At 71.1% G+C, this 57,201-nt stretch carries 51 protein-coding genes and 1 pseudogene (1 of these 52 only partly in view); 15 read left to right on the forward strand and 37 right to left on the reverse strand.

Annotation, left to right across the window (positions count from 1 at the left end):
- Positions 1-371 precede the first annotated feature (371 nt).
- The 7 genes from ACFPCV_RS21665 to ACFPCV_RS21695 all read right to left on the reverse strand — a co-directional run bounded on the left by ACFPCV_RS21665 (position 372) and on the right by ACFPCV_RS21695 (position 3,951).
- A complete protein-coding gene (locus ACFPCV_RS21665) occupies positions 372-737 on the reverse strand; it encodes a DUF3817 domain-containing protein (RefSeq protein ID WP_378058098.1) in 366 nt (121 codons plus the stop codon).
- Positions 734-1,108: a hypothetical protein gene (locus ACFPCV_RS21670; RefSeq protein WP_378058099.1), complete on the reverse strand. Its 375-nt coding sequence runs from the start codon at positions 1,106-1,108 to the stop codon at positions 734-736. Before ACFPCV_RS21670 ends, ACFPCV_RS21665 begins: the two co-directional genes overlap by 4 nt.
- Positions 1,105-1,302 carry a DUF397 domain-containing protein gene (locus ACFPCV_RS21675; RefSeq protein WP_378058100.1) on the reverse strand — a complete coding sequence of 66 codons (198 nt, stop codon included), beginning with the start codon at positions 1,300-1,302 and terminating at the stop codon, positions 1,105-1,107. Before ACFPCV_RS21675 ends, ACFPCV_RS21670 begins: the two co-directional genes overlap by 4 nt.
- A 26-nt stretch (positions 1,303-1,328) precedes the next feature.
- A complete protein-coding gene (locus tag ACFPCV_RS21680) occupies positions 1,329-2,141 on the reverse strand; it encodes a helix-turn-helix domain-containing protein (RefSeq protein WP_378058101.1) in 813 nt (270 codons plus the stop codon).
- 73 nt (positions 2,142-2,214) lie between these two features.
- Positions 2,215-2,961 carry a murein transglycosylase gene (locus ACFPCV_RS21685; RefSeq protein WP_378058102.1) on the reverse strand — a complete coding sequence of 249 codons (747 nt, stop codon included), beginning with the start codon at positions 2,959-2,961 and terminating at the stop codon, positions 2,215-2,217.
- A gap of 79 nt (positions 2,962-3,040) precedes the next feature.
- Positions 3,041-3,532: a helix-turn-helix transcriptional regulator gene (locus ACFPCV_RS21690; RefSeq protein WP_378058103.1), complete on the reverse strand. Its 492-nt coding sequence runs from the start codon at positions 3,530-3,532 to the stop codon at positions 3,041-3,043.
- A 257-nt stretch (positions 3,533-3,789) separates the two neighbouring features.
- A complete protein-coding gene (locus ACFPCV_RS21695) occupies positions 3,790-3,951 on the reverse strand; it encodes a hypothetical protein (protein ID WP_378058104.1) in 162 nt (53 codons plus the stop codon).
- Positions 3,952-4,127: 176 nt separating this feature from the next.
- Between ACFPCV_RS21695 and ACFPCV_RS21700 the strand changes: the two genes are divergently transcribed.
- Positions 4,128-4,892 carry a crotonase/enoyl-CoA hydratase family protein gene (locus ACFPCV_RS21700; RefSeq protein ID WP_378058105.1) on the forward strand — a complete coding sequence of 255 codons (765 nt, stop codon included), beginning with the start codon at positions 4,128-4,130 and terminating at the stop codon, positions 4,890-4,892.
- A 558-nt stretch (positions 4,893-5,450) separates the two neighbouring features.
- On the opposite strand, the gene ACFPCV_RS21705 is transcribed toward ACFPCV_RS21700, so the two are convergent.
- From ACFPCV_RS21705 to ACFPCV_RS21715, 3 genes are read right to left on the reverse strand one after another with little or no spacing between them, the layout of a single operon-like run.
- The gene (locus ACFPCV_RS21705) at positions 5,451-5,762 is read right to left on the reverse strand and encodes an STAS domain-containing protein (protein WP_378058106.1); all 312 of its coding nucleotides are present in this window, start codon (positions 5,760-5,762) and stop codon (positions 5,451-5,453) included.
- Positions 5,763-5,816: 54 nt separating this feature from the next.
- Positions 5,817-6,953, reverse strand: coding sequence for a CaiB/BaiF CoA transferase family protein (locus ACFPCV_RS21710; protein ID WP_378058107.1), 1,137 nt, complete (start codon positions 6,951-6,953; stop codon positions 5,817-5,819).
- Between the two features lie 21 nt (positions 6,954-6,974).
- Entirely contained in the window at positions 6,975-8,135 is a 1,161-nt protein-coding gene (locus ACFPCV_RS21715; protein ID WP_378058108.1) for an acyl-CoA dehydrogenase family protein, read from the reverse strand.
- Positions 8,136-8,224: 89 nt separating this feature from the next.
- On the opposite strand from ACFPCV_RS21715, the gene ACFPCV_RS21720 reads away from it, so the two are divergent.
- Together ACFPCV_RS21720 and ACFPCV_RS21725 are read left to right on the forward strand one after the other, a co-directional pair.
- Positions 8,225-8,845 carry a TetR/AcrR family transcriptional regulator gene (locus ACFPCV_RS21720; RefSeq protein ID WP_378058109.1) on the forward strand — a complete coding sequence of 207 codons (621 nt, stop codon included), beginning with the start codon at positions 8,225-8,227 and terminating at the stop codon, positions 8,843-8,845.
- 19 nt (positions 8,846-8,864) lie between these two features.
- Complete coding sequence (locus ACFPCV_RS21725) at positions 8,865-9,944, forward strand: hypothetical protein (protein ID WP_378058110.1); 1,080 nt, start codon at positions 8,865-8,867, stop codon at positions 9,942-9,944.
- A 100-nt stretch (positions 9,945-10,044) separates the two neighbouring features.
- On the opposite strand, the gene ACFPCV_RS21730 is transcribed toward ACFPCV_RS21725, so the two are convergent.
- Entirely contained in the window at positions 10,045-10,509 is a 465-nt protein-coding gene (locus tag ACFPCV_RS21730) for an NUDIX hydrolase (RefSeq protein ID WP_378058111.1), read from the reverse strand.
- Between the two features lie 100 nt (positions 10,510-10,609).
- Here ACFPCV_RS21730 and ACFPCV_RS21735 point away from each other — a divergent pair, with 100 nt between their 5' ends.
- The 3 genes from ACFPCV_RS21735 to ACFPCV_RS21745 all read left to right on the forward strand — a co-directional run bounded on the left by ACFPCV_RS21735 (position 10,610) and on the right by ACFPCV_RS21745 (position 14,763).
- On the forward strand, positions 10,610-11,707 hold the full coding sequence (locus ACFPCV_RS21735) for a hypothetical protein (protein ID WP_378058112.1): 1,098 nt from the start codon (positions 10,610-10,612) through the stop codon (positions 11,705-11,707).
- A 228-nt stretch (positions 11,708-11,935) separates the two neighbouring features.
- A complete protein-coding gene (locus ACFPCV_RS21740; RefSeq protein WP_378058113.1) occupies positions 11,936-14,074 on the forward strand; it encodes a sensor histidine kinase in 2,139 nt (712 codons plus the stop codon).
- Positions 14,074-14,763 (forward strand): response regulator transcription factor, encoded by a 690-nt coding sequence (locus ACFPCV_RS21745; protein ID WP_378058115.1) that lies wholly within the window; start codon positions 14,074-14,076, stop codon positions 14,761-14,763. Before ACFPCV_RS21740 ends, ACFPCV_RS21745 begins: the two co-directional genes overlap by 1 nt.
- A 257-nt stretch (positions 14,764-15,020) precedes the next feature.
- Here the strand turns inward: ACFPCV_RS21745 and ACFPCV_RS21750 are convergent, their stop codons facing one another.
- Together ACFPCV_RS21750 and ACFPCV_RS21755 are read right to left on the reverse strand one after the other, a co-directional pair.
- Positions 15,021-15,653, reverse strand: a complete 633-nt coding sequence (locus tag ACFPCV_RS21750; RefSeq protein WP_378058116.1) for a helix-turn-helix transcriptional regulator — start codon at positions 15,651-15,653, stop codon at positions 15,021-15,023.
- 205 nt (positions 15,654-15,858) lie between these two features.
- Positions 15,859-17,205: a hypothetical protein gene (locus ACFPCV_RS21755; RefSeq protein ID WP_378058117.1), complete on the reverse strand. Its 1,347-nt coding sequence runs from the start codon at positions 17,203-17,205 to the stop codon at positions 15,859-15,861.
- A gap of 176 nt (positions 17,206-17,381) precedes the next feature.
- On the opposite strand from ACFPCV_RS21755, the gene ACFPCV_RS21760 reads away from it, so the two are divergent.
- Complete coding sequence (locus tag ACFPCV_RS21760) at positions 17,382-20,111, forward strand: choice-of-anchor D domain-containing protein (RefSeq protein WP_378058118.1); 2,730 nt, start codon at positions 17,382-17,384, stop codon at positions 20,109-20,111.
- Positions 20,112-20,680: 569 nt separating this feature from the next.
- Here ACFPCV_RS21760 and ACFPCV_RS21765 read toward each other — a convergent pair.
- The 13 genes from ACFPCV_RS21765 to ACFPCV_RS21825 are packed head-to-tail and all read right to left on the reverse strand — an operon-like array spanning position 20,681 to position 33,864.
- Positions 20,681-22,375 (reverse strand): zinc ribbon domain-containing protein, encoded by a 1,695-nt coding sequence (locus tag ACFPCV_RS21765; RefSeq protein WP_417281555.1) that lies wholly within the window; start codon positions 22,373-22,375, stop codon positions 20,681-20,683.
- The gene (locus ACFPCV_RS21770; RefSeq protein ID WP_378058120.1) at positions 22,375-22,914 is read right to left on the reverse strand and encodes a phage tail protein; all 540 of its coding nucleotides are present in this window, start codon (positions 22,912-22,914) and stop codon (positions 22,375-22,377) included. The genes ACFPCV_RS21765 and ACFPCV_RS21770 overlap by 1 nt, the downstream gene beginning before the upstream one ends.
- Positions 22,914-24,866, reverse strand: a complete 1,953-nt coding sequence (locus ACFPCV_RS21775; RefSeq protein WP_378058121.1) for a putative baseplate assembly protein — start codon at positions 24,864-24,866, stop codon at positions 22,914-22,916. Before ACFPCV_RS21775 ends, ACFPCV_RS21770 begins: the two co-directional genes overlap by 1 nt.
- Positions 24,866-25,279, reverse strand: coding sequence for a GPW/gp25 family protein (locus tag ACFPCV_RS21780; RefSeq protein WP_378058122.1), 414 nt, complete (start codon positions 25,277-25,279; stop codon positions 24,866-24,868). The genes ACFPCV_RS21775 and ACFPCV_RS21780 overlap by 1 nt, the downstream gene beginning before the upstream one ends.
- Before the next feature lie 8 nt (positions 25,280-25,287).
- A complete protein-coding gene (locus tag ACFPCV_RS21785; protein WP_378058123.1) occupies positions 25,288-27,243 on the reverse strand; it encodes a phage baseplate assembly protein V in 1,956 nt (651 codons plus the stop codon).
- Positions 27,240-28,010 (reverse strand): CIS tube protein, encoded by a 771-nt coding sequence (locus ACFPCV_RS21790; RefSeq protein WP_378058124.1) that lies wholly within the window; start codon positions 28,008-28,010, stop codon positions 27,240-27,242. Before ACFPCV_RS21790 ends, ACFPCV_RS21785 begins: the two co-directional genes overlap by 4 nt.
- Positions 28,011-28,028: 18 nt before the next feature.
- The gene (locus tag ACFPCV_RS21795) at positions 28,029-28,481 is read right to left on the reverse strand and encodes a phage tail protein (RefSeq protein WP_378058125.1); all 453 of its coding nucleotides are present in this window, start codon (positions 28,479-28,481) and stop codon (positions 28,029-28,031) included.
- Positions 28,482-28,491: 10 nt separating this feature from the next.
- Positions 28,492-28,950, reverse strand: a complete 459-nt coding sequence (locus tag ACFPCV_RS21800) for a phage tail protein (RefSeq protein WP_378058126.1) — start codon at positions 28,948-28,950, stop codon at positions 28,492-28,494.
- 12 nt (positions 28,951-28,962) lie between these two features.
- The gene (locus ACFPCV_RS21805; RefSeq protein ID WP_378058127.1) at positions 28,963-31,305 is read right to left on the reverse strand and encodes an eCIS core domain-containing protein; all 2,343 of its coding nucleotides are present in this window, start codon (positions 31,303-31,305) and stop codon (positions 28,963-28,965) included.
- Positions 31,306-31,464, reverse strand: coding sequence for a DUF6760 family protein (locus ACFPCV_RS21810; RefSeq protein ID WP_378058128.1), 159 nt, complete (start codon positions 31,462-31,464; stop codon positions 31,306-31,308).
- Positions 31,461-31,859 (reverse strand): phage tail assembly protein, encoded by a 399-nt coding sequence (locus ACFPCV_RS21815; protein WP_378058129.1) that lies wholly within the window; start codon positions 31,857-31,859, stop codon positions 31,461-31,463. Before ACFPCV_RS21815 ends, ACFPCV_RS21810 begins: the two co-directional genes overlap by 4 nt.
- Positions 31,856-32,296 (reverse strand): phage tail protein, encoded by a 441-nt coding sequence (locus tag ACFPCV_RS21820; protein ID WP_378058130.1) that lies wholly within the window; start codon positions 32,294-32,296, stop codon positions 31,856-31,858. Before ACFPCV_RS21820 ends, ACFPCV_RS21815 begins: the two co-directional genes overlap by 4 nt.
- A gap of 35 nt (positions 32,297-32,331) precedes the next feature.
- Positions 32,332-33,864, reverse strand: a complete 1,533-nt coding sequence (locus tag ACFPCV_RS21825) for a phage tail sheath family protein (protein WP_378058131.1) — start codon at positions 33,862-33,864, stop codon at positions 32,332-32,334.
- 321 nt (positions 33,865-34,185) lie between these two features.
- Here ACFPCV_RS21825 and ACFPCV_RS21830 point away from each other — a divergent pair, with 321 nt between their 5' ends.
- The 4 genes from ACFPCV_RS21830 to ACFPCV_RS21845 all read left to right on the forward strand — a co-directional run bounded on the left by ACFPCV_RS21830 (position 34,186) and on the right by ACFPCV_RS21845 (position 36,685).
- On the forward strand, positions 34,186-34,791 hold the full coding sequence (locus ACFPCV_RS21830) for a Pvc16 family protein (RefSeq protein WP_378058132.1): 606 nt from the start codon (positions 34,186-34,188) through the stop codon (positions 34,789-34,791).
- Positions 34,788-35,180, forward strand: coding sequence for a PAAR domain-containing protein (locus tag ACFPCV_RS21835; RefSeq protein WP_378058133.1), 393 nt, complete (start codon positions 34,788-34,790; stop codon positions 35,178-35,180). Before ACFPCV_RS21830 ends, ACFPCV_RS21835 begins: the two co-directional genes overlap by 4 nt.
- Before the next feature lie 411 nt (positions 35,181-35,591).
- Positions 35,592-36,170: a peptidoglycan-binding domain-containing protein gene (locus ACFPCV_RS21840; protein WP_378058134.1), complete on the forward strand. Its 579-nt coding sequence runs from the start codon at positions 35,592-35,594 to the stop codon at positions 36,168-36,170.
- A complete protein-coding gene (locus ACFPCV_RS21845; protein ID WP_378058135.1) occupies positions 36,170-36,685 on the forward strand; it encodes a hypothetical protein in 516 nt (171 codons plus the stop codon). The genes ACFPCV_RS21840 and ACFPCV_RS21845 overlap by 1 nt, the downstream gene beginning before the upstream one ends.
- Positions 36,686-36,789: 104 nt before the next feature.
- Here the strand turns inward: ACFPCV_RS21845 and ACFPCV_RS21850 are convergent, their stop codons facing one another.
- The 3 genes from ACFPCV_RS21850 to ACFPCV_RS21860 all read right to left on the reverse strand — a co-directional run bounded on the left by ACFPCV_RS21850 (position 36,790) and on the right by ACFPCV_RS21860 (position 41,165).
- Positions 36,790-39,831, reverse strand: coding sequence for a helix-turn-helix transcriptional regulator (locus ACFPCV_RS21850; protein WP_378058136.1), 3,042 nt, complete (start codon positions 39,829-39,831; stop codon positions 36,790-36,792).
- A gap of 248 nt (positions 39,832-40,079) precedes the next feature.
- Entirely contained in the window at positions 40,080-40,286 is a 207-nt protein-coding gene (locus ACFPCV_RS21855) for a DUF397 domain-containing protein (protein ID WP_378058137.1), read from the reverse strand.
- A 27-nt stretch (positions 40,287-40,313) separates the two neighbouring features.
- On the reverse strand, positions 40,314-41,165 hold the full coding sequence (locus ACFPCV_RS21860) for a helix-turn-helix domain-containing protein (RefSeq protein WP_378058138.1): 852 nt from the start codon (positions 41,163-41,165) through the stop codon (positions 40,314-40,316).
- A 325-nt stretch (positions 41,166-41,490) separates the two neighbouring features.
- Between ACFPCV_RS21860 and ACFPCV_RS21865 the strand changes: the two genes are divergently transcribed.
- The gene (locus tag ACFPCV_RS21865) at positions 41,491-41,823 is read left to right on the forward strand and encodes a hypothetical protein (RefSeq protein ID WP_378058139.1); all 333 of its coding nucleotides are present in this window, start codon (positions 41,491-41,493) and stop codon (positions 41,821-41,823) included.
- 453 nt (positions 41,824-42,276) lie between these two features.
- Here ACFPCV_RS21865 and dacB read toward each other — a convergent pair whose 3' ends face one another.
- The 6 genes and pseudogenes from dacB to ACFPCV_RS21895 all read right to left on the reverse strand — a co-directional run bounded on the left by dacB (position 42,277) and on the right by ACFPCV_RS21895 (position 49,136).
- Positions 42,277-43,818 (reverse strand): D-alanyl-D-alanine carboxypeptidase/D-alanyl-D-alanine endopeptidase, encoded by a 1,542-nt coding sequence (gene dacB, locus ACFPCV_RS21870; RefSeq protein WP_378058140.1) that lies wholly within the window; start codon positions 43,816-43,818, stop codon positions 42,277-42,279.
- Positions 43,819-43,902: 84 nt separating this feature from the next.
- Complete coding sequence (locus ACFPCV_RS21875) at positions 43,903-44,889, reverse strand: hypothetical protein (RefSeq protein WP_378058141.1); 987 nt, start codon at positions 44,887-44,889, stop codon at positions 43,903-43,905.
- A complete protein-coding gene (tesB, locus tag ACFPCV_RS21880; RefSeq protein ID WP_378058142.1) occupies positions 44,886-45,806 on the reverse strand; it encodes an acyl-CoA thioesterase II in 921 nt (306 codons plus the stop codon). Before tesB ends, ACFPCV_RS21875 begins: the two co-directional genes overlap by 4 nt.
- Before the next feature lie 23 nt (positions 45,807-45,829).
- Positions 45,830-47,254 (reverse strand): pyruvate kinase, encoded by a 1,425-nt coding sequence (gene pyk, locus ACFPCV_RS21885; RefSeq protein WP_378058143.1) that lies wholly within the window; start codon positions 47,252-47,254, stop codon positions 45,830-45,832.
- A 181-nt stretch (positions 47,255-47,435) separates the two neighbouring features.
- A complete protein-coding gene (locus ACFPCV_RS21890) occupies positions 47,436-48,101 on the reverse strand; it encodes a DUF2461 domain-containing protein (protein WP_378058145.1) in 666 nt (221 codons plus the stop codon).
- Between the two features lie 56 nt (positions 48,102-48,157).
- Positions 48,158-49,136, reverse strand: a pseudogene (locus ACFPCV_RS21895) (trypsin-like serine peptidase).
- 137 nt (positions 49,137-49,273) lie between these two features.
- Here ACFPCV_RS21895 and ACFPCV_RS21900 point away from each other — a divergent pair.
- From ACFPCV_RS21900 to ACFPCV_RS21910, 3 genes are all read left to right on the forward strand, one after another.
- On the forward strand, positions 49,274-50,710 hold the full coding sequence (locus tag ACFPCV_RS21900; protein WP_378058146.1) for an aromatic amino acid ammonia-lyase: 1,437 nt from the start codon (positions 49,274-49,276) through the stop codon (positions 50,708-50,710).
- 17 nt (positions 50,711-50,727) lie between these two features.
- Positions 50,728-51,123, forward strand: coding sequence for a hypothetical protein (locus ACFPCV_RS21905; RefSeq protein WP_378058147.1), 396 nt, complete (start codon positions 50,728-50,730; stop codon positions 51,121-51,123).
- A gap of 90 nt (positions 51,124-51,213) precedes the next feature.
- Complete coding sequence (locus tag ACFPCV_RS21910) at positions 51,214-51,609, forward strand: VOC family protein (RefSeq protein WP_378058148.1); 396 nt, start codon at positions 51,214-51,216, stop codon at positions 51,607-51,609.
- 92 nt (positions 51,610-51,701) lie between these two features.
- Here the strand turns inward: ACFPCV_RS21910 and ACFPCV_RS21915 are convergent, their stop codons facing one another.
- Positions 51,702-53,222, reverse strand: coding sequence for a glutamate synthase subunit beta (locus tag ACFPCV_RS21915; RefSeq protein WP_378058149.1), 1,521 nt, complete (start codon positions 53,220-53,222; stop codon positions 51,702-51,704).
- Positions 53,215-57,201, reverse strand: the 3' portion of a protein-coding gene (gene gltB / locus ACFPCV_RS21920) for a glutamate synthase large subunit (RefSeq protein ID WP_378058150.1). The gene runs 579 nt beyond the window's last position; only the last 3,987 of its 4,566 coding nucleotides appear in the window; its start codon lies off the right edge, out of view; its stop codon occupies positions 53,215-53,217. Before gltB ends, ACFPCV_RS21915 begins: the two co-directional genes overlap by 8 nt.

Genomic DNA, 57,201 nt, shown 5'->3' on the forward strand with positions numbered 1-57,201 from the left:
GCGACCAGACAAGATTTTCACCCCCAGCAGGACGTCCTCGCCAGAGGACACCGACGACTGAACGCGGAACTCGCGAGTCCTGAACGGGAGACTCGCGAGTCCTGAACGGGGGACTCGCGAGTCGATCAGGGTTGCGCAGGCAGAGGCCCCGCTTCGCGGGCCCGGTGCGCGTAGCGCCCAGCGGTTTGGTGTAAAGGCGCGTTGACGGCGTGGCAATGCCCTGAAAGGCGCGTTCAGGGCGCTGAGCGCCCTGAAAGGCCCATTCACGGCACCGGCCCCGCCCCGTCGGGCGACCGCAGGGGTGGGGGTCATGCCTGATGACGGATTCGTACGCCAAAACCACTTCACATGATCTTCACGGAATCGATCGGCTAGATGGCTTCGCCTGCGCGGACCTTCTGCGTGACCTTGCGCTCGGCGAAGAACGAGCCGATCGGGACGACGCCGGACAGCATCACCAGGATCGTGCCCTTCAGCGACCAGCGGGCCTTCAGCGCGAGGTCCACGATCATGACCAGGTAGACGATGTACAGGAAGCCGTGGACCGGGCCCACGATCGCCGAGAACCGCGGCTGGTCGAACACGTAGTTCATGATCATCGCGAAGCACAGCGCGAGCAGCCCGACGCCGACGATGTAGGCGAGGACGCGGAAGCGGGCCAGCGCGCCCTTGACCCCGGCGTCGCCGACGGCCTGGGCGGGGTTCTCCTCGTCCGTGACGGGGGACTCGGCGGTCATCGCGTCTCCTGCTCGTGTCGTGCGTTGAGCTGGGCGAGGTACCGGTTGTACGCGGCCAGCTCGGGGTCGTCATCCACGTCGTGCGCGACATCCTGCCGGACGGGCTTTTTGTCCGGTTCCGCCGGGGGTGCCACGTGTGACTCGGGTTGCACCGGCGGCGACTGGTCGCGCAGCTTGCGGAGCCGCCAGAACATGAACGCCGGGAAGAGCCCGAACAGCGGCCACTGCAGGACGTAACCGAGGTTCTGCCACGACCCGGAGCCGGACTCGAAACGCTGCCACTGCCACCAGGCCAGCCCGACACACGCGACGAGGGACACCACACAGAGAACAACGATCCCCACGCGGCGAGCCAGCAGTCCGCCATTCACGACCTTGACGCTAACACTCCCCCGGCGAACGCCTGCCAGGCCGCACCGTCGAACACGAGGTGCCCGCCGCAGGTGTTCTTGGAGTCCCGCACCCCGACAGCCGCGTCGACGAACGCCACCTCGACACAGTTGTCGCCACCGCCGCCACCGCCGCTCCGGCTGCTCTTGCGCCAGACCGCACCAGACAACTCCACCGTGGACACCAAATCGCCCCTCCGGACTACAGTTCGCCAGCCAGCCGCTCGATGAGCGCCACGGATGCCGTTGGACTCAGCGCTTCAGACCGCAGCTGGTCGAACTTGAGTCTAGCCTGCGCGACCTCCTCGGGTTTCTCGATGTGAATCGCCCCCACCACGCAGGCTACGTAGAGCACGCTGGGCTCGTCCTCCGGGAAGCTGAGGATCGTGTAGGCGCCGTCCGCGCCGGGGTGGCTTCCTGCCTTGTCGGGCAGAACCTGGATGCCGACGGTCGGCAGCTCCGCGCTCTTGACGAGGCGGCGGAGCTGGCCGCGCATGACCTCGGCTCCGCCGACCTTCTTGCGTAGAGCCGCCTCATCGATGATCGCCACCAGATCCAACGGGAACTCCTCGTCGACGAGCCGCCGTTGGCGGAACAGCCTGGCACTCACCTCGGCTTCCACCCGATCCGCCCGGAGCCGGTGCGCAGCGAACTGCGCTCGCATGTAGGACTCGGTCTGCAACAGGCCGGGGATGTTGATGATGGCGAGTTCGCGCAGGGTCGAGGCTTCGGTCTCCGTGCTGATGTAGCCGCGGTCGTCGATGCCGTACTTCGTCCACCAGCCGGGGCGGTTGGCCTCCCGCACGAGGTCGAGCAGGTCCGGGTCGTAGATGTCGTAGAAGTCCATCATCGAGCGGATCAGGTGCACGTCCGCCCGCGACTGCCCGGTCTCGATGCGGCCGAGCGAACTGCGCGTCTTGTCGAGGCGTCGCGCGGCGTCCGCCAGCGTCAGCCCCGCCTGCTCCCGCATCTGCCGCAGCCGACGCGCCAGCCGACGACGCCGGTACGTGGGCATCACCCCGGTTACCTCCTGTACACGAACGATCACAGCATGATCGCAGGCGGGAGGATACGAGTGGGAATCCCAGTCAGACGGCGGCCTTGGCGTAGTCGTCGGCCAGGCCGAAGACCTTCTGCCCGTAGGGCACGGAGTTGTTGTACGAGAACACCGCGGCCCACCAGTCCTTCGGTGTCGCCAGGTCGCGGCCACCCGCGCACAGGTACCGGCCCGCGGCGAGCGCGGCGTCGTCGATCTGCTGCGGGTCGCCGACGCCGTCGAGGTCGGCGTCCGCGGTCCACCGCTTCCAGGTCGACGGGATGAACTGCATCGGGCCGACCGCGCGGTCGTGTTCGGTGTCGCCGTCGAAGCGGCCGCCGTCGGTGTCGGCGATGGCCCTGACCCCGGGGGAACCGTCGAGCGGGACGCCGATGATCGGCTTGGAGGGGCGGCCGTCGTCGTTCAGCCTCGCGCCGCCGTAGCGGCCGTGGTTGGACTCGACGCGGCCGATTGCCGCGAGCGTCGCCCAGGACAGGCGACAGGACGGTTGTTCGGACCGCAGTACCAGCTCGGCGTTGCCGTAGGCCATGAGTGCCCTGGCCGGGACGTCGATGGGGCCGGACACGCGGCTCGCCCAGGTCGTGAGTGGGTCCTCGCCTACCGCGCCCGCCTGGGGCTGCGGTGGGGCCACGGCGCCGGGGCGCACGTTCGCGACGGGCACCGACGCGGCCGGGACCTCGATGGGGCTCTGCTCCGGCTCCGTCGCCGCCTTCAGCAGCCAGACGCCGCCACCTGCGACGGCGATGACCAGCAGAACCAGGCCGGCGCGGAGGAGCACGCCTCGGATGTCAGGTAGCTGGCCGTCGGTCACACGAGGTCAACGACGGCCGTGCCACAACGTTACGAAAGGGAAGCGATCAGGCCGACCGGCGCTCGTTCTGGCGCTGCAGCCGGTTGACGCACCAGGCCGGGGCGCTGCCGCGGCGGAGGTGGTCGAGGACGGTGAGGGGCCCGAGTCTGCGTTTCAGGTCCGACGGCGCCAGGCCCGCGGCCCGGTAGTCGAGGGCGCGCTGGTCGAGCGGGCTGATGCCGGCGTCCCACCACTCCTTGGCCTCGGCGAGTCCGCCGACCATCTGCCACCAGCCCGCGGCCGCGGAGATCAGCTCGGCCGGGACGTCGGGGAGCCGCTCACGCATCGCCGCGAAGAAGCGGGGGTCCGTCGACTCGACGGCGGCCCAGGGGTTGCTGCTGCCACCGCGTGCACGCTGGCCGGGGATCCCCCGTGGCTGGACCGGTACCTCCGCGAGCCACTCCGACGCGATGCGCGTGATCTCGTCCGACTCAGCGGCCTTCGAGTGGTCCTCAGTCCACTGCCGAACCAGGTCATCCACACCGGGATCGTCGAGCATCCTGCCTCCTTCGAGAACTGCGGACTGCCCCGCGGAAGTTCGATGCCGGAACCGTAAAGGCCACCACCGACAATTCGCCAGACCTGATCTCGAGGAAAGCCCGTCAACAGGGCGTACGAGACCAGAATCCACCCGTACGGTCCAATGTGGCGGGTAAAACGAGCGAGAACCGTCACGTTCCGTGATCCATCATGGAGCAGACATGAGGAAGCGCCGCCGGGCGGTCTTGCCGGGCGGCGCTTCGCGGTGCTACTCGCTCAGGCGAACACGTTCTTCACGAAGGTGATGATGGCCTCGGCCCCGTCCCGAAGCCAGCCGAGGATGCCCTGCACGGCCTCAGCCGCCTGCGACGGCTGTGTGATCACGTAGAACAGGATCAGCGCCACGGCCACGAGCATCATGGCCTTCTTCGCGTTCATCAGACTCTCCGTCCTGCTACATACCCCATCGGTCGCCCGATTGCCCCGTGGTTCAGCCATCCAGCATGGCCCTAAGTTGACCTTCACGCAGATGGCTGGATCCAGCTTACGGTGCGTACATCGCCGCGCACAGCACCTGGCGCGGTCTTCATCCATACCAGCGAGGAGACCTACCCATGGTGGAGACGGTCCGTGTCGAGAAGACAGGCCCGGTGACCACGATCCTGATCAACCGGCCTTCGGCCCGCAACGCGGTGGACGGACCGACAGCCGCGGCGCTCGCCGCCGCGTTCCGCGCGTTCGACACCGACGACTCGGCGGCCGTGGCCGTGCTGGGTGGCGTCGGCGCGGCGTTCTGCGCGGGCGCGGACCTCAAGTCGGTGGGTACCGATCGGGGGAATCAGCTCACCCCTGTGGCTGGCGGTGACGGTCCGATGGGGCCCACCAGGATGATTCTGACGAAACCGGTGATCGCCGCGGTCCAGGGGCACGCGGTGGCGGGTGGGCTGGAGCTGGCGCTGTGGTGCGACCTGCGTGTCGCGGACACGACAGCCGTGTTCGGGGTGTTCTGCAGGCGGTGGGGCGTGCCGTTGATCGACGGCGGGACCGTGCGCCTGCCCAGGCTCGTCGGCCAGAGCCGGGCCATGGACATGATCCTGACCGGCCGGCCCGTGGCCGCCGACGAGGCGCTGGCGATGGGACTCGCCAACCGGCTGGTGCCCGCCGGGACCGCACTGTCCTGCGCCCAGGAGCTGGCGGAGGGACTGGCGGCGTTCCCGCAGACCTGCCTGCGGTCGGACCGTGCGTCCGCGCTGGCGCAGTGGACCGCACCCGACCCGCTGGCGACCGAGTTCTCGTACGGCGAACGTGCGCTCGCCGAGGGCCTGACGGGCGCGGCCCGCTTCGCCGAGGGCGAAGGCAGGCACGGCTCTTTCGACTGAAGTTGTCCACAGCTGGGGTGGTTGTCCACAGTTGGGCTCGCGGGTCTTGTTTTGTCGGCGGGGACCGGTAGACTGGCATGGCGGGACGCCCCCGGGTTCGGGTGGGGGTTGCGTTCCGGCCGTTTCGCGGGTTTTCGCAGGTCGGTGCTGGTTCGACTGGGGGTTTGTCCTCGCCGGACGGGCAGGTCTCCGGGGTGGCGGAGGCTGTTTGCCCGCGGTTTGGGCGGGTCCGCCTGCCAGGTCGGCGGGATGGCAGGGAGCCCCTCGGGGGTGGGCTTGCGCCACCATCGGGGTGCGTAGGCAAGTCCTGCTTCGCGGGCCCTGCTTGCACGCTCAGCGCCCTGACCTGGTGCCGTCAAAGGCGCGTTGACGGCATCCGAGGTGCCGTGAACGCGCCTTTCACGGCACCGGTTACGCCGTCAATGCGCCTTTCCCGGCACCGGCCACCCTGCGGGTGCCCGCCGGGCGCCGCGTGCCCGGCGCCCGGTCAGCGGGGGTGGGTGCCCTGTCCCGGAAGTGGGGCGTTCCAGGTTCGCGGCGCCGCGATCCGCGAGGCCGTCAGTGGCGCGCGGTCATGACGTGCCGTACCGCCTCGCTCGGGACCACTCGCAGTGCCACCGCTCGTTCCGCGCACACGGACTGTGCGTGGCGGACGGCGGCCGACACCGCGTGGTCGCAGGCGGACACCGTGCTCAGGTCGAGGGTCAGCACATCCAGTTCGGACGTGTCCGTCACCTCGAAGAAGTCGCTCACCGAGCGGTTCAGCTCGGCGATCGAGGACGCGTCCAGGGTGCCGGTGACGCTGATGCCCGACGTGCCGTCGACGAGGATCGTCACCGGCGACGTTTTCTCAGGCCCTGTGGAGGTCATGACGCGGAGACTATGTGGACACAACCCGTTCACACATCGGGGTGCCACCCTGAACTACGCAATGACGCCATTCGTGCGCAACCGGTCAATTTCTGACTGCTCGTAGCCCAGGTCGGTGAGTACCTCCGCGGTGGACGAGCGGGGCTCGACCGGAGTGGTCGGTGTGTCCGCCGCCGTGCGGGAGAACTTCGGCGCCGGCGCGGGCTGGAGGTGCCCGTCCAGCGACACGAACGAACCCCTGGCCACGTTGTGCGGGTGGGTCGCCGCCTCCTTCGGGGCCAGCACCGGGGTGAGGCAGGCGTCGGTGCCTTCGGCGCGTGCGGTCCACTCGTCCCGCGTCCTCGTCCTGATCGCCGCGGCCACGACCTCGCGCACCTCGGGCCAGCGCTGCGGGTCCAGCCTGCCTGCCACCGACTCCGGGTCCAGTTCCAGCACCTGCACCAGGTCGCCCCAGAAACGTTCCTCGATGGCGCCGACCGCCACGTACTTGCCGTCGGCGGTCTCGTAGGTGTCGTAGAACGGGGCACCACCGTCGAGCATGTTCTCGCCGCGCCCCTTGTTCCACAGGCCGATGTTCTTCAGCCCGTGCAGGCCCGCGGTCAGCAGGGCGGAACCCTCGACCATCGACGCGTCCACCACCTGCCCCCGGCCCGAAACGGACCGCTCCACCAGCGCCGCCAGCACCCCCATGGCGAGCAGCATGCCGCCGCCACCGAAGTCGCCGAGCAGGTTCAGCGGCGGGACCGGCCGCTCCCCCGCCCGCCCGATCGGCTCCAGCGCGCCGGCCAGGCCGATGTAGTTGATGTCGTGCCCGGCCGCCTGCGCCAGCGGGCCGTCCTGGCCCCACCCCGTGATCCGGCCGTAGACCAGCGCCGGGTTGCGGGCGAGGCAGTCGTCCGGGCCGATGCCGAGGCGCTCGGTCACGCCGGGGCGGAAGCCCTCGATGAGCACGTCCGCGCCCTCGACCAGCCGCAGCACGATGTCGCGGCCCGCCGCGCTCTTCGTGTCGACGCCGATCCACCGCCGCGACCGCGACAACGGGTCGTGCGGGAACGCGAGCACGTCGAAGCCCGGTTTGGCGCGGTCCACCCGGACGACCTCCGCGCCGAGGTCGGCGAGCACGGTCGTCGCGAACGGCGCCGGCGCGAGCCCGGCCAGCTCGACGACCTTCAGTGAAGCGAGCGGTCCCATGGGTCCCCTTGTACAGCCGTGTCAGAGCGTGCGGGAGATGATTTCCTTCATGATCTCGTTGGTGCCGCCGAAGATCCGCTGCACCCGCGCGGACGTCCAGGCGCGCGAGATCGGGTACTCGTTCATGTAGCCGTAGCCGCCGAAGAGCTGCAGGCACTCGTCCGCCACCCGCGAGAGGCGGTCGGTGGTCCACCACTTGACCATCGCCGCGCCGGTGACGTCCAGCTCACCCTTCAGGTGGCGCTCGATGCTCTGGTCGAGGAACGCCTTGCACACCGCGACCTCGGTCGCGGCCTCCGCCAGCTTGAACCGCGTGTTCTGGAACTTGAAGATCTCGCGGCCGAACGCCGTGCGCTCCTTGGTGTACTGGATGGTCTGCTCGACCGCGCTCTCCATGGCCGCCACCGCGCCGACCGCGATGATCAGCCGCTCCTGCGGCAGCTGCTGCATGAGCTGGACGAAGCCGAGCCCTTCCTGTTCGCCGAGCAGGTTCGCCGCGGGCACGCGCACGTCGTCGAAGAACAGCTCGGAGGTGTCCTGGCCGTGCATGCCGACCTTGTCGAGCACGCGGCCGCGGCGGAAGCCCCCGGAACCCTCGACGCCGTCGGTCTCCAGCACCAGCAGCGACACGCCCTTGGCGGCCTCGCCGGGGTCGGTCTTCGCGACCACGACGATCAGCCCGGCCTGCGCGCCGTTGGTGATGAACGTCTTGGCGCCGTTCAGGACGTAGTGGTCACCGTCTCGGATGGCCTTCGTCTTGACGTTCTGCAGGTCGGAGCCGGTGCCGGGCTCGGTCATCGCGATCGCGGAGACCAGCTCGCCGGACGCCAGCTTCGGCAGCCACCGCTTCTTCTGGTCCTCGGTGCCGCACGAGTTGACGTAGTGGGCGACGATGCCGGAGTGCACTGAGTTGCCCCAGGCGTCGTCACCCGCCTTGGCCTGCTCCTCCAGCAGGATCGCCTCGTGGGCGAACGTGCCGCCACCACCGCCGTACTCCTCCGGGATCGACAGGCACAGCAGGCCCACCTCGCCCGCCTTGTTCCACAGCTCGCGGTCGACCTGCTTCTGCTCGGCCCACCGCTCGTGGTTGGGCGCCAGCTCCTTCTGGCAGAACGAGTGCGCGAGCTCGCGGAACGAGTCGAGATCCGGGTCCAACCAGGAGGAACGCGGGGTGAGCGGCATTGCGGGCTCCAAAAACAATCCGGATGGCATGTAAAGTCTCGCTCGAATGTACCTGCGTGCAGACCTGCACGTAAAGCAAGAGGAGCACCATGGCCAGCCCGACCGCCCGCAAGCACCGGACGCAGGCCGAACGCAGCGAGCGCACCCGCGAGCTGCTGCTCGACGCGACCGTCGAGTGCCTGGTCGAACTCGGGTACGCGCACACCACCGTGCAGGAGATCTGCCAGCGCGCGGGCCTGTCGCGGGGCGCGCAGCAGCACCACTTCACGACCAAGGCCGAGCTGATGACCAGCGCGCTGGAGCACCTGTTCGCGCGGCTGTCCGCCCAGATCCTCGATGCGACGGCGGAGCTGCCACCCGGCCGGGAGCGCATCGAGGTGGGCATCGACCAGCTGTGGACGGCGTACTCGGGGACACTGTCGACCGCGGCCGTCGAGCTGTGGGTCGCGGCACGCACCGACCCGGAGCTGCGCAGGAGCCTGCTGCCCGTCGACCGCGCGCTCGGCCACGCCACGCTGCAGTTCTACCGGCGGATCGTCGGCACCGACGTCGACGAGCACCGCGCGGAGACGCTGCTGCTGCTGACCGTGAACCTGGTCCGCGGGCTGGCACTGGACGCGATGATCGGCGGCGAAGAGAAGCGGCGGACCGCGCTGCTCACGGAGTGGAAGGCGCTCATGCTCACCGAATTCGCTGCCGTCACCGACTGAACTGCGCTAGACACAGCGGGTGCCCGCCAAACCGCTCACGACCGCCGCCCTGTGCGCCGTGGCGATCATCCTGGCCGGAGCACCGGCCACCGTGCTGATCGGCCGCGACACCGACGGCGTGTCATGGACGCCCGCCCTGGTCGCCACGGCGGTCGCCGTCGTGGGCTACGCGGCGTGCCACCTCCTGCGGCAGTCGGCGTCCCGCCGGTTCCTCGCCGACGCGGTCGCCACCGGGAGGTTCTCCGGGTCGCCCGTGTTCGTGTACACGCTGGTGGCGTGGCTGCTGGTCGTCGCGGCGGGCGGCATCGTCATGGGCACGTACTTCGCGGGACGTCCCGCCGAGGACGGCTCCTACCGCGACGGTCTCGCCGACTACCCGCTGCCCGTGCTGTTCCTGTTCGCCGGGCTCATGGCGGTCGCCGGCGCCGGGTACAGCGCGCGGGAGTACCGGCGGCGGCACGAGCTCCCGGAGCTGACGCGGCTGGGCATCGCCAGGGAGCCCCAGCGGGTGCTGCGGCTGCCGCTGCGGGACGCCGTGCGGCAGCGGACCCGGTTCTGGCTGCAGGGCGCGCTGATCGACGGGCTGTTGTTCGCGAGTGGCGTGCTGCCGGTGCTGCTCAGCGGCGCGACACCGTCTGACGACGAGGTGGCGCGCGGTGTCCTCGGGGTCGTCGGCGGCCCCGGCATCGTCAGCTTCGCGCTGCTGGTGGTGATGCTGCTGGCGTGGCCGACGCGCCGGTCCGCGTTCGACGCGCTGCGCCAGCCCTCGTCGCTCGCCGCCATCGCGCTCACCGCGGTCGGCATGACGCTCGGCAGCTCGGCAGCCGGCGGGGTCCTGGCGCTCGCCGGGGTGCTGCTCGCGTCGGCGACCTGCCTGAACATCATGGACCGCGGCAGCCAGCCATGGCTGGGTTTCATCTTCTACGCGGGCAACTACGTGCTCGGCTACCTCACCGCCCCCGACGGGAACTCGGCGCTGCCCAGCGGAGTCGTGGGCTGGGCGATCGCGCTCGCCGCCGCCGGGTACGCGATCAGGGAGGCACACGCGCACGCGAAGCGGTGGCCCGCGCTCGAACCGCTGCGCGAGCCCGTTGGATAGGCGGTGAGCGGCCCGGCCCTCGCACGGGCCGCTCACCGCGCTAACAGAGAAGAGGGCCCCGGACGCGAAACGTGACGTTCGCAGACGCAACCGTTTGCCCTCAGTCCGCGTCCTGCCACTGCACGTCGCTGAGAAACCAGTCCGCGACCTCTCCCGCGGCGATGCGTGCCTCGTCCCGCCACGGCCCGACGGTGTCCAGCTGGTCGACCGGCACCCAGCCCACGTCGTCGTAGCGGTACATGCTCGGCCGCGGCTCCCCTTCCCCGAACGTGATCTCGGCGGGGAACTGGCAGCGCCACACCCGCAGCGCGGCGTTCACCGTCTCGTTGCCGGCGTTCCGCCAGCTCAGCAGCACCCGGTCGGTCAGGAGCTGGTCGACCGGCCGCAACGCCACCCCGAACTCGGTGGTGAACAGGTCCTGCAACGTGGCGCGCTCGTCCCCGGTCGACTCGTCCCCCGGCAGCTCCCAGAACCCGGCCATCGACGGCGGCTGCGACCGGCGCGCCACGAACAGCCGGAAGTCGCGGAAGATGGCCGCGCCGAGCACGATGGTCGTCTCGCTCATGGCACCAGTAGTTCAGGCCGGCGAGGGCCAGGGCAGTGGGCCGCGGGAGACCGTTCGGGCGACGAACGTGTCACTTCCGGGCACTGGCATCATTCCCGGTGTGACTCAGCCCGCACCCGGCTACCGGCCGTACCAGCAGCCCATGGCGCCCATGATGGGTGCCCCGACGCCACCGAAGCAGTCGAGAGGCGGCGTCACCACGTTGCTGGCCGGCGTGCTGGCGCTGGTGGTCGCCGGTCTGGCGGTTGGCGGCTCGTTCGGGGCCATCTCGACGTACCGCAACGCACTCGAGATCGGCGACGAGACGTCGGTGTACGCGAGCACGACCACGTGGTGGGAGTACAACGACGACGGCAGCAGCGTTTCCACCGAATCCGAGAGCACCCTGACGGGCCTGACGCTCGTGCTGGCGGCGGCGCTGCTCGTGCTGGGCGCGGTGTTCGCCTTCGTGGCGGCGAGGGCCAGGACGTCCGGTCCGGTGACGGCCACCCGGTCGCTGATCTCCGCCGGTGTCGGCGCGCTCGCGAGCGTCGCGCTGCTGCAGCTGTTCTGGGTGCTGAACCAGACGCAGCGCTACAACGAACGGGAACTGGAGGCGGGCGAGACGCTTGAGTTCACGCCTGGGCTCGGGTTGTGGCTGCCGCTCGGCGGGTTGCTGCTCGGGGTGGTCGCGGTGGCGCTGGCGCACCTCGGGCGTCGCCAGGGCGATGTCAGGATGGAGCCGAACACGCCGCGCATGGGTTTCCCTGCACCGTACGGGTACCGGCCACCGCACATGCCGGTCGCCGAGCGCCCGACGGACGTCCAGATCTCGGCCGAGGACGCCGCCGCCGACACGCAGCGGGTCAGCGGGGCCACCGCCAGCGGCGAGGTGTCGTCCGCACCTGCCGGGGAGGCCCAGACCCCGGCCGCGGCTTCGGCGCCCCTCACTCCGGCGACCACCTCGGCCCCCGGGACCGGTGCGGGCGCGGCCGCTGCCGACGAACCTGCCCCTCCGGTGGCCGCGCCGCCCCTCACCCCGGCAACCACGTCGCCTGCCGAGGCAGCCGAGCCGCCCGCCCCCGCGGCGGCCGAACCCGCCGCTCCCGCGGCCGAGAAGCCGGACGCACCCGCGGACGAGCCGACGCCGCGGTCCGAGCTGCCTGCCGCTCCCCCGGCACCCGAACTGTCCTCATCGGACGACAAGACCGACAAGTAGTACGCGAACCGGCCGGTCACTCATTGACGCACCATCGGGCAGCGGTACCCCAATGCCCTGTCCTGAGCCTCCGTGGTGGGGGATGATCCTGGCGTGATCGGCCCGGCGGGCGTGCGGCGTGTACCCGCCTCGCTCCTGATGCTCACCCTCGTGCTTTTCGGGGTGACCGGCTGGTGCGTCTGGTCGAGGGCCACTTCGCCCACGGACGGTGCCACCGTCAGCCCCGCGGTGAGTGCTGTCTCCATCGGGCACGTCCTCGTGTCCGACGTGGCGCCGGGTAGCGTGCTGCGGCTGGGCGACGAGATCCTCGCGATCGACGGGGCGCGGCTCGCCGAGTGGACGGTGGGGCTGCCGGGCGGGCAGAAGACCACCGCCGGGGACACGCTGACCTACCTGGTCGAGCGCGGTGGGGAGACGCTGTCGCTGCGTGTCACGTTGCGGCACTTCCCGATCCTGGCCGCCATGCGGGGCTGGTGGCCGATGATGCTGGTGGCCGCGTTGCTGCTCGCCACCAGTGTGACCGTGTTCTGGGCGCGGCCGCGGGATCCGGCCGCGCACGCCACGTTGCTGACCTCGGCGATCGGCATCCTCGCGATCGTCGGGGCCGGGTTCTTCCCGTTGATGGCCGTGGACCTCGTCGCGGGAGACCAGTTCTGGCGGCACCTCACCGGGCAGGTCGCGTTCGCGATGCTGTGGGGTGCGGTGCTGCACTTCGCGATCGTCTTCCCCGCCACCACGGTCACGCGCGGACAGCGGTGGCTGATCGCCGCCGGGTACGCCGGGCCCGCGGCGCTGTTCGGGCTGCTCTGGCTGGCCTCGCTCGTCGTGCTGAGCGAGCCGCTCGAGCGGCTCCACGTGCTGGTCGTGCCGGTGCTGCCCGCGTTGTTCTGCTACCCGCCACTGATCGCCACCGTGCTGGTCCGCAAGTACCTCCGCCTGCCAGGCGAACCGACACGCAGGCCGATCGTGTGGCTGCTGGCGGCCCTGATCGGGAGCGTGGTCGCGTACTTCGCCGTCTGGGTGGTGCCGGTGATCGCCACCGGACGCCCGCTCGTGCCGTACGAGATGCAGGCGCTGCCGTACATGGCGGTCCCGATCGCCATGTCGGCCGCGGTGCTGCGGTACCGGGCGCTGAACATCGAGGTCGCGGTCAGCCGGACCGTCGTGTACGGCGCGCTGACGATCGGCGCGGTCGGGGTGTACGTCGGGGTGATCTCCGCGTGGAGCGCGTTGTTCGGGCCGGTGACGAACGTGTGGTGGCAGGCGGTCGTCGTCGCGGGCATCGCGGTGCTGTCGCAGCCGGTGCGCAGGCGGCTGCAGGCGCTGATCAACCGGCGGCTCTACGGCGAGCGGGACGACCCGTACCGCATGGTGTCCGCGCTCGCGTCCCGGTTGGAGAACACGCCGACCGCGTCGACGATGCTGCCGGAGATCGTGGCGACCGTGGCCGCCGCGCTGCGGCTGCCCTACATGGCGATCGAGATACAGGCGCGTGGCCGCAGCGAGACCGCGGCGAGTGTCGGCACGCCGACCGGTGAGCTGCACCGGATGCCGCTGACGTTCCACGGTGAACGGGTCGGCAACCTGGTGGTGGTGGGCAGGCGCTCGTCGCAGCGGGAGCTGACGCGGCCGGACCGGATCGCGCTCGCGGAGGTCGCGCGGCACGCGGGCGCCGCCGTCTACACCGCGCGGCTGACCCGCGACCTGCGCCGCAGCCGGGACCGGCTGGTGCGGGCGCGGGAGATGGAGCGGCGGCGGATCCTGCACGAGCTGCACGACGGGGTCGGCCCGACGCTCGCGGCGGTCGCGCTGGGGCTGGACGTGAGCAGGCGGACCGTCGGGGACACGTCGCCGACCGGTGAGCTGCTCGGCAGGCTGCGCGACGAGCTGCAGGCCGCGATCGTGGAGATCCGCAGGCTCGCGCACGGGCTGCGGCCGCCCGTGCTGGACCGGATCGGGCTGATCCCGGCGATCCGCGAGTACGCGGGCGCGCTCGCCAGCCGCACGGCGGGCAGCGAGTCGTCCGCCGACGGTGTGACGATCGTGCTCGAGGTGCCCTCAAGCATGCCGAAGCTCCCGGCGCCGGTGGACGTGGCCGCGTACCGGATCATCTGCGAGGCGCTGACGAACGTGACGCGGCACGCGGCGGCCAGTTCGTGCGCGGTGCGGCTGTGGGTGGACGACGACCTGCACATCGAGGTCGTCGACGACGGGGTCGGGCTGCCCGCGGTGGTGAACGGCGGCGTGGGGCTGTCGTCGATGCGGGAACGCGCGACGGAGCTCGGGGGCGAATGTCTGGTGGAAGCGGAGAACAAGGGCGGGACACGGGTCTTCGCCACGCTTCCCCTGCCGAAGGAGGGCGGTTGATGGAGCCGACGCCGGAGTCGACAGCGGAGCCGGCACCGCGGTTGCGGGTGCTGGTGGTGGACGACCACCCACTGTTCCGGTTCGGGCTGTGCACGGTGCTCGCGGCGGAGCCGTCGCTCGACGTGGTCGGCGAGGCCGCGAACGGGCGGGACGCGGTGTCGGCGGCCCGGACGTTCGGGCCCGACGTCGTGGTGATGGACCTGCACCTGCCCGACATCGACGGCATCGAGGCGACCCGGCAGATAGTCGTGGAGCGGCCGGGCATCGGGGTGATGGTGCTGACCATGTTCAACGACACGGAGTCGGTGTTCGCGGCGATGCGGGCCGGGGCGCGCGGGTACCTGCTGAAGGGGTCGGGTCAGGAGGAGATCGTGCGGGCCGTGCACGCGGTCGGCCGGGGTGAGGCGATCTTCGGGCCGGACATCGCGACGCGGGTCCTCGGGTTCTTCAACAGCGGACCGATGTCGGCGCCGGACACGGTGTTCCCCGAGCTGACGTCCAGGGAGCGGGAGGTGCTGGCACTGATCGCGAACGGGGAGAGCAACTCCAGCATCGCGCGCCGCCTGTCGCTGTCCCCGAAGACGGTCCGCAACCACGTGTCGAGCATCTTCACCAAGCTCCACGTAGCCGACCGCGCCCAAGCAATAGTCCGCGCCCGCAAAGCAGGCCTAGGCGACACCACCCCGTAACCCCGCGAGTCCCCCGTTCGCGACCCGCGAGTCCCGCGTTCAGAACCCGCGAGTCCCCCGTTCAGGACCGGCGAGTTCCCCGTTCGGAACCCCTGCGTTGGCGCTTCGCGTTCGACCGATGTCAGCACGAAACGCCAACTCGCGAGTCCTGAACACGGGACTCGCGAGTCCTGAACCGGGGACTCGCGAGTCCTGAACGGGGGACTCGCGAGTCCTGAACGGGGGACTCGCGGGTTCTGAACCGGGGACTCGCGGGGTTAGATGAGGCCTTCGCGTAGGGCGTAGGCCACGGCGTGGGAGCGGTTCTTCAGTTGGAACCGGTTCGTCACGTCGTGGAGGATGCTCTTCACGGTGCGCTGTGAGTAGCACAGCTTGTCCGCGATTTCCTTTGTGGACAGTCCGGACGCGACCAGGCGCAGCACCTCGGTCTCCCGGTTCGTGATGCCCGCCAGGTGCAGGCCGCGGGGCTCCAGCACGTGGCGCTGCAGGCGGGACACCCGGTTCAGCAGGCGGCCGAGCAGGTCGGGCGGCAGCGCGCCCTCACCGGCCGACGCGGCCTTGATCAGGCGGACCAGCAGGTCCGGCGTCGTGTCCGCGCGGCGGGCGACCGCGCACACGCCACCCTCGACGGCCGTCAGGATCTCCGTGTCCTCCAGCTCCCCCGCGATCAGGACCACCCGGCTGAACCCGCGCACCTGCAACGTCCGCAGCAGCTGTGCCCCCCGGTCGTCGAACCGGTCGGTCACCACCAGCGCGACGGACTCCGGTGCCGCCACCTCCTCGTCGACGAGCCACACCTCCTGCCGCGTGCGCAGCGCCATCTGGACACCGCTCTGCAGGATGGGGTCGGTCGCACGCACGACGACCGGGATACGGCTTTGCTCCAACATCGTTCTTCTTTCCGCTCTCTAGCACGCCCCCGACCCGACGCCCAGCACGTCGAAGCCCGCGCACCGAGAAGGTTGCCCGAACGTGCGTCCCAGGCGCATGGGACCGGTGTCCCGGGTTTGCCCGGCCGGGACACGGACCGTGCCCGCCCGGGCACGCAGCGGGGCCCCCGGCCGCGCCGGGGGCCCCGAACGGACCACAGTGAACTCAGCTGGGTGTCGGACCGGACAACCTGCCCGAGAAGGACACCGCCGGCGTGCACTTGCCCGTCGCCGGTGCGGGCGCACCGGGCAGCTGGCAGCTGACCTCCACGGTCAGCGGCTGGTCGGGGCTGAACGTCCACGGCTCCAGGAAGTGGAAGTCCATGTCCCGGAAGTTCTGCAGGCCGGTCGCGTACAGCACGTCGTCGCCGCGCTTGATCGCGAGCGTGCCGCTGTCACCGCGCGGGTTCTGCAGGATGATGTCGGTCAGCACCAGCGTCTTGTCGGCCGGGATCACGCCGTCCGGCACGGTGAACGACTCGAACTCGGCCGGGTCGGGCTGTGCGTCCGCGTCGGTCGTGATCCGGAAGTCCACAGCGGACCCGTTCGAGATGTCCACGCCCTGGTCGTCGGTGGTCGCGCCGCGGCCACCCGCACCCGCCGCGCCGGCACCGGCACCACCGCCCGCGGCCATCTCGTCGACCTTCTTCGCCGCGGAGTTGGCCTTCTCCTCCGCCGCCACGGCACGCCGCTCGGCCAGGTTCGCCTGCTCCTGCAGCTCGGCCTGCGCCTCCTCGGCCGCGGACTTGCCTGCCTCCCGCGCCGCGGTCTGCACGGTCGGCTTGACGAGCGTGAACCACAGCACCGCGAGCACGACCGCGGCGGCGAGCACCGTGGCGGCCGCGGGCAGCAGCCACTTCGGCAGCATCTGCTGCTGCACGACCGTGCCGTCCATGTTGACCGGCGGCTGGTCCGGCGCGAGTGCGGTGACCCCGAACGGCAGCCGCTTGTCCGGCCCGCGCAGGAACCGGTCGTACGGCTTGGCGCGGAGCTTCAGGAACGCCGACGTGCCCGGCTGCACGGTGAGCGTGCTGTGGTCCAGCGACAGCTTCAGCTGCTCCTCCGGGTCGTTCGTGACGACCTCGACCGGGATCGGGTAGTTGCCGGAGTTCTCGACGACGACCTCGTGCACGGCCCTGGTGCGGCACCGCGACGACTTCGGCGAGAGCTCCAGCTGGAGGTCCATGAACGGCTCGACGTCGACCGCGCCCTCGGCGACCGACGAGTTCGGCGGGTCCTCGCGGGAGAGCACCCGCACGCCGAACGGCACCTGCCCGGCGGGCACCGACGAGTTCCGTGGCGGCGTGAACCGGACGGTGACCTCGCCGTCCTGCCCCGGCATCAGGTTCATGACGCGCGGGGTGACCTCGGCCCACTCCCGAGAATCACCGACGATGTCCATAGTGAACTGGTCGACCAGCGTGCCGTTGTTCCGCACCAGGACCGTCGCCTCGACCGCCTGACCCGGAGTCACGGACAGCTGCCTGCTCGCCAGCGACGTGGTAGCTCCCATGGAAGAGCAGTGTCACGAGATACGGCGGCCAGGACAGCTTGCGCGGGGGAGTGTGGCGGGGCGGCACGGGCTGCCCGATCGGGCGCGCCCGGGCGTCCACTACGCCACCCGCACGCCGGGGCCGGTGCCACCCGATCCCCCATACGGTCAGGCGCGGTGAGTCTTGGAGGTCCCCCGTGCCCGAATCCCTGCTCCGCGGCAAGCGTGCCGTCGCCGTGGCCATCGCCGCGACACTGGTCGGCGTTTCCGCCGCGGTGTTGCTGTCCGGTCAGAACACGCAGGCGCGTGCCGCTGCCGCGCCCGGCGCCACCGTGCGCGCGTCCGTCTCCGACGACGGCGCCCGCAGCGGCGGCGCGAACTCGGAGCTGTCCTCGGACGGCACTGCCGTCGTCTTCACGAGCTACGCGCGACTGGACGAACTTTCCAACGACGGCAACGAGGCGGTGTACCTGCGTGACCTGCGCAACGGCCGCACGGTGCTGATCAGCCGCGGTCAACTGGTGCGCCCGGCCGAGCCGGAGCCGACCACGGCACCGCCGACCACGACCACCACCGAGCCGACCTTCGAGCCGCCGGGGCTCGCCGGGGAACCGCTGGTGTCGCTGAACGGCCGGCGTCAGGAACTCGAGTACCGCGAGGTGCCGCCGAACCGCGGCAGCACCGACCCGACGGTGTCGGCGGACGGTCGCTTCGTCGCGTTCATCACCCGCGCCGACAACATCCTCGCCGAGGACGACGACAGCGACCAGGACCTGCTGGTGTGCGACCGCGACCCGGACGGCGACGGCGAGTTCGACGAGGAACGCGAGAACGGCGAGCTCGACTACCGGTACTTCCGCGTCAACGAGCCGCAGTGGGTGGAGGGCGACGGCGGCCAGTACCGCAGCGACTACCCGCTGCGGCCCAAGCTCGCCGACGACGCGAGCCGGGTCGTGTGGGAGGACGAGCTCACCGACGACAACGGCAACTACTACCAGGTCGTGCGGACCGCCGTGCTCACCCCGGCAGGCGCGGGCCCGGCCGAGGTCCTCGGCACACCGCTCGGTGCGCTGCAACCGACCCACCAGGAGCAGCCGGACGTGTCGGCCGACGGCCGGTTCGTGGTGCTCGTCGCGGACTACGTGCGGCAGGAGGGCGGCGGCGAGTTCCCCGTCCACATCCCGTTCAACGCGGTGGTCCGCAAGGACACCGTGACCGGCGCGGTGGCCCGCGTCGACCTCGACGTGCAGACCACACCCGAGGAGCCCGCGCCGCTGTCGGCCGACGAGTCGGTGCACCTCGCGGCGCCCGCGATCGCCGGCGACGGCGGCACGGTCGCGTTCGAGGCGGAGGAGTACCAGAACAACTGCTCCGCGGGTGACTGCTGGCGCTCGGTCGCCGACCAGCCGACCGTGTACGTGGTGCGCGTGGCCGAGGACGGCACACCGGTCGACTCCGCCATCGGGTCGCGGGACAACGAGAACGAGGCCGTCAACGGCTTCCGCCCCGCGCTGTCCGGCGACGGCCGGTTCCTCGCGTTCACCACCGACAACGCGGGCGCGCACGACGGCGTCGACACCCCCGCCGAGTACAGCTGCCGCAACGACGACTCGCCGTACTTCGAGCAGAACGCACTGCCACCGGTCACCGACGAGCGGAGCAGGCGGGTCGTGTGCCAGGTCGTGGTGCGGGACCTCGTGGTCGACCGGCAGCGGCTCGTCGCCGAGCAGCCGAGACTGCCCGGCACGCTCGCGTCGCCGGGCACCGGGCTGGACTGCGCCGAGGAGCTGCCCGAGGGCGCGACGTGCGGCGGCGACGGCGACTCGCCGCCGTACGGTTCGACCGCGCCGTCGTTGTCGGGCAACGGTTCCACCCTCGCCCACGACTCGGTGGCCACCGACCTGGTGCCGGAACTGGTGGACGGCAACGAACAGACCGACGTGTTCGTGCGGACGTTCCGGCCGGAGCTGCGTGCGGCCCCCACGCCGCTCGAGTTCGGCGAGGTGACGGTCGGCGACACGCTCGACCGGGTGGTGCGGTTCGACCACGCCGGTTTCGGCCCGCTCGTGGTGACCGAGCTGACGGTCGAGGGCTCCACGGAGTTCGCGGTCGGCGCGCAGACCTGCACCGGCCCGGAAACCGTCGTGCTGCAGCAGACCGGCAACTGCGAGGTGTCCGTGACGTTCACCCCGGACACCGAGGGGGAACGGACCGGCACGCTGGTGGTGCGGCTGCGCGACGGCCGCGAGTTCACGGTCCCGTTGCGCGGCACCGGTTTCGAGGAGGAGATCCCGCCGGCGGACGCCCGGTTCGCGGCGAGCCCGGACCCGCTGGACTTCGGTGACCGGCTGCTGCTGTCGGAGAACCCGGCGCAGGCGGTGACGGTGACCAACACGGGTGGCACGGACCTGACGGTGACCGGGGTCGGCGTGGTGCCGGCCGGTGACTTCACGGTCGAGTCGGACACGTGCACGGACACCCCGGTGCCGCCGGACGGGACATGCCAGGTGACGGTCCGGTTCTCACCTCGGGCGTCGGGCCCGAGGGCCGCGGTGCTGCGCTTCACAGACGACGTGCCGGACGGCACCCCGCACCTGATCGGACTCGCGGGCACCGGCAGCACCCCGGCCGTGGAGATCTCCCCCGGCGTGAGCCAGCCGGGCCGCACGATCACCGTGCGCGGCATCGGCTTCGCACCGAACCTCCCCGTGACGATCGTCGTCACCGGTTCGGTGGAGCGGGCCACCGCCGTGCCCGACGACACGGGCGCGTTCGACAGGACCATGCTGATCATGCCAAGGTCCCCGATCGGCACCCACCCGGTGGTCGCGACCATCGACGGCACCGACCCGCCCATCGCGGCGGCCAAACCGGTGCTGATCGTGTCCCCGTCGGTCAGCCCGGCCGACTTCGTGGTCCGGAACTGACCGCGGCGCGGTGGCGGGTGATCTCCCGCCACCGCACCGCCCGCGGTACGGACCTGCCTGCGCGCCCGCACGATCTCCTCGCCCGACTCCTCCACGGCAGCCCGCGCCGTCCTCGGCTCGCCAGCCGCGCACACTCCCTCCAGGTGACCGAGCAGCACCTGGTCTCGCGCGTCGGCGGGGAATACGGGCCCCCGCGGAGCACCGGGTGAGCGGCCGCCCGGCCCGACGAACCGCGCCGACGGCATCGGTACCCGAGATCGCGCGAGGCCACCTCGGGCTGTGGGTGTTCCTCGCCGACGTGGCGGACGGGGCGATGCACGGCCGGGTCGCCGACCTGGCGCAGGCACGGTTGTTCAAGATGCCGAACATGATCGAGGACGATCTCGCCTGCAGGGCAGGCTGTCTGACTGGTCGCCGCTTCCCCCCCCCCCCCCCCCCCCCCGAGGATGACCGGGGCACGCCGGACGACACGGCGTCCCCGCGCTGCTCCTCGGCTCGGGCGCGCTCACGGCGGCGGCCGCCACGACCAAGGTGGTCGGGCGGCCGCGGCGCTGCTCGGGTGAGCCCGCCTACACCTCCTCGAAGAACTCGAACTCGCTGACTGCCAGGGTGTTGCCGGTGACCGACTTGAACGTCGACACCACGTGGATCTCCACGCTGGACACGCCGTCGCCGTTCTCGATCTCCAGTGTCTGCGGGTCGGGCAGGTCCTGGAGGTCGACGTCGGTCGTCTTGCCGGTGGAGAACACGAGGTGCAGCTTCTGCGCGCGGGCGGTGGCCTTGAAGTCACCGCCGTCCCCGTTGTGGACGATGATCCGCGCGAGGTTCACCGTGCGGTCGAACTTCACCACCATGTTCGGCTCCACGCCATCCATCGGCGCCGCCCAGAAGCTGTCGGACGCACCGTCCACCGCCAGGTTGGCGGGATGGCCGGGCAACGCGACGGAGGCGACCGGCGCCTCGGCCGCGGACACCGGCACGTACTGGGGGAAGATGAGCCGCTCGACGGTGCCCTTCGCCTCGGCCGTGCGCTCGTTCACCCAGGCGCGGAAGGGCGCGAACAGCCCGTACGCGACGCCGCCCAGGATCAGTGCGATCGCGACCGCCCTGCGCACGACCCTGAACGTCGAACTGACGGCGGCGCCGAGCCTGCTCTTGCCGCCCCGGCCCCGGCGCTTGGCGCGTTCGCCCGCCTTGCGGACCTTCGCGCCGCGGCGCGGCAGCAGTTTGCGCCACCACGGTGTCCTGACCACGTCCGCAGCGGCCAGCGACGTGCCGCAGCGGCTGCAGAACTTGCGGGTGGGCGGGTTGCCCTCGCCGCATTCGCCGCAGACCAGTTCGCCGGGCTGGAGCTTCTTGGTGGGCGGCTGTTTGCGGACCTGCGGTGGTTTCTTCTGCGCTTCCTGGGGGACGACCGCGTCGGGTTGCGTGGTCGCCGTCCCGGTGACGGGGGTGACGAGTTCCCTGGCCTCGGCTTCGGTCGCCTTGGGTTTGGCGGGCGGCGGCGGCAGCGCGGGGCCTGACGCCACCGGCCCCGTGCCCGGCCCGCCGGGGGGCGGGGGCGGGGGCGGTGGCGGGGGCGGCTTCGGCGGAGCCGTGGCCGCAGCACCCGGTGGCGGCGGGGGCTTCGGCGGGGCACCTGGAGGCGGCGGCGGTTTCGGCGGAGCAGCCGTCCCGCCAGGAGGCGGCGGCGGGGCACCCGGAGGTGGTGGCGGTTTCGGCGGCGCCCCGCTCGGCGGCGCAGGTGGCGCGCCCGGCGGAGGCGGGGGCTTCGGCGGGGCCGCGGCCGCGCCAGGAGGCGAGGGCGGTGCGCCCGGCGGAGGCGGGGGCTTCGGCGGGGCCGCGGCCGCGCCAGGAGGCGAGGGCGGTGCGCCCGGCGGTGGCGGCGGTTTCGGCGCACCGGGAGGCGGTGGTGGCTTGGGTGGTCCGGGCGGGGGCGGTGGGCCACCCGCACCCGGTGGTTTCGGCGGCCCGGGGGGCGCGGGCTTCGCGCCGGGCGGTCCCGGCGGACCACCACCCGGACGACCGGGCATGCCCGGCTTCGCCTGGGTCTGTACCGGTTCCCGGTTGCCGACGTCCAGGTACAGCACCGACTGCAGCCGGGAGAGCCAGCCGCGTTTCGGCGCGTCCTCTTCCTCCTCCTTGGGCGCGGCGGGCACGGGAGCGGGTGCCAGCTTCTCCCCCGTCCACTCGAGGAAGGCCCCGCACGAACCACAGAACGCGTCGGTTTCCTTGTTGTGGAAACCGCACGTCTTGCACACCATCACGGTCGGTCCACCTCCACTCTGTGTGCCACGTGTGCCGGCTTCGCGGCGGCCACCGCGGAGTCGACGAGGTCCATCGGCACGGTCGCCGGGTCGTGCACCCTGATCCGGACCGCGAGCCGGGGGGACGCCTCGCCCGGCATCTCGCCGCCGGGGTTCTTCGACCAGGCGACGCCGCCGCTGTCGGCGACCTCCACGCGGCCGCCGGTGAGCACCTGCAGGTTCGCGCGCAGGCCGGCCACCGTGCCGCGCATGCGGTACATCTCCACCGCCGTGGCGACCACGGCACGACGGCGTTCGATCGGCCAGCCCTCCTCGAGGGAGATGCCGACCCAGCCCGCGATCCACTCGAGGAAGTCCTCCGGCGCGAGGTACGGGTCGAAGTAGTCCACCAGGCAGTCCAAAGTAGACAAGACCGGTGCCAGCACGTCGTCGAAGCCGCCGACGAACCGGTCCGCGAACTCGTCCTCCTGGTACACCGCGGGCAGCATCCTGATGAACGGCGACGCGTTCGCCATGCCTGCCACCATGCCGCGCATCAGTGGTCCTCCACCTTCACGTGGTGCTCGAACGAGAAGATGAGGCTGTGCCGGTCGACGTCGAGCCGTTGCGCCTCCTCGCCCCGCTCGCCGGTCACCGGGTTGGCGCCGAACAGCCGCACGTCCTCCACCAGGTCGACGCCGCGCACCCGTTGCAGCAGCGCGTACACGTCCCCGGCCTGCACCGGCCTGCCGAACTCCCAGCCGCGGCCGTCGCGGCCCCCGCTGATCGGGTTCAGGTACCCGTACAGCGCGGCCAGCGCGTCCGCGCGGACGCGTGCCTTGTCCAGCCGCGGCCGCGCGATGATCCGCGCCACCACCGTCACGCCCCGGTACCTCGGCGGCGACACCAGCACCCGCGTGCCGATCAGCCGCACCTCGTCGAGCCGCTCGGAGATCCGCCGCAGCGTCGCCTCCTCCGGCACCAGCTCGGCGAAGTCGATCCGGCCGTCGACCTCCGCGGCCGCGGGCACGATCAGCACCCGCACCGAGCCGGGGTCGGTGTCCTCGTCGCCCGCGGTCACGCAGCGCACGCGGGCCACGTCCGGCGCGGCCTCCTGCGTGATGGCCTCGTAGTCCTCCGCGGTGACGGCGCGGCTCCTCGTGCGCAGCAGGATCGGGCCGCGGGCCTTCGCCTCCTCGACGCTCTCGCCGTCGACCCCGCCCCACGCGGCCTCGATGTTCTCCACCCGCGACACGAACGGGATGGACGACTTCAGCGTCCGGATCGCGCCCTTGCCGACGTTGCCGACCCGGCCGCCGCCGGTGGCGTAGCGGCGCAGCCGGATCGTCGACCCGTACGGCGGCACCGCACCGTACTGCCGAAGACCGCCGTCCGGCTCGCGGATCGCTGGTCCGAAGTGGATGGTGCCGGACGTGCCGTCGAGGATGTAGTGCCGGTCCGCGGGCCCGCTGCCCGCGAAGCTGTGGACCGGGGTCCACTCCTGCCAGCCCTCCTCGGACATGGACTCGAGCAGGACATCGCCCGCGCCGATCACGACCGGGTGCCGCGAGGTGCGGAACTCCTGGCCCGCCACGCCTTCGGAGTCGCCGAGCACCTCCTCCTCGACGATCTCGCAGTGCTTCGCCTCGACGGTGCCGCCGATCGTGCTGGCCGACAACGCGGTCAGCAGCGGCGAAGCCTGGTAGGTCGGCCAGTCCTGCCCGACCTCGATCACCCGTGCGCGCAACCAGCCCGCCGCGGTGCCACCGAGCACCGCCGACTCGTGGTCGGAGGGCACGTGGACGTGCACCTCACCGGTCGTGTTCAGCGCACCCGTCCCGTCGGTGCTGACCACGCATCCGCGCCACTCCCTGCCGTTCCACGCCTCCCAGACCAGCGGCGGGTGGTCCGGGTGCACGCCGACACCCTCGACGCGGCAGTCGAAGTCCAGTCGCACCACACAGTTCGGCACCGGGTCGGACAGGCCGATGAGCACCGCGTCACCCGGGCTCGGCACGTCGGAGAACGCCTGGAACGACTGGCCCATCTTCAGCTCGTCGGTCCGGTCGACCTGCGCGTCGGCCGCGCAGGCGCGGGTCGCGACGTGGTTCAGGGCGCACGGCACGATCCGCAGGTCCGCGCCGGTGGCGAACACGATCGACTCGTCGGTCTCGGTGCGCAGCGTCGCGACGCCGGTGCCCATCGGCACCCCGACCGGGGTGATCGCGGGCGCGGACAGCCAGAACGTGACGTCGGCCTGCGCCGGGGTCGCGGGGATCAGCCGCAACCCGATCAGTTCGAGGAACTTCACGTACAGCCGGTCCGGTACCTGGTTGAGGCGGAACAGCAGCTGGTCGGTCATGAACGCGAACGTCTCGATCAGCGTGACGCCGGGGTCGGACACGTTGTGGTCCGTCCACTCCGGGCACCGGCGCATGACCATGCGTTTCGCGTCGTCCACCAGGTCCTGGAACCGGCGGTCATCGAGGTTCGGGGCAGGCAGCGCCATCAGTAGTCACTCCCGTCCTCTGGGATGGTGTAGAAGGGGAAGACCAGGTTGCGCCGGTCGTTGGTGTCCTTCGGGCGGTACTGGATGTCGATGTACAGCACGCCGTCCTCCTCGGGGTGCGGCATGACGATGACACCCTCGACGTCGACGCGCGGTTCCCAGCGCATCAGCGCCTCCCGCACCACCTGCGACAGCTCGGAGATCGTCTCCACGTTGACCGGCCGGAACACGAAGTCGCGGATCCGGCTGCCGAACTGCGGGCGCATGGGCCGCTCGCCGGGATAGGTGGACAGGATCAGGCGCATGGCCTGCTCCAGCTCCATCTCCCTGCGCACCAGGGCGATCCCGCCTTGCGGCGCGACACCGAGCGGGAACGCCCACCCTGCGCCGATGAAATCTTGTTGCGTAGTCACGAAATCCCCTAGTTCAGCTTGATCAGCGAGCCCTTGACCTCGACGACGGCGCTGCTCTCGATCTTCACGCCCGTCTTCCCGCTGAGCGAGAGCTGGCCGTCGGTCTCGATCTTGATGCCGCCCATGCCACCCTTGATGGTGATGCCGCCCAGTTCGCCGCACTCGATGGTGAGGGAACCCTGCGGTGACTTGGACTCCGGCGGTTTCGGGTTGCACGCCAGCGTCACCGTGCCGGCCACCTGGTCGATGACGAGACCGAGCTTGTCGCCCTTGGTGCCGAGCTGGATCTTCGACTGGATCGGCGGCAGGCTGCCCGGCGGTCCCGGCGGCAGCTCGTCGGTGAACGTCAACTGGTTCGCCGCCGGGGTCGCGACACCGCGTTTGGTGACGATCCCCGAGCCGGCGACGGCCGCCTTCAGCTCACCGAAGTCGGACTTGCTGTTGATCAGTCCACCCAGGACGTAGGGTCGCCGCGAGTCGCCGAACTCGAAGCCGACCAGCACCTCGTCGCCGACCGACGGCAGGAAGAACGCGCCGGTCTTCGCGCCCGCACCGAACTGCACGACCCGCGCCCAGTCCGACTCGAAGTTCGGCGCGAGCCACGGCAGCGCGACCTTCACCCGGCCGAGCTTCTCCTTGTCGGACACGTTGGTGACGATCCCGCACACCAGCCCGCCGAAGTCGGTCTGCTTCGCCGCCGCGCCACCGGACGTGAGCCCGAGCAGCGACCGGTTCTGCCGCCCGGACACCCAGAACCGGGTGCGGTAGCCGAACTCCTCTGGGTTGAACACGTGCCGGGCGTTGGTGACGAACCACTTGCCGCAGAACTGTTCCGGCACGCCGGCGACCTCGACCTCGGCGCCGGCCTGGATGGCCGGGTCGCCGTTCGCGACGCCCTCCGCCTCCGCGAACGTGCTGGCGATGTGGTCGGCGACGCCCTTGGCCGCCGCCTCCGCCGCCGTGTCCGCGGCCGGCCCGACCCCGAGGGGCCGGTTCACCACGAGGTAGGCGGTGTTGCTTGCGGGCAGCCCGAAGTCGAGCTTGGGCAGGCCGGGGATGGACGGCAGCGCGGGCATCGACGGCAACGAGATCAGCCCGTCGGTGAACGACTTCGCGAGCTTCGCCGGGTCCTGGCCCTCGATCGTCGCGGTGCCGGTGGCCGCGACGGCCTTGGCGACGGCGACGCGCGCGTCCTTCGGGTCCCACACCCGCACCTCCACGTCCGGTGTGAGGTTCGCGGCGGACAGGCGCGGCAGGAACGTGTGCAGGTTGTCCTTGAACGTCAGCTTGCCGCTGCCGAGCCCGATCATGCTCGCGACCGCGTCAACGGCGGACGCCAGCGCGCCACCGAGCCCGCCGCCGTCCTTGCGCCCGGACGCCTTGCGGAAGAAGAACTTCCCGCCGACGACCCCGGTCTCGTAGCCGATCTCGCGGGCCCGCTGCTGCAGGAAGTCCCAGTCGGACTGGGCGACCTGCGCGACGTGGTCGTGCGCGACCGACGTCTCCTCGACCGTGCCGATGTCCAGGCCCGCGTTGGCCGCGACCTCCCTGGCGATCTCGGAGTCCTTCATGTTCACGTACGTGCGGGTGCGCTTGGCGCGCTGCAGCCGGTGGGCCTTCTCGTACCCGCGGACCACCGAGTAGATCAGGCCCTCCTGGCAGATCGCCTCGATCGAGGTCACCTCGCCCTTGATGAGGGAGGTGGTGCTGTCGCTGTCCGCGGGCCCGGCCGCGATCTCCACGACGGACCCGATCTTCAGGCCGGCGTCCTCGACGACGGTGCCCTCGAGGTCGTGGAAGGTCAGCTCGAACATGTCCGGCAGGTGCAGGTGGGTGTCGACGACCGCGCGCATCAGGTTCGGCAGCACCAGCGGCGACAGCGGCAGCCCGACCGGCTTGCCGATCTTGATGGTCGGCCAGACGATCGCGGTCTTGCTGCCGCCGAGGAGACCACCGAGGCTCACCGGGTCCTCCCCTCGTCCAGCTCCTGCGGGTTCGGCAGGTAGACGGTGTCGCCGGGGCGTACGCGGGTCGGGTCCTGGATGCCGTTCACCTCGGCGATCCGCCGCCACGCGCCGGGGTTGCCGTAGTTGGCGGTGGCGATCGACTGCAGCGACTCGCCGTGCCCGACCGTGTGCGCGCGACGGCCGACGAGCCCGCCGGACGTGGGGTTCTGCGGCAGGGTCCCGAGCAGCGAGGGGACCTCGACCAGCGACAGGTTCACCTTGGCGCGCACCGGAATCCCGGCGGAGGTGAACCGGACGTACTTGATCCCGACCTGCTGCATCACGACCGTGTACATGAACCCGATCATCGGCGGGCCCCACTGGAACGTGAGCTCCGGCGGCTGCGTCTTGAGGTTCTTCCCGCTGACCACGGACATCAGCTGGCCGAGGAACCCGGCGTCGGGGCTGGTCCAGGTGAGCAGCGTGTCGCAGCGCAGCTTCGTGTCCATGCCCTCGAGCGTCACCTCGTTGATCGTGAGCTTCGCGGGGTCGGACCGCTGCGTCGCCTGCTGCGTGCCACCGGTCGCCGGGGACGGCATGGACCGCCGCTGGGCGGTGCGCCCGATCGAGATCTCCTTCGGGTTGAAGTCGAAGTAGACGAACCCGATGTTGGGCATGGTGGTGCAGCGCAGCGACGCGGGCACCCTCGCCCCGGCGAGCGCGGCGGCACCGATCGCGGCGCCTGCCGCGAGGTTGGCGCCCGCACCGATCATGGCGGCGGTCATCGTCGTGGTCCCTCCTGCTTACAGGAATCCCTCGTGCACGAGCACGAGTTGTTCGGTCGCGATGCCCAGCGTCCCGGCGTCGAGGTCAGGGCCCTTCCAGCTGTCGGGGTAGACGTTGCGCAGCGTCCAGGTCGCGACCTTCTTCGCGTGCGCGTCGAACAGCGAGATCTGCGCGGTGCCCCCGCCACCGCTGGCATGGGCGTCGACCCACCCGGACGCCCGTTCCCGCAGCCAGGACTGGACCTTCGCGGTGTCCGCGGCGTTGATGGCGCGCTGCAGCGTGACGGGCGTGTACTTGATGGCGCCCGGCAGGACCGTCTCGTACTGGTAGTTCCCGCCGTCGTGCTGCGCCTCGGGGTTGAACTTCACCTCGAGGCCCTGACAGCGCGCCCACCCGCCGAGGTCCACCCCGTCGACGGACACGTGGAAGCGCGTCGTCAGGGCGAGCATGGTGTCGAGGCTGATCGGCATGGTGGTTCCCTCAGCTGAGCTTGCGCTCGTCCTCGAGGAAGCCGCGGTGGACCAGCTCGAGGGTCTCCATGGCGACCTGGCTCGCGCCTGCGTCGAACGACGTGATCGACCACTTGGCGGGCATCACGTCACGCAGCGTCCACTCGGTGACCTTCTTGGCGGCGGTGGTGTACAGCTGGATGGAGCCCGCGAAGACCTCCATCTCCCAGGAGTTCTTGTTCAGCCACTGCTTGACCTTCTCGGTCTCCTCGGACACACCGCGGATGAGCTTCACGTTGGTGTACTTGGTGTTGCCGGGGAAGTAGAGGCGGTCGTTGCCGCCGTCGCCCATGCGGTACTCGGCGATGTCCCACGCGACGTCGAGCCCCTCCGCCTTGGTCCAGCTGCCGAGGTCGTACTCGGACTTGCCGGACATGCTCACGACGAAGCGGTTCGCGAGGCCGATCGTTGACGTGTCGCTCAGTCCCATGGCATTCCTCTCCTAACGGAAGTCAGTGGATAGTCCGGCGCGCTCGCGGTCGACGAGCAGTTCGAGCCGCAGCCTGCTGCGGAGGCGGTCGTAGAGCCGTTCCGACAGCTCGTCGAGGTCGAGCCTGCTGACGGCGATCGGCTCCTCGTCCGTGGTGACCACCCCCGCCGCGGCCGTCGAGGCGGGCGCCCGCACGGCCTGCGGCTGTTGTCTCTGCTGAGCGTTTTCCTGCTGTTTCTGGTCGTCGTCCTCGAACCAGGTGTCCGATTCGGCGGCGCTCACGGTGCTGGTGAGACCGAAGGCGCTCAGCAGTCGCTCCTTGCGCGGCCGCCGGTCCTCGCTGCCCCACCAGCTCTTCTCGGAACCGGCCTCCTCCCGGAAGCCGGTCAGCCCGAAACCCTGGCTCGGGTCCGTGCCGGTCAGTCCGTGCAGCCACGCCTCTTTCGAGTTCGCCCGGTACCTCGGTGGGGACGGTGTGGCCGCCGCGGTCGTCGTGCCGTGCTGCAGGTCGTCGAGCTGACGCTCGATCCGCTCGTAGTGCACGGCGTCGAGGTCGGTCAGCGGCTCCTTGCCCTGGTCGAACCGCTCCTGGTTGACGACCTCCAGGGTCTGGCGGACCAGTTCCTCCTTGCGGGCCGAGCGGTCGAAGACCGGTGCCGCCTGCCTGGCCGGGGCACCGGTGGCGCCGCCCTGCTTGGGGGCCAGCTTCGGGTTGGTCCACTCGGTGACCACGTGCCGCGCGGACTCCTCGGCGATCCGGCCGACCTCTGCCTTGGTCAGGGGGTCGAACGGGCTCTGCACCGGCTGGACCTCGGTGGGCACCTGCGCGGGTGCCTGTGCGGGGGCCGTGAACAGCTGGGCCGGGCCGGTGAGGTCCGGCTCCTGCACCGGCGCCGAGGCCGGGTGCGGGGCGTGGACCAGCGGCGCGGGCTCCGGCGCGCCGGACTCGCCGCCGTAGAAGCGTTCCGCGGCCTGCGCCTCGGCCTCCAGCTGCTGTCCCAGCGGGGAGTCCGGCGACGGAAGTACCGGGCCGAGAGTGCGCTGCTGCACGGCGTGCACCAGCTCGTGCGCGAGCAGGCCGCGGGCCTTGCGCGAGTCGGCTGGCCCCGCCTCGTCGGGCAGGAAGACAGCGCCGCCGGACGCGAACGCCTTGGCGCCACGGGCTTTCGCCGCCTCGCCGACCTTCGGGCCCCGGTAGACCGGGACGTTCGCGACGTCGGCGTGCTGGTGTACGCGGACCGCGTGCGCGAGGTCGGCGGGCACCGCGTCGACGACCGTGGCGCGCGGCAGCGGCCGGGGTTTGCGTGGCGGCAACAGTTCCGCGGTGGCGCGGTAGGACGTGGCGGCGACCCGCTTCGCGGGCACCGGGTCCGCACCCGGCGGGTTCGGCCGCACGGTCGTCGACGGTGGCGGTGGGGGCGACGGTGGCGGTGGGGGCGGTGGCGGTGGGGGCGGTGGCGGTGAGGGCTCGGCGGGCGGTTCCGGCTCGGGTTCTGGCTCGGGTTCCGGTTCGGTTGGCACACGCACAGGGGCCGCCGGTGGGGGCGGCGGCTCCTGTGGTGTGGCGGGCTCGACCGCCCCGTCCACCACCCGTGGCGGCGCCTCGGGATGGATCAGGGTCTCTCGCGACGGCGCCGGGATGGGGGCGCCGAGGCCCAGCCTGCGTGTCTGGCCGAGGTTGGGCTTGCGCCTGCGCATCGCGCGCTGCGCGGGTGCCTCGGCCCGTTCCACTCCCTCCACCATGCGCGGCGGTGGTTCCGGTGCCCGCGTCACCGCCGGTGGTTCCGGCTTGTTCCGCAGCTCCGGAGGGAGAAACGACGGTGGTTCTGCGATGGCCGGTTCCGGTGCCGGGCCGGGAAGACCGGGGAACGCCAGCACCCCGGGGTTGGCCGCGAGCCGCAGCCAGTCGGGGGCCCGGTACATCTGCGCGGCCTCCCTCGGCTCGCCGACGTACTCGTCGACCGCGTCGGTCAGCACGGGCGCCTCGGCCTGCGCGGGCCGCGCGGGCCTGCGCACCACCGGTGCGGGCGGCAACGGTGCGGCCGGCACCGCGTCGACCACCGGCTCACTCGCCCGCACCACGGGCCGGGCGATGCCGGTGACGGATCCGGCCGGTGCGGCCACCGCCGGTGCCCTACCGGTCGACGGCCGCAGCGGCGGCAGCACGGGCGCGGGCCCCGCGACCAGCGGGGCCCCCCTGTCGATCGTCATGGGGATGGCGGGCAGCGCGGCCCACCGCCGGGCGGGCGGTGCCACCCCGCGCGCGGGGGCCACGGGAGCGACGGGTGTCTCCGTGGTCTCCCGCTTCCGCCGGAACGGCCAGCGCATCGACTTCCCCTTCTTCGAAGAGTCCACTCAGGACTCGTCAGCGAACCGCGTGTGGATCTTGCCGATCTCGCCGATCACGCGGTTGCGGACCGGGTGCTCGAGGTCGAGGATCTTGTCCAGATCCCAGTGCAGGTAGTAGGCGACGTACGCGAGTTCCTCCCACACGCGGTCAACCGCGTACGTCACGATCCCCCCGGGGCATCACCGGCGACGTCCACCGCGAAGTCGTTGCCGCAGTGCGGGCAGCTGACCGCGACCTCGGTGTGCCCGTCGGCGTTGATCCGCCGGTACAGGTCCTGCAGGAACGCGAGGTCCGAGGCGAACAGGCTCTCGATGAGGAACGTGTCCACCACCGGCACCTCACCGAGCGTGGTGACCGTGCGCTCCAGCAGCAGAACCGTGAGGTACGCCGGGTTCTGCTTGGCACGCTGGTCGGCCTGCGTGGTGATCTCGTCCCGCGCGGTCGCGAGCCGCATCACGCCGTCGCGGTGCACGCGGCCCGTCTCGTCCACGTAGCCGCGCGGCAACGTGAACGGGTACTCGGTCCGCAACCCCGTCTCGGCGGTGGCCGGCGCCGTCACGCGGACACGCGCTGGATGCGCTCGGACACGATCGTGACCGTCTCCATCAGCACCTCGGACGCGCCCGCCTTCAGCGCGCCGATCTCCAGCTTCGACGGCCACGCGTGCTCGAGGTGGTACCGCGCCACCGGCTGCCCGTCCGGCCCGTACATCACCAGCGAGCAACTCTTGCGCGCGTTGATGATGTCGCCGTTGAGCACCGACTCGTGCCACGCCCACAGCGCCATGTGCTCGGACTTGCCGCGCTTGAGCACCACGGTGCACGGCACGATCTGGCCCGGCAGCTTCTTGAGGATCACCTCCTTGTCACTGGACTCCATGTGCTCCACCGGTTTCACCTCGGTGGTGATGCCCTGCAGCTCGGAGAACGCGGCGATCTCGTAGCCGTCGATCGTGATCGAGAACCGTGCCGCTGTGATCGGGTCGCCACTGGCCATGCTTGAAACTCCTTACGGGAGAACGAAGGGGAACGTCACTCTTCGAGGCCGGCGCCCTCGGCGAACTGCGAGATCCGGAAGACCACGAACTCGGCGGGCTTGACCGGCGCGATGCCGATCTCGACGGTCAGGATCCCGGCGTCGCGGTTCTCCGGCGGGTTGTTCTCCTCGTCGCACTTGACGAAGAACGCCTGCGCGGGCTGCTGCCCGAACAACGCGCCGTCCCGCCACACACGGCGAAGGAACATGGTGACCGTGCGCTTGACCGAGTCCCACAGCTTCGGGTCGTTCGGCTCGAACACCACCCAGTTCGTGCCCTGCAGGATCGACTTCTCGACATAGTTGAACAGCCGCCGCACGTTCAGGTAGCGCCACTCGGGATCGCTCGACAGCGTGCGCGCGCCCCACACCCGGATGCCCTGGCCGCGGAAGCTGCGGATGCAGTTCACGGCAATGGGGTTGAGCACGTCGTGCTCGCCCTTGGTGATGTTCAGCTCCAGCGTGACCGCACCGCGCACGACCTCGTTCGCGGGTGCCTTGTGCACGCCGCGGCTGGTGTCGTTGCGTGCCCAGATGCCTGCCATGTGGCCAGACGGCGGCACGAAGACCTGCTTGCCTGCCACCGGGTCCGCGACCTTGATCCACGGCCAGTACATGGCGGCGTACTTCGAGTCGTAGCCGGTGACGTCCTGGCGCCAGTCCTTGACGTCCTGCGCGTTCAGCCCCGGCGGCGTGTCCAGGATGGCGACCCGGTCGGCCATCAGCTCGCAGTGCGCGATCATGGCGAGCTGCACCGCCTTGACGTCCTCGACGGACAGCGCGCCGTGCTGGTAGGCGGCCATCAGATCCGGCACGCACAGCATCGTCACCTCGTCGACGGCCTCCAGGCCACCGAACCCGGTGCGGTCGGCGGAGTTGCCGACGTAGGCGTTCGCCTCGACCTTCACCGGCGCGGGCGCCGGGGCACCGAGCGCGACCTCACCCGGCTTGGGCAGCGCGAGCGACTTGCCCTTGGTCTCCTCGACGGTGATCAGCTTCGACTGCTGGCGCACCACGGTCGCGACATGGTTGGGGCCGCGTTTGGTGGTGACGTTGTCGAACGTCTCGACCGGCTGGCCGTGCTGCTTCACCACGAGCTTGAACGTGTCGTCGCCCTCCTCGGAGGCCGGCGCGACCTCGACGGCCAGGTCACCGGTGTCGGCGGAGCGCGCCGAGATGGTGAGGCCGGGCCGGTCGGCGCCCGCGGCGGGCAGCTCGGCGGCGGGCAGCGCCACCTTGCCGTTGCCCGACCCGTCGTGCGTGTCGCCGCCGACGCGCACGACGTAGGCCGTGCCGCCACCGTTCTGGAAGTAGCCGTACACGGCGTGCGCGAGGTAGTAGCCCTCGACGAAGTCACCGAAGTTCTGCTTGAACTGCGTCCAGTTGGTGACCATCACGGGCTCGTGCAGGGGACCGCGCTCGGCGAAGCCCACGAAGGCGGCAACCGCGGTTCCCACGGCCTCGATGGGCCGCGATCCTGAGGAAACCTCCTCCATGTACACACCGGGCGCGAGGTAACTGCTGGCCATCTCGGGTGTCTCCCTCGTTGCGTCGTACGCGTGACCGGCGTGACCGGCCCCGTCTGAGTGTGTTCATTTCGCACCGGACGGCTCAGTCGTCGCGGGGCGGTGGGGAGGGCGGGTGCGGCCGCCCCTTCGGGCGGCCAGTGGTGCTTTGCTCCCCTGTTCATGTCCGGTCTCCGAGCCTGCGGCCGGGGGTGCCGGGTGCGGCAGGCGTCGCGGGGAGGGGCACCGGGCGGCGCCGGTTGCCCCTTCGGGCGCCGGTCGCGCGCTGAAAGGACGGGCGGTGTGCCGGTGCGGCGGGCAGGTGGCGCCGCGAGACTGGTCGGCGTGATCACCGACGTGGACGAGGCGTTGTGCGTGCTGCTCGGCCGGTCGCTGCCGGAGGGCACGATGGTCCGGCTCGACCCGCCGAAGCCGACCTGGGAGACCGAACGCCCGACGAACGCGATCGACCTGTTCCTGTACGGGCTGCACGACGACCCTGGGACGCGCGAGTCCGGGTGGGCCGACGAACGCGACGAACGCGGCGCGGTGCGGGCGCGGCGGGAACCCAACCGGCGCTGCTCGCTGTCCTATCTGGTCACGGCGCGCGCGGAGAAGGTCAACGAGGAGCACCAGCTGCTCGGGGCCGCGCTGCGCACCATGCTGTTCACCGACTCGCTGCCCGCCGACTGCATGCCGGAGTCACTGGTGGCGGCGGGTGCGCCGGTGCTGATCCGGATCGCGGACACCGATCCCGGCGCGCTGTGGAGCAACCTCGGCATGCCCGCGCGGGCGTCGTTCGCGATCACCGTGAGCGCGCCGTTCCTGCCCGCCGCCGACACCGACATCGCGCCGGCCGCGGAGAAGATCCGGCTCAACAGTGGGCAGAACGTGCCAGCACGCGGACCGTTGGCGCCCGCGCAGCCCCGGCGCTGGGTGCGTACACCGTGAGCCCCGCCGCGAAGATGGGCGACAAGGTCGTCGGGACCGACATCCACATCATCATGGTCCCGTCGCCGGGCGGGCCGGTGCCGACCCCGCTCCCCCACCCGTTCGCCGGCACGATCACGGGCGGCTGCAGCACGAACGTCGTGATCGGCGGCCAGCCGGCGGCCACCCTCGGCAGCACCGCGACCAACGCGCCACCGCACGTCCCGCAGGGCGGCTCGTTCCAGGCCCCGCCGACGAACCAGGGCACGGTCACCAAGGGCAGCGGCACGGTGCTGATCAACAACAAACCCGCGGCCCGCACCGGCGACACGGTCACCACGTGCAACGACCCGTCCCCAGCCCCCACAAGCTCCATAACCGCGACAAGCACCGTAATAATCGGCAACTAACCCCGCGAGTCCCCCATCCAGAACCCGCGAGTCCCCGGTTCAGGACCCGCGAGTCCCGCGTTCAGGACCCGCGAGTTGCCCGTTCAGGACCGCCGAGTCCCCCCTTCAGAACCGGCGAGTCCGGTCGCGAACGGGCAACTCACCGGTTCCGAACGCGGGACTCGCGGGTTCCGAACCGGGGACTCGCGGGTTCCGAACGCGGGACTCGCGGGTTCCGAACCGGGGACTCGCGGGTTCCGAACGCGGGACTCGCGGGTTCCGAACCGGGGACTCGCGGGTTCTGGATGGGGGACTCGCGGGGGTTGGTGGGGGAATGGGGGTGGTGCCCCAAGTTCTGCCCTATTGGTCGTCGGTGTGGTGATCGAATGGGACGTACGGTTTCTTGTGGGGTGTGCCCTTGTTGGAGGTGACATGGCTAGTGAGCCGGAGCTGCGTGCGGGCGACGGTGGTGAATGGGTGCTCTACCTCCAGCAGACGCTCAACCACCACTACCAGCAGCAGGTGACCGCCGAGTCCGGCGAGTTCGACGCGGCGCTCGCCGGCGCGGTCCGGCATTTCCAGGCACAGCTCGGGCTCGCGCCGACCGGTGACGTGGACGCCGCGACCTGGCGGGCGCTGACGGGCACGCGCTACCGCTGGCCCGACAAGCCGGTCGCCACCGCCGAGGTGACCGCGGGCGGCACCGTGGTCCGGCTCGGCCTCACCCTCACCGGCGAGGTCGGCGCCGGTGGCGCGGACGCGCTCGCCGACCTCACCGTCGACCTCGCGACCGACCCGCCCACCCTCGCGTGCACAGGCGCCACGTTCCTGCCCGGCAGTCCCGCGACCGTGCCGGGCGGCGCCGAGTACACCGGCACCTGCGCGCTCCCCGGCGCCGAGGACGCGACGGGCTACGTCCTCACCGTCACCACGGACAGCGAGCCGGACGCGTGGCACGCGGCGGGGACCGTGGCACTGCCCGCCACCACCGACCTCGTCGAGGTGACGTGATGACCGCCGCGGAGACCGGTGACCACGTACCGTTGCACTACGCGCTACCGTCCACCCCGGTCGCGGGCGCGGCCGTCGAGATCGACCACGTCGCCGTGACCGTCGAACTGCGGCTGACCGGCGACCTCGACGTCCTGGCCGCCGCCCCGGCCGACCGAGGCGACGCACTGGCCGCGCTGCGGACCGTCGCGAAAGGACTCATGATCCGCGGCCTTGGCTCACCTGCCCCCAGCGTCTCCGCCACCGCCGGGCACCGGTTCACCCAGCGCCACCACGACTTCCACACCCCGGACACCGTCACGTTCGCGGGCGACTGCGTCATCGGCTTCACCCAGCACGCCGTCACCGTGCAGGGCACCGCGGACTACGCGCTCACCGTCACCGCCGCCAGCGACCACGCCACCCCCGGCGACTCCGCCCGCACCTGGTTCCTGCGCCACGAGAAGGAACTCGCGTCGATCGGGATGGTCCTGCTCGTCGCCGCCCCGATCCAGCCCAACCGCCTGACCGCGTAGGGCACCACGGAGACGCTGGTGGAGCACACGGGTTGGCGTGGTCTCGCACCGCCGAACCGCACCTCAGGGGAACGTGCCGGTACTCGCGACGAAAGCTGGGCCCTTCAAGTCCCGGGAGGCGGAACAGGTTCCGCGAGCAGGCCGCGGTCGTAGGCGATCGCGACCGCCTCCGCGCGCCGGTTGGCGCCGAGCTTGGCCATGATGCGGGACAGGTGCACGCTCACCGTCTTCTCGCTGATGAACAGTTCCTCGCCGACCTGCCGGTTGGTGCGGCCGAGCGCGACGAGCCGCAGCACGGACCGTTCGCGCGGGGTGAACGGGTCCAGCGCCTCCCTCTGCGTCTGCCCGTCGGCCAGCGCGATCCGGCCGCGTCTCGCGAGCTTGCGCAGCGCGTCCCGCAGCGGGCGGGCGTCCAGCCGGGACGCCACCTCGTCCGCTGCCTTCAGCACCGCCGCCGCGTCGTCCCTGCGTTCCGCGCCGAGCAGCGCCGCACCCAGCCGCCACCGGCACACGGCCTGCTCGTACACCGCGCCGTAGGCGAACGCCTCGACCGCCTTCTCCCACAGCGCCGGGTCGCTGGCGCCGCGCAGCCTGCTCTCCTCGGCCTCGGCCCGCGCGAGCCACGCCCGGCCCTCCGGCCCCAGCGAGCCGGTGCGCGGCCTGCCGTACTTCGCGGTCTTGCGTGCCAGCTCCACGACCCGCATGCCCTCGTCGACGTAGGTCTTCCGCTCCGCGTCGTCCTTGCGCCGCGCGGCGCGGTCCGCGCAGTCCGCGTACAGCGTCGCGCCGAGCGCACCGAGCCGGATGTTCATGAGCACCCACTGGCCGCCGACCCGCTCCGCCCACTCCAGGGCCTCGCGCACCAGCTTCGCACCCTCCTCCGGGCGGCCCTGCCACAGCGCCAGCTCGGCACCGACCGCGCTCATCGACGCGAAGATCTGGAAGTCCCGGTGCCACTCCGACCGCAGGTCCGCCGCCAGCTTCGCGGCCTCGGCGAGCCTGCCGCGGGACACCATGACGTAGCTGCCGACCGCCGCGAGCCGCGCGGACACCGTGCTCGACACCCGCATGCCCGGCGGCTCGGCGGCCGCCTCGCTCTCGTCCCAGTCGCCGCGCGCGTAGCGGACGACCACCTTGATGGCACGCAGCTCGAAGCCGTAGGTGCTCCACGTCAGACCCGTGTCGCGGGCCCGTTCGACCCCGTCCTCGATGATCCGCACGGCGGCGTCCAGCTCGCCGGCCTCGTAGGTGTTGATCGCCAGGTAGTAGCGGGCACGCAGCTCGACGCTCAACGCGTCGTCGTCGCGGGCGAGCCGGATGGCCTCCCGCAGCCGCTCCCTGCCCTCCTCGACCCGGCCCTCCGACTCGTCGAGCGCGCCGAGCGTGATCAGCGCGTCGGCGATCACCCCCACCTCGTCGCACGCCCGGGCCTCCCGCACCGCGAGCTCCGCGATCCGCCGCGACTGCGCCGGTTCCCGCATGCTGCGCAGGATCAGCGCGTACACGGCGAGCACCCACGCCTTCTCACAGCCGGCGGGCAGATCCTCGGCGATCTCCCACGCCCGCTCGATGGCCTGCCGCGCCTCGTCCTCCTTGCCCTCGACGACGAACAGCGCGGACGCGAGACGCCGTCGCATCATCGCCGCGGCCTGCCGGTCACCGGAGGCGTCGGCCAGCTTCACCGCGGACCGCGCGAACGACACCGCCCGCTCCGGGTCGCCCGAGCTGCCCGCCATGAACGACGCGCGGCGCAGCAGCGTCACCTCGTCCATGTGCTCGGGCCGCTCGGCCTGCGCGACCCCGTCCCACAGCTTCAGCGCGCGTTCCAGGTGACCGAGCGCCTCGGCGGGGGCACCGCTGTCGGCGGCCTCGTCGGCCGCGACGATCGACGCGGCAAGCGCTTGCGGCAGCGCGTGGCTCTCCACGCTGTGGTGTGCGAGCGCAGCGGCGGCACCGCGCTGTCCGGCCGCGCCCGCCAGCTCGCGGGCATACGCGGCGTGCAGGCGCACCCGTTCGCCGGGCAGCAGGTCGCCGTAGACGGCCTCGCTCAGCAGCGCGTGGCGGAACGCGTACACGTCCATCCACTGCTCCTTCTTGGCGACCAGCACGTGGTGCTGCACCGCCTCGCGCAGTGCCTCCTCCAGCTCGGTCTCGGACAGCTCCGACACCGCGAGCAGCCGTGCGTGCGGTGCGCGGCGGCCGGCCACCGACGCGACCCGGACCACCCGCTGCGCCGCCTCGCTCAGCCGCTCCACCCGCGCGAGCAGCACGTCGACCAGCGTGGCGGGCAGCTCGTCGCCGTCCTCTGTGTACGCGGCGAGCAGCTCCTCCGCGAAGAACGCGTTGCCTTCCGAACGGCCTGCGACCTCGCGGACCAGGTCGTCGGGCAGGCCCTCCTCGGCCAGCGAGCTGACGAACAGGCGCGAGTCGGCACGGTTGAACGGGGACAGGTCCAGCCGCTCCATGGCGGGCTGGCGCACCAGCTCGGCGAGCAACGGGCGCAGCGGGTGCCTGCGGTGCAGGTCGTCGCTGCGGTAGGTGCCGACGATGAGAATGCGCTGGTCCCGCAGCCGCGCGACCAGGAACGACAGGAGCCTGCGGGTGGAACCGTCGGCCCAGTGCAGGTCCTCGAGGACCAGCACCACGGGTGCCGTCGCGGCGAGGCCGGTGAGCAGCGCGTGCACCGCGTCGAACAGCTGGAGCTGGCCGATGTCCTGCTCCGGCCGGTTGCCGAGCCGCCCGCCGATCCCGGGGACGACGGCGGTGATCGCGGACATGTTGGCCTCGCGACGCTCGGTGACCGCGGGCAGCGTCACGTCGGGGAACAGCCGTGCGAGCGCGGGGTGCGCGAGCACCGAGTGCTCGCGGTCCGGCACCTGGGACATCGCCTCGGCGAACGGCAGGTAGGGCAGACCGGTCTCGCCCGCGTCGAGGCAGCGGCCGGTCAGCACGATCCCGCCCTTGTCGCGTGCGAAGGCGGCCAGCTCGTCGGTCAGCCTGGTCTTGCCGACTCCGGCGTCGCCGGAGATGAGCATCGCGGTGGCCGTGCCACTCGCGGCCTGCTCGAAGGCGCCCCGCAACCGGCCGAGCTCCCGGTCACGTGCCACCAGAGGTATTCCTGATCCGAGACGCGCCACGCCACGCATACTGTCACGCCCCGTGCACGGGAGCGCGGGTCTTTCCCGTTGTCCTGGACACGACGCCGAGCATCGTGCTGAGGGTGGTGGGAGGGCATCGGGAGATCACGCGGTTCCGGCGCGAACGCCGGGGTAAGGGGTGGCCCGGCGGTGCTGCTGTCCGCCTGAGGGCCGTGGACGGTGCTCCGGGGGCAGGAGAGCACCTCGGCTGCGGTCATGCAGGGCCGGAACGGTCGTCCGGCGCAGCCCGGGGAGCCTCACTCGGTGTCGAGGCGGCCCTCCTTGACGACTCCCATGAACGCGTGCCAGCCGGGCGTCTCGAACGAGACGTGGCCTGCCGCCGGGTTCTTGGAGTCACGCACCGCTGCGCCGATTCTGGCCACGACAAGCTCAACACAGTCGTTGCCTGCGCCGCTACGGCTGCTCTTGCGCCACCGCGCGCCGGTCAGGTCAGAAACGGTCACGCTCTGCTCCTCTCGGATTTGCTACCACTAGGACAGCCGGTCGGCTGTCCGATCGACCATCTCGACGGTGTCGTCCGGTTTCAACGCTGCCGCACGCAGATGGTCGAACATCAAGGTATATCGGTGAACATCTTCCGGTTGTTCCAAGTAGACACCAGAAGTTGTGTTCTCGACATACACGACATCGGGATCGGCCTGCTCTGGGAAGCCGAGGATCAGGAACGGCCCCTCCATGCCCGCGTGCGAGCCGGCCGAGAACGGTACGACCTGCAGGGTCACGTGCGGCAGCGAGGCCAGCTCGACCAGCTTCTTCAGCTGTTCGCGCATCGCCTCCGGGCCGCCGACCACGCGGTGGAGCACCGCCTCGTCGAGCACCGCCCAGTACTGCGGCGGATTCGACTCCTCGGTGATGAGCTTCTGCCTGTTGATGCGGGCCCGCACGCGAAGCTCCACATCGGCCTCCGCGGCGTCCGGCCGGATCGCCCTGATCACCGCTCGGGTGTACGCCTCGGTCTGCAACAGCCCCGGCACCAGCAGCGCCTGGTGCGTGTGCAGGAACGACGCGTCGGACTCCAGCCCGACGAACGACCCGGTGAACACCTCGTTGTAGGCGTGCCACCAGCCTTTCCTGCGTGCCTCCCTCGCCAGCTGGACGAGCGCCTCGCGCTCGTCGTCGCCGACGCCGTAGACCTCGAGCATGTCCCGCACGTCCCGCGGGGTCACCCCGACGTGTCCCGTCTCGATGCGACTGATCTTGGATGCCGAGCACTCCAGTTTGTCGCCGACCTCGTCGATGGTCAGGTTGGCGTTCTCGCGCAGCTCACGCAGCCGGGCCGCGAGCCGTCGACGGCGAACCGTCGGGCTGGGACCTCGCGACATGGATCACCTCACTGTGGATGGGTTGCTGAGATCGATGTTCCCACCTGGACACGAGTTGTCACGAGAACATCGGAAACCGTGATCAGGGTGCATGCACAGAGTATGCAATTACTCCCCATCCGAAACGCTTCACCCGATCGTGTACTGCAACTTGCAAAAAGCGTGTCCCTCATCGCAAGCTGCTAATCGAGCCTGTGGCGCCGGCCAAGGCTTGTCGACCAGAGTGCCCCCTCGGGTAGCAATTTGACCCCCCGGTCAAGTTCGCGCAACTCGAGGTCGTGCACCGAGGTCGACCACCCTCCTCCAGGACCCGGGGAGTCACACCGTGAGCAGTCCGATCTTTGGACAGCTGGAAACCTCGTTGGCCGACTACCTGACCAACATCACCTACCGCGCCCAGTTCGGTGACGAGCAGGCCGCCGCGCTCGTGGCGCGGCTCGAGTTGCCGAGGGTGGTGGCGGCGCTCAAGGCAGTGCTCGACGAACACTCGCCGGACGCGAACGGCCGCTGCCCGAGCTGCCGGACCAGGCGTTTCGGCCGCGCACCCGCACCGTGCCGCGCGTACCTGACGGCACACCTCTGCCTGGTGGTGACCGAGGAGGAGACCACGGAGGAGACCACGGCGCCGATGCGCAGGCAGGTCGCCTTCGGCAGCTGAGACACCCCCACGGACGACGAGCCAGGGAGCTCCCATGTAACCCGTGGCTCGTCCGGTCGGGCGGCTCGCTCCCCCCACTCTCCCGAGCCGCCCGACGTGTGACGGGTCCAGGACCTTCCCCCGACCGGCCCTGGACCCGTCACCCGAACAGGCTTGAGGGCCCCGCATCGCCCCGCGGGGCCCTCAGGCTTTGGTGGCACCGGCTCACGAGGGCCCGATTTTTCCTCGCCACCCAGGTCGACGCCACTTTTTCGGAGCCGACGCGATGATCGGCGATCAACTCTGAGTAGATGTGCCATTCCGAAGTCCCCGAAAAGGGCCGTCGAGTCACCGGATAACGCTCGACACCGACACTCAGAGTTGACCGAAACGCAGGATCCGCAGCACCTCAGATTTCGCGATCGACGACCAAAGTTAACCCGCATGAGTGAACCCATGCGGGGGTGGGCAAACTCAGCACGCCTTCACCCAACTGCATTCCAGTTCGGTTGTTTCCGGCGACAGCTCCGGCGCGGGCACCACGGACCGCGCCGTGACCGGTCCGCCCTCCTGCGCGAGCCGCACCGCCACCGCGTCCTCGACGCCCTTCACGTTCACCCCGATCGAGTTGTTCGTGACCATCGAGAACACCCACTGTTCGCCCGCCGTGTTGGTGACGTAGCCGGACAGGCCGCTCACCCCGGTCAGCGACCCGGTCTTCGCGTGCACGTTGCCCTCCGCGGCGGTGCCGCGCATGCGGTTGCGCAGTGTGCCGCCCTCCAGCCGGTCGGCCCTGCCCGCGATCGGCAGCGCCGCGGACCAGTCGGCGAACCACGGCCGCGACCGCGCAGCGCCCAGCAGCGCCGCCAGCTGGTCCGGTGCGATCTGGTCCATCCTGGACAGACCGGAACCGTCCCGCAGGGACAGCCGCGCCGGGTCGACACCATAGGACGGCAGCCGGTCCGCGAGCGCCGCCAGACCAGCGCTCCACGTGCCCCTGCCTGCTGCCTTCCTGCCCATGGCCTTGACCAGGATCTCCGCGTGCAGGTTGTTCGACAGCTTCATGAACGGCACCATCAGCTCCACGAGCGGCATCGACTGCCGCGACGCCACCACCGGCGCGTTGGCCGGCGTGGCGCCCCGGGCCGTCGGACCGAGCACCCTCACCCCGTGCCTGCCGAGCGCCGCGCGGAACAACGCCGCCGCGTACCCGGTCGGCTCCCACACCGCCATCCACTCGGTCGTGGCCGCACCATCCGACGGTATGGAACCGGTGACCGTGAAGGTGTTCGCTCCGTGCACGCGGTCGACACTGATCGTGTCGGGTGATCCCGCGGCCCCGGTGACAGCGGTGTTCACGACCTTGACGTAGTCGGTGGGCGGCTCGGTCGTCACGACGGCCTTGCCGTCCGCACCTGGCGCGACGCGGACGATGATCGAGCCCGCGTCGTAGTCCGTGTCCGGCGCGGCGGTCAGCGCGGACACCTGCGCCGAGTAGTAGTACGGCTCGTCGTCCCAGGCCCAGCTGGTGCCGAGGCGGACGTCGTCGAACCACGTGTCGTCCGCGAAGAGCTCACCGCGCACCAGTTTCACGCCCTTGGCGGCGACCTGTGCCGCGAGTGCGTCGTAGTCGGCGGCCAGCATCGTCGGGTCGCCGGTGCCCCGCAGGTACAGGTCGCCGTCCAGCACGGGCCCGAGCCGCCTGCCCGCGGTGTGGACGGTGGTGTCGAAGCGGTGGTCCGGGCCGAGGACGTCGAACGCCGCGACCGAGGTCACGAGCTTCGCGTTCGACGCGGGCTGCTGCCTGCGCCCGGCGTCGCGGCTGTAGACGGTTTCGCCGTCGAGCGTCTTCACCACCAGCCCGACGTCGGCACCTGCCAGACCGGGCGCGGCGAGGATCGCGTCGAGGTCCGCGGCGAGCGCACCGCGGTCGTGCGCCACGACCGGCGGCACGAGCCCGAACACGAGCAGGGCACCGGCGACCAGTGCGAACAAACCGGCCAATCGGGAACGCATGAGCGCCTCCCAGGGTCACAGGGGATGTTGGTGAGAAATCTTCCTATCCTCTGCGAGCGTTGACAATCGCCAACATGGCGGCAGTCAGGCCGGTGACCAGTCCCGGAGCGCGGACAGCACGAGGGTGTCCGCACGGTGCACCGTCAGCACCGACCCGTCCGCGCCGGGCACGGCGTGGTCGAAGTCGGTGCACAGGTTCTCGGCACCGGCCAGGGCCGGGTGGAGGGCGGCTGCCGGGCGCAGCGGGTGCCCGGTCAGGGTGATCTCGTCGACGACCGACATCGCGGCGAGGTCCACGGTCCGGATGCGGCCGCTCCTGGTGGTCCACGCGACGTGCCCGCCGGGGAGGAGCACCAGCTCGCCCGGCGCGTCGCCGCCGTCCTCGACGGCCTCCCGGTCCACGTCCGCCCAGCCGAGCGCGCCCAGTTCGGCACCGTCGGGCCAGGACACGTGCGCGATCCGGTGGTCGTCCGCGGTGAGCAGGGACCGCCCGTCCGGCAGGAACAGCGCGGGTCTGCTGCCTCCTGCCGGGAGCCGTTCGGCACGCGGCCCGGTAGCGCCGTCGGTGAGCAGCCAGGACTCCTGACCGTCCCTGCCGGCCGCGATCCACAGCACCACGGCGTCGTCGTGCGGGTGGTCGCAGAGCATGACCATCGACCCGCCGAACGGGTCGGGGACGGTCACGGTGGCGCGCACGCGGTGGTCCGGGTCGCGCAGCTCCACGCACACCTCGTCACCGGTGCCGATCGCGACCCACACCGCCTGCCCGGACGGCAGCCACCGGCACGCGACCTCGTCCGGCAGCGGCACGTCCTTCGCGAGGCCGCCGGGCTCGCCGAGCCACAGGCGGCCGGTCGCGGCCCAGGCCCAGGCCGTCCCGTCCCGCGCGATGGCGACGTCGCCGACCCGGCCACCGAGCCCGAGCCGCCGGACCACCCGAAGGCCCTTGTCGAGCACGGTGACCTCGCCGTCGGCCGACACGGCCGCGAACCCGCCGGCGCAGGGCCGGACGCAGTGGACCCGGTGGTCGAGCCTGACCGTGGCGGCGACCGGGACCTCCCGGGTGTTCACGACTCGTCTTCGACGATCCGCAGCAGCCCTTCCTGGACCACCGTCGCGATCAGCGTGCCGTCCTGGGCGAAGAACCGGCCGGTCGCGAGCCCGCGCGCGCCGGAGGCGGTCGGCGACACGCTGTCGTAGAGGAACCACTCGTCGGCGCGGAAGGGCCGGTGGAACCACAGCGCGTGGTCGAGGCTCGCGCCGAGCACCTGGTCGAAGCCCCAGTACACGCCGTGCCGCACGAGCACGGAGTCGAGCAGCGTCATGTCGGAGGCGTAGGCGAGCACGCAGACGTGCAGCAGCTCGTCGTCGGGCAGCGTGCCGTCGGCCCGCATCCAGACCTGGTTGCGTGCCTCGTTGTCGCGGCGGCCCCGCAGTTCCCACGGCGGGTCGGTGACGTAGCGGATGTCGATCGGCCTCGGCATGGTCGCGATCGGACCGAGCCTGTCGGCGTACGCCTTCATGCTCTCCATGCGCGAGGGCAGCGCGTCCGGCGGTGGCACGTCCGGCATCGGCTCAGCGTGCTCGGCGCCCGGCTCGACGTGGTGGAAGGACGCGGAGAGCGCGAAGATCGCCTTGCCGCGCTGGACCGCGATGACCCGCCGCGTGGTGAACGAACGACCGTCACGGATGCGGTCCACCTCGTACACGATCGGGATGCTCGGATCTCCCGGCCGGATGAAGTAGGCGTGCAGCGAGTGCACTTTCCGTTCCGCCGGGACGGTCCGCCCGGCGGCGACGAGAGCCTGCCCGGCGACCTGCCCGCCGAACACCCGGACGGGTGAGTCCGAGGGACTGACGCCGCGGAAGATGTTCTCCTCGATCCGCTCCAGGTCCAGGAGCGCGACCAGCCCGTCCAACACGGGCTGGCCGCGCATGACCCGGCTCTTCGCGAGGTCGGCAGCGGCCTGACGTGCCGCTTCGGTCATGGGAGCACCCTTTGCTCAGGGGCTCAGGCGTGGTCTTCCTCCCCGAGCCGGTGGACTCGGATGAGGTTAGTCGAGCCGACGGTCCCCGGCGGGGATCCTGCGACGACGACCACAAGGTCGCCGGGCTGGTACCGGCCGATGGACAGCATCGACGTGTCGACCTGGCGGACCATGAGGTCGGTCGAGTCGACCTCGGGGACCATGAACGTCTCAACACCCCACGTCAGCGCGAGCTGGCTGCGCACGGACGGTTCCGGCGTGAAGGCCAGCAGCGGCAGGTGGGTGTGCAGGCGCGCGAGCCGGCGGACCGTGTCACCCGACTGCGTGAACGCGACCAGGGCCTTGGCGTTGAGGCGCTCGCCGATGTCGCGGGCGGCGTAGGACAGCACGCCGCGCTTGGTCCGCGGGACGTGCGTCAGCGGCGGCACGACCACGGACTCGCTCTCGACCGCCTCGACGATGCGCGACATCGTCTGCACCGTCTCGATCGGGTAGCGCCCGACGCTGGTCTCACCGGAGAGCATGACCGCGTCCGCGCCGTCGAGCACCGCGTTGGCGACGTCGGAGGCCTCCGCCCGCGTCGGCCGCGAGTTGTTGATCATGGATTCGAGCATCTGGGTCGCCACGATCACCGGCTTGGCGTTCTCGCGCGCGATCTGGATCGTGCGCTTCTGCACCAGCGGCACCTGCTCGAGCGGCAGCTCGACGCCCAGGTCGCCGCGGGCGACCATCACACCGTCGAACGCCAGCACGATCGCCTCGAGGTTGGAGACGGCCTCCGGCTTCTCCAGCTTGGCGATGACCGGCAGCCTGCCCTTGCCGACCCGGTCCATCACCTGGTGCACCAGGTCGATGTCGGCGGGGGAACGCACGAAGGACAGCGCGACGAAGTCCACCCCGAGCTGGAGCGCGAACTCCAGGTCCTCGATGTCCTTCTCGGACATGGCTGGCACGGAGACGTCCATGCCCGGCAGCGAGATGCCCTTGTTGTTGCTGACCTTGCCACCCTCGGTGACCTCGCAGACCACGTCCGGCCCGTCCACCTCGACGACCGTGAGGCCCACGTTGCCGTCGTCCACCAGCAACCGGTCCCCGGCCTTGGCGTCCCTGGAAAGACCCTTGTAGGTGGTCGAGACCCGGTCGTGGGTGCCCTCGATGTCCTCGACGGTGATCCGCACGACGTCCCCGACGCGCCACTCGGCCTTGCCACCGGCGAACGTGCCCAGCCGGATCTTCGGGCCCTGCAGGTCGGCCATGATGCCGACGGCCCGCCCCGACTCGTCGGAGGCCGCGCGAACCAGGTCGTAGACCTGCTTATGGTCGCTCTGGCTGCCGTGGCTGAAGTTCATCCTGGCGACGTCCATGCCGGCGGCGACCAGGTCGCGCACCTTCTCCGGAGTGGCCGTCGCTGGCCCCAGAGTGCATACAATCTTCGCTCGTCGACTCACGGACACGTAGCTTAGCCCCCCGCGCTGGAACGATCCCGAAATACTGAGCAGTAATCGGCGGATCGATCCAGAAAGTTATCTGGTGTTGGTCTGCCGGACGCTCAGCGACCGGCTTCGTGGGGCGTTCCCGGCGCGCGCGGCCCGTAAACCCAGCCCATTGGCGCGACCGCGGAGGCGCACGTCAGCGGCGCGGGACCGCCGAGACGCCCACGTGGTCGGCTGCCCACTCGTTGATCGGGCGCAGCGCCAGGAACGACTTCCGCACCCGGTCGAACGTCTCCCGCTCGTGCAGCGCGTCGTCCGGTTCCCACACCTTCATCACATACAGGGACCGGTGGCGCAGCAGGTCGATGCGTGGGTGGTCGGCGTCGTAGCCGCGGGGTCTGGTCTTCAGCCGCTCGCCGAGGACGGACCAGCCGCCGCGTTCGAGGCGGGCGATGATCTCGGCAAGCGCCCCGCCGTGGACCTCCTCCGCCACGGCCGTGCGGAAGCGGGCCAGCTGGTCGGACTCCAGGTGGAAGCACCCGCCGCCGACGCGCAGCCCGGCGGGCCCGACCTCCACGTAGTAGGCCCCGGCCCCGCGGCCGAACTCGATGACGCCGCCGCAGTGCGTCTTGTACGGCGTCTTGTCCCTCGCGAACCGGACATCGCGGTACGGGCGGAACACCGTCACCCGGCTGGTCTCCGTGGCGAACTCCGGCGACAGCTCGGCGAGCAGCTCCTCCATCGGAGCGCGGACGTCGGTGGCGTAGCGGTGTTTGTTGTCCTCCCAGTAGGACTTGGAGTTGTCGGCCTCCAGGCCGTCGTAGAAGTCGATCGCGTGTTCGCCGAAACCCGTGAAGGCCATGGCCGCAGTATGCAACGAGGGGGCGACCGGACCGGCCGCCCCCTCGCACCCCGGAATCAGGCCGCCTGCGCCTGGTTGTAGAGGTTCTGGGCGTCGGCACCGAAGTAGGGGCCGAACATCCACGTGGGGACGAAGTTGATCTTGTAGCTGTTCACGGAGTTGACCAGACCGGTCCCGGTGGCCTCGCTGAACTGCAGGAACCACGGGCCGCCGCTGGAGCCGCCGGTCATGTCGCACGTCATGCCGATGCCGTTGCTGAGGAAGGCGTTGAACACCCGCCCGCTGCAGTAGATCATCCGCGTGCCGTCGTACGGCGCTGCCGCCGGCCAGCCGAACGCGTACATGTTCTGGCCGCGTGCCTGGTTGAACGCGACGCCCTGACCGCCGACGACGTCGGTGAGGCTCTGGCCGTCGCGCTGGTTCACGACCGCGGCGCCGACGTCGTGGTTGATGTCCTCGGACGCCACCCACTGCGGTGTCGCCATGGTCGCCCGCGCGGTCCACGTGCCGTACGGCGCGTCGCCGTTGTCGTACGCGGGCACGAACGCCCAGTCGGTGTGGAACGCGCCGTCGAGCTTCACGCAGTGCCCCCGCCGTGATGACGGTGCTCTTGTTGGCACTGGTCACCGCGTTGCCGGAGCAGGAAGCCTGCCTGCCCTGGTACGTGAAGAACACGCGGCCCGCCGTCGTCACGACCTTGCCGCCGCCGGTCCACGGGCCGCCGCCGTGCGGGAACGCCATCGGCGCCAGGTCGCCGGGCTGCGCGGCGGTCGGCGCCACGACCTGCGGCGCGCCCTTGCGGACGTCCTGGGTCAGCTTCGACGCGTCCGCCTTCGGCAGGAGGCGGTCGAGCGGGACCGCGTTGCGCATCGCCTCCGGTGTCCACTTCGCGGCGACCGCGTCCGCCTCCGCCGCGGTGTCGGCCGCGACGTGCACCGTGGCCGGCGCGGCGGCCGCCGTCGTGGTGGCGAGCGCGGGGACGGCGAGGCAGGCGGCCGCCAGGGCCACCGCGCACCGCACTGACTTCGTCTTCATATGCACCTACCTTTCGGCTTACCCGGATCGGGTGAACCGCGCAGGGGATAGGTCGTCTTGCGACGTTACCCGCGGGTTTCGAGCCGCAGGACCCGCCATTCGAGGGATGACATTCCCGGTGGTTCTACTCTGGCGGCATGTTCACAGTGGACGGTCGGACGCTGCGCTGCGAGGACGTGCGGCTGGTGGCGCAGGAGCGGGTCGCGGTGACGGTCGACGAGTCGGCCGTGCGCAGGGCGGAGGACGCCTGGCGGCTCGTCACGGAGCTGTCGGCGCGCCGCGAGATCTACGGCCGCACCACCGGTGTCGGCGCGAACCGCGACCTGACGATCGACGAGGACGCCGGCCCCGAGCACGGCATCCGCCTGCTGCGCAGCCACGCGGGCGGCGCGGGTGAGCTGCTGCCCGCCGACCACGTGCGCGCCATGCTGCTGATCCGCCTCAACCAGCTCGCCGCGGGTGGCTCCGGCGTGCACCCGCGCGTGCTGACCGCGCTCGCCGAGGCGCTGACCAGCGGCGCGCTCCCCCACGTCCACGCGACCGGCGCCATCGGCACCGGCGACCTCACCGTGCTCGCCGAGACCGCGCTGACGCTGGCGGGCGAACGCCCGTGGGCGGCCGGGCACCTGCCGCCGGTGCCACTCGACACCGCGGACGCGCTCGCGTTCATGAGCAGCAACGCGTCGACGCTGGCCGAGGCGACGCTGGCGTGCCTGGCGCTGGAGCGGCTGCTGCGGGCGAGCCACGTGGTCGCCGCGCTGTCGTACGTCGTGCTCGGCGGCTCCCCCGAGGCGTACGCGACGGCCGTGCACGCCGCGCGCCCGCACCCCGGCCAGGTGCAGTGCGCGGGTGAGATGCGGCGGCTGCTCGGCATGACCGGTGCGCCGAAACCGGGCAGGCGCATCCAGGACCCGTACGGGTTGCGCGCGTTCCCGCAGGTCCAGGGGCCCGCGCTGGACGCGCTCGCCTACCTGCGGACCGTGCTGACCGTGGAGATCAACGCCAGCACGGAGAACCCCATGGTGTCGCTCGCCGCCGGGGACGTGTTCCACCACGCGCACTTCCACACCGCGTACCTCGCGACCGCGCTGGACCAGGCGCGGGCCACCGTCCACCACGTCGCCGAGCTGTCCGCGGCCCGGCTCGGCGACCTGGTCGAGCCGTCGTTCACCGACCTGCCCGCGTTCCTCGCCGACGGCCCGCCGGGCAGCTCCGGCGTGATGATCCTGGAGTACGTCGCACACGACGCGCTCGCGATGCTGCGGCAGGCCGCACTGCCGGTGACACTCGGCACCGCGGTCGTGTCCCGCGGCGTCGAGGACCACGCGAGCTTCGCAACGCAGGCCGCCCGCCAGGCCAGGGCCGCGGCAGAGGCGTACCGGCAGGTCCTCGCGTGCGAGCTGGTGGCGGCCGTGCGTGCGCTGCGCATGCGGCCCGCGGATCTGATGGAGCTGCCGGTGCGTGACGCGTTCGACCTCGCGGACGCCTCACTTGACGCGAACACCGCCGACCGCCCCTTCTCGGACGACCTCACGAAGGCAGCCGCACTCCTGGATCCGATGTCCGAAATCTGACCTGGGATCATCACCTTGTGACCGACGAGGACAAAACGGGCAGCTACGAGAGCGAGGAGGCGGCGACGGGCCCCCTTGTCCTCGCGGCCATCGGCTCCGTGCTCCTGGTCGCCGTCGGGGTGCTCACCCTCGTCGTCGGGCTGCTGTCGCCGCTGATCACCGACGGGTGCGGCGGCGAGAGCGACTACGGGGCCGGCGGCGTCGACGGTCCCGCGTACTGGCGCAACGCCCAGGTCGTCGAGCGGATGCTGACCGTGCCGGTGCTGCTCGTCCTGCCGGTCGGGCTGCTGCTCACGTGGCTGCGGTTCGTGCCGCCCTACCGGCCCCGCGCGTGGGTTCCGATCGTCGGGCTGCTGGTCATCGGCGCGCTGTGGCTGGTGGCGAACTCACTGCTGGAGGGAAGGCTCTTCTAGCGGCATCTCCGGGCACGAGCCGTGCACCTGTGTCGAGGTCGACATTGATACAGTCTGCACTTATATAAGGCTCGACCTAAGGAGTGCATGATGTCGCACAAGATCACGACCTTCCTCATGTTCGACGGGCAGGCCGAGGAGGCGATGACCTTCTACCGGTCGCTGTTCGCCGACGCCGAGGTACTGTCGCTGACCAAGTACGGCCCGGAGGGTCCCGGCGCCGAGGGCTCGATCACGCACGCGGCCTTCACGCTCGCCGGGCAGCAGTTCATGTGCATGGACAGCTCGGAGAAGCACCCGTTCGGCTTCACGCCCTCGGTCTCGCTGTACGTGACCTGCGTGGACGAGGCCGAGATCGACCGCCTGTACGCGGCGCTGTCGGAAGGTGGCACGGAGCTGATGCCGCTCGGGAACTACGGGTTCAGCACCAAGTTCGGCTGGTGCAGCGACCGCTTCGGCGTGTCCTGGCAGCTCACCCTGGCCTGAGCGGGCGGTGCGCGAGAACGGCCTGACCCCGCACGACGCTGTGCGGGGTCAGGCGTCAGGCGGCCCGCACGGCGTCGTGCGGGACCGAGTTCTCAGACGACGGCAAGTGGCAGGGCCGTCGGGATCACCGGGGCGGGCAGGTCGGAGTGACCGGTGAGGAACGCGTCGACGGCGTTCGCGACCGATCGGCCCTCCGCGATCGCCCACACCACCAGGGAAGCGCCGCGGTGTGCGTCGCCGCAGACGAACACACCCTCGGCCCGTGTCTGCCAGTCCGCACCGCACGAGAGCGTGCCGCGCGGCGAGAGCGACAGGTCGAGGCCGTCGAGCAGCGGCATGTGCTCCACGCCCTCGAAGCCGATCGCCAGCAGCACCAGGTCCGCGGGCAGCTCCTCGACGTGGTCGTTGACCGGCGTGACCTCACGGACACCGGTCACCGGGTCGCGGCGGACCTTCACCTCGCGCAGCCGGATCGCCTTCACGTTGCCGTGGCCGTCGTCGACGAAGGACTCGACCGCGACCGAGAACCGCCGCTCCCCCGCCTCCTCGTGCGCGGGGTAGGTGCGCAGGATCCACGGCCACACCGGCCACGGCGACCGGTCGTCGTCGCGGGCGGTCGGCGGCTGCGGGTACTGGTCGAGCTGCGTCACCGACAGCGCGCCCTGGCGGGTCGCGGTGCCGTAGCAGTCGGCGCCGGTGTCGCCGCCGCCGATCACGATGACGTGCTTGCCCTTGGCGGAGATGGTGGTCGGGCCATCGCCCTCGCACTCCTTGTTGGCGGGCACCAGGTGCTCCATCGCGAGGTGCACGCCGTTCAACGAACGTCCGGGGACGTCCTGCGCGTCGCGGCCACGCAGCGCGCCGACCGCGAGGACCACCGCGTCGTACCTGGCCTTCAGCGTCTCCACCGACAGGTCGCCGGGTCCGGAGCCACCGACCTCGCAGCCGGTCACGAACCGGGTGCCCTCCTCGCGCAGCTGCGCGAGGCGCCGGTCGAGGACCTTCTTCGCCATCTTGAACTCGGGGATGCCGTACCGCAGCAGCCCGCCGAGCCGGTCGTCCCGCTCGTACACGGTGACCTCGTGCCCGGCACGCGTCAGCTGCTGCGCGGCGGCGAGCCCGGCCGGGCCGGAGCCGACGACCGCGACCTTCCTGCCGGAGGACACGGTCGCCTGGCGCGGGCGGATCAGGTCCTTCTCCCACGAGACCTCGGCGATGGTCTCCTCGACCCGTTTGATCGCGACCGCCCCACCGGACAGCGGGCTGATCGCGAGCACGCACGCGGCCTCGCACGGTGCCGGGCACAGCTTCCCGGTGAACTCGGGGAAGTTGTTGGTGGCGTGCAGGCGGTTGCTGGCACCCGGCCAGTCACCGAGCCGCACCAGGTCGTTCCACTCGGGGATCAGGTTGCCGAGCGGGCACCCGGCGGAACCCGAGTGACAGAACGGGATGCCGCAGTCCATGCACCGCGTCGCCTGGGTGCGGACCTGCTTGTCCCGCTCCGCCGCGTCCTGGTCAAGGTACACCTCGTCCCAGTCGGCCAGCCGGTCCTGCTTGGGCCGCTTCGGCGCGTCCGTGCGTTCGTGCGAGAGAAAACCACTGGGGTCAGCCACGCGAAGCCTCCATGACCGCCTCGTCGATGTCGCGCCCCTCGGCCGCTGCGAGTCGCATGGCCTCGAGCACGCGCTGGTAGTCGCGCGGCATGACCTTCGTGAAGGACGCCCCGCGGCGTGTCCAGTCGCCCAGCAGCGACGCTGCTACCGCCGACCCGGTGTGCCTGTGGTGCGCGGCGACGATGTCGCGCAGCCACCTCAGATCCTCTGTGGACGGTCGCTGCAGGTCGACCATCGCCGTGTTGACCAGCTTCTGGTCCAGATCGAGGACGTACGCGATGCCGCCGGACATGCCGGCCGCGAGGTTGCGCCCGGTCGGGCCGAGCACCACCGCCCTGCCGCCGGTCATGTACTCGAACGCGTGGTCGCCGACCCCCTCGGCGACCGCGGTGGCGCCGGAGTTGCGGACGCAGAACCGCTCCCCGACGCGGCCGCGCAGGAAGATCTCCCCGCTCGTCGCGCCGTAGGCGATCACGTTGCCGCCGATCACCTGCTGCTCGGCGGCGAACGCCGAGTCCGGGTGCGGTCGCACGATGATCCGCCCGCCCGACAGGCCCTTGCCGACGTAGTCGTTGGTGTCGCCGATCAGGTCGAGCGTGATGCCGGCCGGGAGGAACGCGCCGAGCGACTGGCCGGCCGAGCCGGTCAGTTCGATGTGGATGGTCCCGTCGGGCAGGCCGTCGCCGCCGTAGCGGCGGGTGACCTCGGCACCCAGCAGCGTGCCGACGGTGCGGTTCACGTTGCGCACCGGCAGTTCCAGCTTCAGCGGGTGCGCGTCCTCGAGCGCCGCCTCGGCGAGCTGGATGAGCGTGCGGTCCAGCGCCTGGTCGAGACCGTGGTCCTGACCGCGCACGCGGCGGCGCGCGCTCGAGTACGTGGTCTCCGGCACCGCGAAGATGGGCGACAGGTCGAGGCCCTTTGCCTTCCAGTGCTCGACGGCGTCGTCGACGTCCAGCAGCTCGGCGTGCCCGATCGCCTCGTCCAGCGTGCGGAAACCAAGCTCCGCCAACAGCTCCCGCACCTCGTTCGCGATGAAGTGGAAGTAGTTGACGATGTGCTCGGCCTGGCCGGTGTACCGCTCGCGCAGCACCGGGTTCTGCGTGGCCACGCCGACCGGGCAGGTGTCGAGGTGGCAGACCCGCATCATGATGCAGCCCGCGACGATCAGCGGCGCGGTCGCGAACCCGTACTCCTCGGCGCCGAGCAGCGCGGCGACCACGACGTCGCGGCCGGTCTTCATCGCGCCGTCCACCTGAACGGTGATCCGGTCGCGCAGACCGTTGAGCATCAGCGTCTGCTGCGTCTCGGCGAGCCCGACCTCCCACGGCGTGCCCGCGTGCTTCAGCGAGTTCAGCGGGGAGGCGCCGGTGCCACCGTCGTGCCCGGAGATCAGCACGACGTCGGCGTGCGCCTTGGAGACACCCGCCGCGACCGTGCCGACACCCAGCTCGCTGACCAGCTTCACGTGCACGCGGGCGTGCTCGTTGGCGTTCTTCAGGTCGTGGATGAGCTGCGCGAGGTCCTCGATCGAGTAGATGTCGTGGTGCGGTGGCGGGGAGATGAGCCCCACGCCCGCGGTCGAGTGCCTGGTGCGCGCGATCCACGGCCACACCTTGTTCGGCGGCAGCTGCCCGCCCTCGCCCGGTTTCGCGCCCTGCGCCATCTTGATCTGCAGGTCGGTGGCGTTGACCAGGTACTCGCTCGTGACGCCGAACCGGCCGGACGCGATCTGCTTGATCGCCGAGCGCCGCTCCGGGTCGTAGAGCCGGTCGGTGTCCTCGCCGCCCTCACCGGTGTTGGACCGGCCGCCGATGCGGTTCATCGCGATGGCGAGGGTTTCGTGTGCCTCCGCGCTGATCGAGCCGTAGGACATCGCGCCGGTGTTGAAGCGCTTCAGGATGCCCTCGACCGGCTCGACCTCCTCGATCGGGATCGGCGCGCGGTCGCCCTTGAACCTGAAGAGGCCGCGCAGCGCCCCGCCTTCGCGGTTGAGGCGCTCGACCTCCGCGACGTACTCGCGGTACACGTCCTCGCGCCGCGTCTTCGTCGCGTGCTGCAACAGGAAGACGGTCTCCGGCGTGAACAGGTGCAGCTCGCCCTCGCGGCGGTAGGCGTACTCGCCGCCGACCTCGAGGCGCCGGTGGACGCGGTCGGTCGGGTTCTCCGGGTGCGCCCGGTGGTGGCGGGTGGCGACCTCGGCGGCGATCACGTCGAGGCCGACACCGCCCAGCTTCGAGCTGGTGCCGGTGAAGTACTCGTCGAGCACGTCGCCCGCGAGACCGAACGCCTCGAACACCTGCGCCGCGGTGTAGGCGCCGACGGTCGAGATGCCCATCTTCGACATGATCTTGAGGACGCCCTTGACCAGCGCGCTCACGTAGTTGCGGACCGCGGTCCTCGGCTCGATGCCCGTGAGCGTGCCGCGCCGGATCAGGTTCTCGATCGTCTCGAACGCCAGGTACGGGTTGACCGCCGCCGCGCCGTAACCCAGTAGCAGCGCCACATGGTGCACCTCGCGGGCGTCGCCGGTCTCGACGACCAGCGCGACCCGCAGGCGTTCCTTGGTGCGCACCAGGTGGTGGTGCACCGCAGACACCAGCAGCAGCGACGGGATCGGCGCCATCCGGTGGTCGGCGTCCCGGTCGGAGAGGACCAGCGTCCGCGCCCCGGCCGCGATGGCCTCGGACGCCTCGCGCCGGACCCGCTCGATGGCGGCCGCGAGCGCGTCGCCGTCACCGTCCACTTCGTACAGACCGGGGATGACGGTGCAGGCGTAGCCGGGCATGTCGCCGTCGTCGTTGACGTGGATGAGCTTGGCCAGCTCGTCGTTGTCGATCACCGGGTACGGCAGCTCGATGTGACGGCACGACGCGGGACCCGGCTCCAGCAGGTTCTGCTCCGGGCCCATGATGCGCTGCACCGAAGTGACGATCTCCTCGCGGATCGCGTCCAGCGGCGGGTTCGTCACCTGGGCGAAGTTCTGCTTGAAGTAGTCGTAGAGCAGCCGTGACCGCTTCGAAAGGGCGGCGGGCGGGGTGTCGCTGCCCATCGACCCGATCGGCTCCGCGCCGTTGATCGCCATCGGCTGGAGCAGGATCTTCAGCTCCTCCTCGGTGTAGCCGAAGGAGAGCTGGCGGCGCAGCACCGACTCGTTGGTCTGCACGACGTGCTCGCGGTCGGGCAGGTTCGCGAGCTTGAGCAGGCCCGCGTGCAGCCACTCCTCGTACGGCCGCTCGACGGCGAGCGCCGCCTTGATCTCGTCGTCGTCGACGATCTTGCCCGCCGCGGTGTCCACCAGGAACATGCGGCCGGGCTGCAACCGTCCCTTCGCGACGACCTGGTCCGGCGGGAGGTCGAGCACCCCGGTCTCACTCGCGAACACGACGCGGTCGTCGGTGGTGCGCCACCACCGGGCGGGACGCAGTCCGTTGCGGTCGAGCACCGCGCCAACGAGCGTGCCGTCGGAGAAGGTCACCGAGGCCGGGCCGTCCCACGGCTCCATCAGACTGGAGTGGAACTTGTAGAACGCACGGCGCTTGGGATCCAAGGTGGCGTTGTTCTCCCACGCCTCCGGGATCATCATCAGCACCGCGTGCGGGAGGCTGCGGCCGCCGAGGTGCAGCAGCTCCAGGACCTCGTCGAAGGAAGCGGAGTCCGACCCGTCCGGGTCGCAGACGGGGTACAGCCTGGTCAGGTCGCCGGGCAGGAGTTCGCTCGCGAGCAGCGCCTCACGGGCGCGCATACGGTTGCGGTTGCCCCGGATCGTGTTGATCTCGCCGTTGTGCGCGACGAAGCGGAACGGGTGCGCGAGCGGCCACGACGGGAACGTGTTGGTGGAGAACCGGCTGTGCACCAGCGCGATCGCGCTCGCCAGGCGCGGGTCGGTGAGGTCGGTGAAGAACGCGGGCAGCTGCGCGGTCGTCAGCATTCCCTTGTAGACGACCGTGCGCGCGGACAGCGACGGGAAGTAGACACCGCA

This window comes from Actinophytocola glycyrrhizae, from assembly GCF_042653545.1.
GTDB classification, from domain to species: domain Bacteria; phylum Actinomycetota; class Actinomycetes; order Mycobacteriales; family Pseudonocardiaceae; genus Actinophytocola; species Actinophytocola glycyrrhizae.

Excerpts from the sequence above, each read along its gene's own strand:
- ACFPCV_RS21665 (WP_378058098.1), bottom strand. The coding sequence starts at position 737 with ATGACCGCCGAGTCCCCCGTCACGGACGAGGAGAACCCCGCCCAGGCC.
- ACFPCV_RS21680 (WP_378058101.1), bottom strand. The coding sequence starts at position 2,141 with ATGCCCACGTACCGGCGTCGTCGGCTGGCGCGTCGGCTGCGGCAGATG.
- ACFPCV_RS21690 (WP_378058103.1), bottom strand. The coding sequence starts at position 3,532 with ATGCTCGACGATCCCGGTGTGGATGACCTGGTTCGGCAGTGGACTGAG.
- ACFPCV_RS21695 (WP_378058104.1), bottom strand. The coding sequence starts at position 3,951 with ATGAACGCGAAGAAGGCCATGATGCTCGTGGCCGTGGCGCTGATCCTG.
- ACFPCV_RS21700 (WP_378058105.1), top strand. The coding sequence starts at position 4,128 with ATGGTGGAGACGGTCCGTGTCGAGAAGACAGGCCCGGTGACCACGATC.
- ACFPCV_RS21705 (WP_378058106.1), bottom strand. The coding sequence starts at position 5,762 with ATGACCTCCACAGGGCCTGAGAAAACGTCGCCGGTGACGATCCTCGTC.
- ACFPCV_RS21710 (WP_378058107.1), bottom strand. The coding sequence starts at position 6,953 with ATGGGACCGCTCGCTTCACTGAAGGTCGTCGAGCTGGCCGGGCTCGCG.
- ACFPCV_RS21715 (WP_378058108.1), bottom strand. The coding sequence starts at position 8,135 with ATGCCGCTCACCCCGCGTTCCTCCTGGTTGGACCCGGATCTCGACTCG.
- ACFPCV_RS21720 (WP_378058109.1), top strand. The coding sequence starts at position 8,225 with ATGGCCAGCCCGACCGCCCGCAAGCACCGGACGCAGGCCGAACGCAGC.
- ACFPCV_RS21730 (WP_378058111.1), bottom strand. The coding sequence starts at position 10,509 with ATGAGCGAGACGACCATCGTGCTCGGCGCGGCCATCTTCCGCGACTTC.
- ACFPCV_RS21745 (WP_378058115.1), top strand. The coding sequence starts at position 14,074 with ATGGAGCCGACGCCGGAGTCGACAGCGGAGCCGGCACCGCGGTTGCGG.
- ACFPCV_RS21750 (WP_378058116.1), bottom strand. The coding sequence starts at position 15,653 with ATGTTGGAGCAAAGCCGTATCCCGGTCGTCGTGCGTGCGACCGACCCC.
- ACFPCV_RS21755 (WP_378058117.1), bottom strand. The coding sequence starts at position 17,205 with ATGGGAGCTACCACGTCGCTGGCGAGCAGGCAGCTGTCCGTGACTCCG.
- ACFPCV_RS21765 (WP_417281555.1), bottom strand. The coding sequence starts at position 22,375 with ATGGTGTGCAAGACGTGCGGTTTCCACAACAAGGAAACCGACGCGTTC.
- ACFPCV_RS21770 (WP_378058120.1), bottom strand. The coding sequence starts at position 22,914 with ATGCGCGGCATGGTGGCAGGCATGGCGAACGCGTCGCCGTTCATCAGG.
- ACFPCV_RS21775 (WP_378058121.1), bottom strand. The coding sequence starts at position 24,866 with ATGGCGCTGCCTGCCCCGAACCTCGATGACCGCCGGTTCCAGGACCTG.
- ACFPCV_RS21790 (WP_378058124.1), bottom strand. The coding sequence starts at position 28,010 with ATGACCGCCGCCATGATCGGTGCGGGCGCCAACCTCGCGGCAGGCGCC.
- ACFPCV_RS21795 (WP_378058125.1), bottom strand. The coding sequence starts at position 28,481 with ATGCCGATCAGCCTCGACACCATGCTCGCCCTGACGACGCGCTTCCAC.
- ACFPCV_RS21800 (WP_378058126.1), bottom strand. The coding sequence starts at position 28,950 with ATGGGACTGAGCGACACGTCAACGATCGGCCTCGCGAACCGCTTCGTC.
- ACFPCV_RS21820 (WP_378058130.1), bottom strand. The coding sequence starts at position 32,296 with ATGGCCAGTGGCGACCCGATCACAGCGGCACGGTTCTCGATCACGATC.
- ACFPCV_RS21825 (WP_378058131.1), bottom strand. The coding sequence starts at position 33,864 with ATGGCCAGCAGTTACCTCGCGCCCGGTGTGTACATGGAGGAGGTTTCC.
- ACFPCV_RS21840 (WP_378058134.1), top strand. The coding sequence starts at position 35,592 with ATGGCTAGTGAGCCGGAGCTGCGTGCGGGCGACGGTGGTGAATGGGTG.
- ACFPCV_RS21845 (WP_378058135.1), top strand. The coding sequence starts at position 36,170 with ATGACCGCCGCGGAGACCGGTGACCACGTACCGTTGCACTACGCGCTA.
- ACFPCV_RS21850 (WP_378058136.1), bottom strand. The coding sequence starts at position 39,831 with ATGCGTGGCGTGGCGCGTCTCGGATCAGGAATACCTCTGGTGGCACGT.
- ACFPCV_RS21860 (WP_378058138.1), bottom strand. The coding sequence starts at position 41,165 with ATGTCGCGAGGTCCCAGCCCGACGGTTCGCCGTCGACGGCTCGCGGCC.
- dacB (WP_378058140.1), bottom strand. The coding sequence starts at position 43,818 with ATGCGTTCCCGATTGGCCGGTTTGTTCGCACTGGTCGCCGGTGCCCTG.
- tesB (WP_378058142.1), bottom strand. The coding sequence starts at position 45,806 with ATGACCGAAGCGGCACGTCAGGCCGCTGCCGACCTCGCGAAGAGCCGG.
- ACFPCV_RS21890 (WP_378058145.1), bottom strand. The coding sequence starts at position 48,101 with ATGGCCTTCACGGGTTTCGGCGAACACGCGATCGACTTCTACGACGGC.
- ACFPCV_RS21900 (WP_378058146.1), top strand. The coding sequence starts at position 49,274 with ATGTTCACAGTGGACGGTCGGACGCTGCGCTGCGAGGACGTGCGGCTG.
- ACFPCV_RS21910 (WP_378058148.1), top strand. The coding sequence starts at position 51,214 with ATGTCGCACAAGATCACGACCTTCCTCATGTTCGACGGGCAGGCCGAG.